Genomic DNA, 52,163 nt, shown 5'->3' with positions numbered 1-52,163 from the left:
AAGCCGCGAGATCAGCTACCCTCGCGGAAGCGGCATAACCCACCCGACACCGTGTCCACGATCAAGGGTCAAGGCCCATCGTGAGAGTGAGTCTCCCGGCGCGCGAGATTTCTGTTACCGCTGCGTTACTGCAACCCCTCCCCCGGACATGACGAAGGCCCCGCCTCCCCAGTGTTTTCTAGGGGAGTCGGGGCCTTCGTTCTGGCGGTGACGGTGGGATTTGAACCCACGGTGCGCTTGCACGCACACACGACTTCCAATCGTGCTCCTTAGGCCGCTCAGACACGTCACCAGAACAGCCTGTCCATCGTACCCGATGGCCCCCTGCCGCCCGAACCAGCGTCGGAACGCTCAGGCAGTGAGGGCGAGGCGGGAGCTGCCCGCGAGGCGGGGCGTCCGGGCGGGGTCGATCCACGCAGGCGGAACGAGCCAGACCCGCCCAGTCGGGCCGGTGCTCTCAATCTCGACATCCCATCCATCGTCGTGAACCCGATGGTGACACCCGGTGCACAGGAGCACGCCATTCTCGAGGTCGGTTGGACCGGTATCTCGTTCCCACCACTTCGCGTGATGAACAATGCACCACCCCGGCGGGGCGCCGCAGAAGATGCATCCGCCGTCTCTTCCTGCGAGCGCAAGCTTCTGGGCGGGAGTGAACAAACGCTTGAGCCTTCCCCAGTCGAGAATCTCGCTCTCGCCACCCAGCACACACGGGATAACTTGGGCGTCGGCCGCGAGCCGGCGGACGGCTCCTGCCGAAACCGGTTGATCGAGACCGTCGATCGTGGCAGCCCCGATTCCGCTCTGCAGTTCCTCAAGACTCATACGCACGACGACGGTGGTTGCAGGGCCCGTGGGGACACGGTCGCAGCTCAATCCGTGCCGACACAGGTCCGCCAACGCGTCTGCGGCAAGCTGCTTCACGGATCGCAGGTCGCGCTCGTCGGTGGATGCATGCTCGTTGCGGCGCAAGACCTGGGTCACCATCGCTTCAATCGCCGTCTTCACGGGCGCCGCGGTCTCGGCATCCAGTTTTGCCGTGAGCGTCACCATGCCGTCGCGCTCCTGGATAACGAGAGAGCGCTGCGCCCGGGCATCCTCGTGCTGCGGTTCGACACCATCGGGATCGAGGTGCGCCTCGACGCGCGCCAGCAGCTTCGAGAGTTCGTCGGGCCGCATTCCGGGCGCAAGTTCCACGAGCTGCCGTTCTGCTTCGTCGATGCGCGCAGGGTCTACACGAAGGGCCAGCCGGTCGAGGAGTGTCACGATCGCCGCCGCCGGCGTCACCCCGAGGTCCCCCCGGGCGACAGACGCCGCCACGTACTGCCGCTTCGCGGGCAACGGATCACCCGTGAGCGTCATGCGGGGCGCGGTGGCCTCGCCGACCTGGACGATGCGCAAAGCCTCACCGATGCCGGTGCCGCTCGTGGTCGAAATCAGCGCGGCAGGCGAGGCAAACCCTTGACGCTTGGCGAAAGACTGCTTGCCGAGCTCACGCCGCGACTGACGAGCGATCTCGGCGGCAACCGGCGCGAATGCTGCATCCACGCGCCGCCGCAGCGCACCGTAAGCCTTGTTCACGGCAACGAGCTCAGCTGCAGTCAGCGACTCCGGCGACCGTTCGGCGCCGGCAGCAGCGAGCGCTTCCAGCGCTTCCGCGATGCCCACGAGCGAGTTCGTCATGCCTCGACATTAGAACATACCTCCGACATTCATCCCGGCGGTCGCCCCCTCCGTCGAGACCTGACGTCAGTCCTTCGCCTCGCGCGGCGGGTTGTGCATGAACTCGATACGGATGCCGTTCTCATCCTCGAGAAAGGATGCGTAGTACCGGGGCGTGAAGCGCGGATACCGCTTGGGATCGCGGACCGCGCCCCAGCCGGAAGCCACCGCCACCGCGTGCAGTCGGTCCACCTCTGCGCGCGAGCCGACCGCGAACGCGAGGTGCTGCCAGCCGACCCTGCCATGCTCGTGCGGACCGCTCCCGGGGTCACGAGCGGGATAGAAGATGAGTTCCGTCTCGCCCGGTCTCGTCCAGAACACTGTGGACCCGGCATCCGTGCGAACGTAGCCGAGCTCGGTGAGCACCGGCTCGAATCGGTCAGCAGTCGCCGCGACGTCGGCGACCGAGATACCCAGATGATTGACGAGCGGCAACGTCACGCCTGCCGGAGGATCTTCGGCATCGCCTTGCCCTTGGCCAGTTCGTCGATCAGCTTGTCGAGGTATCGGATCTTCTGCATCAGCGGATCCTCGATCTCCTCCACACGAACGCCGCAGACAACCCCGGTGATCGCCGAGACGCGCGGGTTGAGGTCGGCACCCGCGAAGAACTCCTCGAACGTCGTGCTCTCGTCGAGGTGTCGCGCCAGAGCGTCGTCATCGAAGCCCGTGAGCCAGGCGATGATCTCGTCGACCTCGCCCTTCGTTCGCCCCTTGCGTTCGGCCTTCGCGATGTAGAGCGGGTAGACCGACGCGAAGCTCGTGGTGAAGATCCGGTGCGCCATGATCCGAGGGTACGCGCCGGGCCTATCGGCGTCCCGAGGCAAACACCACCGGAACACCGAGCCACTCTCCAAGGTCGCGAATCTCGGCATCCACCATCTCGCGCTCCTCGTCATCGAACGGGATCAGCTCGTGGACGGCCGAGACGACGAGGTTCTCTTTCTTCTTGTCGAGTTCGGCATCCAGCAGCGCCGAGAAACGGTCACCGATGAGGATCGGATGCACGAAGTAGCCGTACACGCGTTGGGCTTTGGGCTTGAACTGCTCGAGGATGAAGTCGAAATCGAACAGTTCGGCAAGGCGCGGGCGGTCGAAGAGCATCCGGTCGTACGGGTTGAGGATCGCGACGCGGCCCCCGGGGTCGTCGTCGAGGGCGGCGATCGCCTCGGGGTCAACGCGCCACTTCCACGCGCTCCCCTCGATCTCCGCCGGCTCCCCCGCCATGCCGACGTCGCTCCAGGGCGACTTCTGGCGCGCGATCCCGGCAGCTTGAAGGCGTCGCTGCTGCATCCGCTCTTCGGCTTCCTCGGGCGTTAAGGATCCGTCATCCGGACCGTACAACCGCTCTGCCAGGTCCCACACTCGCTGCCGGTTCTCGCGTCGGACCACTGCCACCTCGCCGATGACCGAGAGCAGCTCGAGCATCCGTGGCACCTGGTTCGATCCGTACCAGCCGCTCTCGTTGCTGCGCTGCACCACGCTGGTGTCAGGGATCTCGGATGCCAGCAGCGGCCCCTCGGCGCGTAGGCGGGCAAGCACATCCTTGCGAAAGGTGGCGTTTGCCTCGAGGTACTCGCGAGATGCGGCGCGCAGCTGCCGGGCACGCATCAGCGGCACCATGTAGGGCATCAGGCTGGAGGCGAAGAACCGCCCGTCGAATTCGAACAGCAGACGATCGTCTTCAACGGCCTTCTTCAGCTGACCTGGCTCATAGCCCCACCCGATTCGGCTCCAGAATGCGGTCTGTTCCGCGGGAGCAATGGTTGCGGTCGGGTCGATCTTGATGCTCCCGAGTTGCTCGGCGACCTCGACGACGTCGCCGGGACGATCGGCATCCAGCAACTGCGCACGCACGGCGATCCGGCGCGCTTCGTCCCGCGTGAGGCGATGCATTCCGCGAGCGTACCGCGCAGCCCCGACACGCGCCCGACGTGTCAGTGGGCTCCGAGAACCATGTACTTCTCGGGCGCGCGCACGCCTTCGAATCCGAACTGGGCGTACAGTCCGTGCGCGTCGGCGGTCGCCAGCATGACACGGCGGACGCCGAGCGGTTCGACGTCCGCGACGATCCCGGCCATGAGCGCCTTTCCGATGCCCCGGCCTCGGGCATCCGGAGAGACGAAGACATCGCACAGCCAGGCGAAAGTCGCGCCGTCCGTCACGATCCGTGCGTAGCCCAACTGCGCACCAGTCTCGGAGTCATAGATCCCGTAATTGCGGGAGTTCTCGATCGCGGCATCCTGCTGCTCGCGGCTGCGTCCTCGCGCCCAATACGACAGTTCACTCAGCCAGCGGTGAACCGTGACCCGATCGACACGGCGCGGGTCAGCCGAGAATTCGTATGCAGGCATGGGGATATTCTTCCCGAGAAGATCCGCCGGTCACGTCGCTGAGCGCGAGCTGGTCACCGCGACGGCTGCGTGATCGAGGCGAGCCGCCAGACCGCCCACATGGCGCCGGCGCCGGCAACGGCGAACACGCCGAAGCTCCACAGCGGCGCTCCGACTGCCTCGCCGAGCACGGTGATGCCGAGGATGACAGCAATGAAGGGGTCGACGATCGTGAGCCCCGCGACAACTGTCTGCGGGTTGCTCACGGTATGGGCTGTCTGCACGAAGTAGATCGACAGCGCGCCGGCAACCGCGATCCCGACAAGGCAGGCGATCGTCAGCAGGTTTGTGTCGTCGATGCTGAAGTCCTGAGAGGCCCAGGCGGTCTGGACGCGCAGGATGACGGTCTTGCCGAGGGTTGCGACGAATCCTGCGAACAGCCCGCCGAGCACGACGTAGGCAACGGGAGGGATGCCGCGCCGCCGCAGCCAAGCGAGTGCTGCGAAGGTCGCGGCAAGAACGACGAGCAGGATGATGAGGATCAGGATGAGCTCACGGTCGGTGATCGTCGTCTGCACGCTGACGGCGGCGGCCACTCCGACGAACGCGGCAAGGCTGGCGACAGCGACGAGGATCGCGACGATCTCGGCGCTGCTGGGCCTGCGCCGGGTGACGAGCGCGGTGAGCGCCGATGCGAAGACCAAAGCAATGACACCGACGGGCTGCACCACGATCAGGGGTGCGAACGCCAGAGCGGTGAGCTGTGCAAGGATCGCCAGCCCGAACAGCACGGAGCCGAGAAGCCAGACCGGAGTCCTCGCGAGAGCCCAGAACCCCGCGGCCCCGAGCCCCGACGTACTGGCTCCCTTCGCCCGCTCGACTCCGACTGATTGGAGGTGGTTTCCGACAGTGAGCAGCGCCGCTGACAACACGGCAAGCGCGATACCGATGATCGGAAACGAACTCAGCTCCATGTGGGTCCCCCGCTGTCTCGCCGTGTCACCTGGCGCTCAGGCTATCCGACAGCGCAGGATCTAGAGACGCCGATCAGCCGGATGCCGCGGGCTGCGCGAGAACGCCTCGTTCGGTGAGCACCCCATCGTGGATCTCCAAGACCCGGTCCGCGCGCGCCACGATCGACGGGTCATGTGTCGAAAGCAGCACCGCGACCCCGTCGTCGTGCGCGACCGAGGCGATGAGATCGATCATTGCATCGGCGGTGTGCGAGTCGAGCTGGCCGGTCGGTTCATCGGCCAGCAGCACCCGCGGCGACGCCGCCAGAGCCCGAGCGATCGCGACACGCTGACGCTGACCGCCAGACAGTTCCGACGGACGCTGCCCGGCGTGGCCAGCCAGGCCGACCCGCTCCAGGAGCGCCGCGACCTGCTCGTCGCGCGCGCCCGGTTCGGTCCGGGCGATCCGCAGTGGGATCTCGACATTCTCGGCGGCGGTGAGCGCGTCCAGAAGTCCGAACGACTGGAAGATGAAGGCGACGTCCTCACGCCTGACCCTGTCGAGGTCACGCTCCGAGGCATCCGTGATGACGACCTCTCCGACGCGGGCCGATCCGCTCGACGCCGTCTCGATACCGCCAAGGACGTGCAGGAGGGTCGTCTTTCCCGCCCCCGAGGGGCCGATGAGCACGACGAGTTCGCCCGGGTACAGCTCCAGCGAGGCCCCGACGAGGGCGTGCACCTCTCCGGCGGGCGTCACGTGGGTCACCGACAGGTCGGATGCCGTGACCACGGGCTCCACGGAACGCTCACTCATCCGTAGCCTCGTCTCGTGTCTCTCCGGCTCCGCCCCGGCTTGCAGAGCCCTCGTGACCGGGCCGCACCGCGACATGATCGGCCTGAAGCTGTAGTCGCACCCGATCACGCAGGCCCAGGCTCGTCAGGTAGTCCGCCGGCAGCTGCATCCGCCCGACTCGGTCGAGCACGACGAACTCCTCGGCCATGGCGTGCTCGCGTCCGTCGTCATCGGTGTGAGTCCAGCGCAACACTTCGGTTGCCGTACGACCGTCCCGGATCTGGACAGTCCGCTGGACGTGCTCAGAGACCGCCGGGTCGTGGGTGACGATCAGAGCGGTGGTTCCCAGCTCGGCGTTGACCTGCTCGAAGGTGCGAAGAACCTCCGCCGATGCTTCCTCGTCGAGGTCGCCGGTCGGCTCATCGGCCAGCAGCACCCGAGGCTCATTGACCAGTGCGACCGCGATCGCGACGCGCTGCTGCTGCCCGCCCGAGAGCTCTGCCGGGTGCCGGCCTGCCAGGTGGGCAGCCCCGACGAGATCCAGCATCCGCAGCGCACGCTCCTTCGCACGAGGCTTGCGCCCGATGGCTGCGGCCAGCTCGACGTTCTCGAGCGCGGAGAGGTAGGGCAGCAGGTTCCGCGCTGTCTGTTGCCAGACGAAGCCCACCACATCGCGCCGGTAGGCCACGCGATCGCGGTTGGTCAGCGACGGCAGGTCACGGCCAGCGACCACAGCCTTCCCCGCCGTGGGGGTATCCAATCCCGACAGAATCGCCAGCAGCGTCGATTTGCCTGAACCCGAGGCTCCGACGAGTGCGACAAGTTCCCCGCGACCGACGAACAGGTCAAGGCCCTGGAGGGCCTGCACCTCGATATCGGCGACGGTGAAGATCCGCACGAGTCCTTCGCAGTGGATGTCGGCTTCAGCCGAGGGTGCTGGTGTCATCTCAGTCCTCCCCCATTCGCAGCACTGTCGCCGTCGAGGTCGCGCGAGCACTCAGCACGCCGCCGATCACGGCGAGGGCGAGAGCTGCCAGCACGATCGCGACGAGCGTAGCGCTCAGGACGGGATCGATGAAGAGCGAGGGCTGGCCGCCCCCACCGGTGAACGGGCGCAGATCGATGGAGAACACGATCAGAAGGGGCAACAGGATGCCGAGAGCCCCGCCAGCCACCAAGGCGGTGACTCCGAGCGGAACGAACTCCCACGCCACGACGCCGCGTGTCTCGCGGCGCCCCATGCCCATCGTGCGCAGCAGCGCAATGACGCGGGAGCGCGCATCGCGGGTCACGCCGGCCACGACGAGGACGGCAACCGCCGACAGCGCGATCGCGATACCGACCGCGCTGAGCAAGGCGACCTGCAGGGCCGTGACCGCCGGAGAACTGCGGATCTCGTCGGTTGAGGCATCCAGCAGACTCACCGAGAACGTGCCGCCGATGATCTGACCGACCCGATCAATGACGGCAGCGGCGTCGTAGCCCGGTGCGAGCTCGATCAGCACCGTGCGCGGGAAAAAGCCCTTGCCGGTGAGTGCGGTGTAGTCATCGGCCCCCATCACGACGAACTCCGACGAAGCCGTGAGACCCAGAATCTGCTCGATCGGTTCGGCTGCCTCCGCAGGCGCCCCCGAAATGGCGTCGATCGCTCCACCGAGCTCGGCCGCGAGCGCCGTCGAGGGGACGACCTGCACGGGGATCTCCCCGTCGGCGAGTCCCCCGGGGAAGGCTCCCACCATTCCGTCCTGCACAGCCGCGAGCGCCGTCGGATCGGTGGCGATGACCTCGGCGGTTACGCGGCCCCCGGGGCCCGTGACCGGCAGATAGTCGCCGCGCAGCAGGCCCGCGACGGCCGCGACACCCTCGACCCCCCGGATCGTGTCGAGCTGATCGGCATCAACGTACGGGCCGGAGATCTGGATGTCTGCGCCGACCATGCGCTCAGCCGCGACGACGGCGCCACGGTCGACGGTGGCAAGCACAACCGAGGAAAACACCGCGATCGCGACGGCCACGAGCATCGCGAGCACTGCCGCCGTCCCGGCAACCGGTTCCCGGACGGCGCGCGCGGCGCCCACGAGGCCCGTCGCTCCCCAGCGACGCCGTTGCAGACGCAAGGCCAGAGCGAGGGGGATCGGATGCAGCCGCACGACGATCAGCGCGAGAGCTACTGTCAGCAGCAGCGGCGCGGCCACCGCGAGAGGATCGAGTGCTCCCGGGCCCGCCCCGCGGACCAGCAATACCGCCACGGCTACCGCGGCGAGCGCGACCACGAGAGCCTGCATCGCCAGCATCGGCAGCGTGCGCCGCCGGCGATCGAGGTCTTCCCGACCGACAGCCAGGAGATTCCGGGGCAGTGCGAGAGCGAGCGCCGCGGCCGGAACTGCACCCGCGAGGATAGCGAGTGCGACAGATACCCAGCCTGCGTCCGCGGGAACGAGAGCGACCCCCAGCGCGGCCGCAAGGACACTGACTGGCACGCCGAGGAGCGCGCCCTCGAGAGCGAGCAGGCGCCGCAGTTGCGCCGAGGCGGCGCCTCGGGCAGCCAGCAGCGCCAGCTGCAGCCGACGTCTACGCACCATGAGCGCCGCCGCGAGGACCTCGAGCGAGAAGGCCACGACGACAGGGCCTACCGCCGCCACCGCAAGGATCGCACGCGTCGCTTCGGTACGCCCGACGGCGGTGCCGAGCGCGGCGACCAGACCGGAATCGAGCGCCACGCGAACATCGCCACCCGGGCCCAGCGGCAGCGGTGACGTGACGATTGCGCGAATCGCGGGAAGCAGCTGCGCGACATCGACGTCGGCGGCACCGGCAGCATCGACCGGGTACCACACGACCACCGTCCCTGGCGGGTCGAGCACCTCCCAGGTCCCGGGATCAATCCAGGCAGCGGAGGTCGCCACCGGACGCCGGTTCCCGTCGTCGAAGACGGTTGCCGTAAGCGCTGTTGGCAGATGAAGCCAGCGCGGATCATCCGGATCTGCTGCTCGCACCGTCGCCGTCAATACCAGCTCGAGCGGTGCCGTCGCGGTGAGAATCGTGCGCCGCTCTCCGATCGGCCAGTCCATCGTGGCGGCCGCGTCCTCCGACAGGGTGATCTCGATCGGCCCGGAACCCGACCACGCACTCGGCCACGCCCCTTCGGCAATCTGCAGGTGCGCGAGGGCATCCGGCTCTGCCATGAGGTGAACGTCAGTAAAGGGCGAGGTCGGCCCCAGAGCCTCCGGCGATGCCCGTAGCGGATCGGTGTAGACCGCCACCTCGCCATCACCGACCAGGCTCTGAACGATCGACGGCCACTGATCGCGCGCGCTCGACAGTGACGATTCCAGGCCCGGGATGCCGCCATCGGGCACGACCGCCGATACCGTCCCGGTCAGGTCTCGTGTTGTCGGGGCGAGCTGCCCCACCTGGTGAGCTACCTCGTCCCGAGTGACCTGGACGAGCATGCGGGGCGCAACGGAGATGAGCAGAGCAGTCAGCGCAGCCAGAACGACGATGACCGTCGCGGCACCGCGCGGTATGCCGAAGCGACGCCGCAGCAGGCGGAGAACCGAGAGGCGATTCGGTGGCATCCGTTACTCGTCCTCTCGGATCAGCCGCGCGAGCGCTCGCGGAAGACGGACCCACCAGGCAATGGCGAGTCCACCGACCAGCAGCACCGCCAGCAGCACGAGCAAGGCGGGAACATCGACCTGGATGCCGACGGGGTAGGCAGCGGGAAGATCACCGGATGCCCACCGGACAGCCGGAGGCACCGTCGCCGCTGCCGTCACCGCTCCCCCGATGATTCCGGCCACGAAACCGACGACGAGCGCCGTCGTATTTTGCGTTGCCACCACCGTGGTCGCACCTCGCCTGCCGGCTCCCACAATGGACAGCAGCGCCGCGTCGCGGGCCTCGACTCCGCTGACTCTGCCGCGCAGGACCAGCAGAGTCAGGGCGATGAGGACGGACCCGATCGCCGACACCTGAAGGATTGATCCCTGGGCGACACGGTCTGCTGCAACAGCCGGATCGGGGGCGAGCACGACCACCTGCGGGTACTCCCGTTCGATCAGCGCGGCGGAGGCACCGGGGTCGTCGGCGGCGATCCAGAGCTGATTGGGCTCGACCCGCTCCCCCGACACGACGGCCAGGCGCGCGAGATCTACGAGAAAACCTCGCGAGCCGGGTGTCCCTGGGATAACGGGAACCACGCCGGCGACCACCAGGTCCGCAGTCAGTGAGGGCGAGGAGGCATCCAAGGCAAGGGAGTCACCCTCGATCAGCCCCAGATCGTCGGCGACGTCTTGCGACACGAGAGCGGGGATCTGGCCGGCACTCGAAAGTCGGCTCAAGCGCTCGGACCACTCGCCCGGGTCGACGACACCGGGGATCGCCGTCATCACCTCGCGGATCTTCTGTGATTCCAGCGCCAGGATCGGGACGCGGTCGCGCTCCGAGCGCGTCGAGGGCATGCTTGCAACCAGTTGACGGCCTTCCATTGCGGCGTCCGCCCCGGCTGCGGCGGAAATTGCCGAGGGTGTGACGTCCGCGGGGATGGTCACGACGCGAAGGTCTGCGCCCACCCGCAGCGCTTCCGGTCCTTCGCCGACACCGACAGCGCTGGAGGTGTACGAGGCTGCCACGACGCTTATTCCGACCGCAATGGCGACGGCGATCATCGATGAGGCGGAGCGCCCGGGCCTGCGAGAGAGCCGCCGCAGCGCCGTGACGAGGATGAGGCCCCGACTCCGGGACGCCGCGCTGCTGAGCATCCGGAGCCCGGCAAGGGCGAGAACGGTCGATGCAGTGGCAACCACGAGCAGGAGCAGCGCCGGGGCCAGGAACGAGATCGGATCCACACCGAAGGTCAGAAGGCGCCAGGTCGCCACCCCGGTGACGATGGCGACGACAATGATCGCAGCGACAGCGACCGCGACGCCCCGCGCCGGAGGGCTCTCGCGACCGGCGAGCAGCCCCGCGGCACCCGCAGTGCCGACGACGAACACCGCAACACCCGTAGCCGTCAGCACGACCTGCGCAGCGGCTGCCGTCAGCATCCACAAGAACACACCGGCTCCGAGAGCACCGGCGAGGCCCGCCACCGTTGCGATGAGGGCGGCCTCGAACACCGCCATCGTCACGAGCCGGCGCGGCCGCATGCCGCGGGCCAGAAGCAATCGCGTCTCGCCGGTGCGCGACCGAGCGACCTCCACTGCCGACAGCACCGCCGCCAGAGCGACCGGCACGGCGAGCATCCCGATCGCGACCGCGGCGACACCGGTTGACCCGGTGCTCGCCAGCCCGTCCGCTGCGACGCGCGCCACGCGAGTTTCGTCCACCGCGGTCGCTGCGCTGACCAGCGCGCCCGAGAGCCCCGCGAAGACTGCCAGGGCCACAAGTGACGCACGCGCGGCGCCAGCGCGGCGGAGGGCGAAACGGATGCCTCCGCTCACTCGCACCCGCTCCGCATCCTGGCACTCTAGCCGAGGGCCCTGCCCAGCGGATGGCCGCGGGGTTGAACGCGACAGGCGGCGCCGTCGTCTCCGACGAGAACGTGCAGCGCATCGCAGCGGGCTCGCTCGGCATCATTCTTCTCGACGGCGAGGGCGTGCTCGCAGCCGCGGGAATCCCCGAAGCCGATGTCCCGACGATTGTGGCTCGCGCCGCTCACGAGCCAACCGATATCGACGGTCGGTACCTCGCCGAAACGATCGACACGACGGGCTTCTCGCTGACGTTCAGCGACAACGAGAGCGAAGTCCCGGTGACCTCCGCCGTGCTCGTGGTGCGCACAACCGATCGCGAGGCCAATGGCGTTCTCCTGATCTCGGCGCTCTCGGTGACGGCGGTGGTGACGACCATCATCCTCATCATTGCGGCGGCGATCGTCGTCGGTCGTGGTCTTCGCCCACTCACGGCGATGGCTGAGCACGCCGAGCGGATCGCAGAGGGCGACCGCACCCTCCGTCTTCCGGTCGAGAGCAGCGGCGACCCGGCAATCGCTCGCATGGCGAGCACCGTGAACCTCGCCTTCGATGTGCAAGAGGATGCCGAAAACCGCATGCGCTCGTTCGTCGCAGATACCTCGCACGAGTTGCGTACGCCGCTGACCACAGCGAGCGGCTGGGTCGAGCTCTACCTGCGTGGTGGTCTGACCGACCCCGATGCCCTCGCAGAAGCGATGGCGCGCGTGGAGCGACAGCTGGGGCGAATGAGGCTGCTGACGGACGAGCTGTCCCTGCTCGCGCGGACCGACTCCGGCCGGCCCCTCGAGAACACGCCGGTCGATCTCGCCGCCGTCGCCGCAGAGGTGGTCTCGGACGCTCGCGTGCTGCATCCTGAACGCCGTCTCATCGTCGACACCGATGGTCCCGCGCGGGTCCTCGGCGACGAACCTCGGTTGACCCAGGTCGCGCGCAACCTCGTCGGTAATGCGTTGCAGCACACTCCGCCGGATGCCGACGTCACGGTCAGCACACGGATGAACGCCGACCGCGTCATCCTGCGCGTACACGACACCGGACCAGGCATCCCGGCCGAACAACTACCGCATGTGTTCGAGCGGTTCTGGCGGGGCGACACCTCCCGCCATTCTGCGGGCTCGGGCCTCGGACTCGCGATCGCTCATGCCCTGGTCAGCGCACACGGCGGCATCCTGCGCGTCACCAGCGCGCCGGGCCAGGGAACGACCTTCGAAGCGAATCTTCCCGCGCTGGACGGTCAGCCTGCCGAGCCGTCGCGGTGATCGCGCTTGCGCTTCTCGATCTCAGCCCGAAGTCGCCACTCCTCGATCTCGAGGTCCAGATCGGCTAGCTGCTGCTCGGTGCTGCGCGTGTCGCGGGGCCGCACGGGGGCGCTCGCCGGCGGAGCCCCTTTGTCGGTGTACTCGCGCCAGGGCGCCGGCGCACGCTGATAGTCCCGTCCCAGTGCGAACCAGAAGACACTGCCCAGCAGCGGCACGAGAACGATCAGAATCACCCACGCGACCTTGGGGAGGTAGCGCACGCGATTCTCGGAGATGACGATCGCGTCGATGAGCGCACCGATGCTCAGTGCGATGACGAGGACCGAGAACAGCACTGGCATGCCGACAGCCTAAGCACAGGCCGCGCAGCCGTGAAGGTCAGCCAGCCTGATCGGACTTGCGAGCACCTGCCTCGAGCACATCCCCGGTGGGAAGCTCGTGGTGGCCACCGAACTGCAGGCGCATCGCCGAGAGAAGCTGGTTGGCGTAGTGATCCTCATCACGGGATGCGAACCGCTCGAACAGCGCTGCAGAGAGCACGGGAGCGGGAACCCCCGTGTCGACGGCGGCCTTGACGGTCCAGCGGCCCTCGCCCGAGTCGGAGACCCGGCCGGCGAGTCCGTCGAGCGTGGGGTTCTCTTCGAGGGCAGCTGCGGTGAGGTCGAGCAGCCACGACGAGATGACCGATCCGCGACGCCACAGCTCCGCGACCTTGGGGGTGTCGATCGTGAACTGATAGAACTCAGGCTCTTCCAGCGGGGCGATCTCGGCCGAATGTTCGGCTTCGCGGACTCCCGCGTCGGCGTTCTTGAGGATGTTCATCCCCTCGGCGAGCGCGGCCATGATCCCGTACTCGATGCCGTTGTGGACCATCTTGACGAAGTGGCCGGCCCCCGACGGGCCGCAGTGCAGGTAGCCGAGCTCTTCGGGCGCGTAGTCGCCGGTACGCCCCGGCGTGCGCTCGATGTCGCCCTTGCCGGGCGCGATGGTCTTGAGGATCGGCTCGATCCGGTCGAATGCCTCGTTCGGACCGCCGACCATGAGGCAATAACCGCGCTCAAGGCCGAACACGCCGCCGCTGGTGCCGGCATCCACGTAATGGATGCCCTTGGGCTTGAGCTTCGCGGCCCGGCGCACATCGTCGCGGTAGTTGGAGTTGCCGCCGTCGATGATGATGTCCCCGGGCTCCAGCACCTCGGCCACCTGGTCGACGACATCGCCGGTGAGGCCCGCGGGGATCATGAGCCAGATCGCACGAGGTGCCTCGAGCTTGCTCGCCATGTCGGCGAACGACTCCGCACCCGTCGCGCCCTCGCCGGCGAGCGCGGTCACGGCATCCGCATTCACGTCGTAGACGACGCATTCGTGCCCGTCGTTCATGAGGCGGCGCACGATGTTCGCGCCCATTCGTCCGAGTCCGACCATTCCCAGTTGCATTCGTGATCCTCTGTTCCGCGGTATCGCTGACACGGCCAATCGATGCGGGCCTGCCTGCAGTCTAGAGAGCCATAGGATGACCGCGTGAGTGGAGATTCGCCAGCGACCCGTCCGCGCCGCGACTGGCTCGACATCATGGCGGTGTTCGTGTTGTCGATCACGGCAGTCCTCACGGCATGGTGTGGGTTCGAGGCCTCCAAGTGGGGCGGCGAGATGTCGATCGCGTTCAGCCAGGCATCCAGCGCACGAGTACAGGTTGAAGCCGGTCCCTTCGCGGTGCCCGAGTACATCCCTCCCGGCACCGTCGAGGCGCAGGAACTTAACGAACGCGCGGATGCGAAGTTCCAGGAGGCGCTCACCAACAATCAGCGCGGCGACAATTACTCGCTCCTCACCGTGCTCTTCGCACTGGTGCTCTTCCTCACCGCAATGTCCCAACGCGACCTCGCACCGTGGGCCCGCAAGTTCCTCCTGATCGGCGCCACAGCGCTGGGAGCGGTCGGAGTCGTCATCCTGGCGACGTTCCCGATCCGGATCTAGAAACGTCAGCGAATCGCGTATTCGGCTTCGGTCTGTACCCGCACTGTTACGCCCACGAACTCGGGCAGGCCATCGAGCGCTGCCGTGAGGTCATCGGTGTCCGGAATCTGGCCGTCGTCGGTCACGACGTCGATCGTGGCGTTCACGCCGACCCAGTGCACGTCAGAGATGGATGCCGTGGTATCGGCGCTGATCCATTCCTGGGAGGCGTTGCGGATCGTCAGACCCCACGATGTCAGCAGGAACGAGGCAACGGTGTTGAACGCGAGCGGGATGACGACGATGACCGCCGCGATCCCGACGATGATGTAGGCACGGCGGCGTCGCGCGGTCGGGAGCGAGCTTGGCTCGCGGGCGTACCCCGCGAGGGTGAAAACGATGCTGCCCGCGATGATGAGCGCCACGACGTTGGACAGGAACAGCCACAGCGCACCGGTAGCGGCATCCCATTCCCCCACCCCGGCGCACACGCCGACGACACCGAGCGGCGGGACGAGTGAGATCGCGATGGCGACCCCGGGCAGCACGGTGCTGAGATCGCGGCGAGACATCGCGAAAGCTCCGGCGGTTCCGGTCGCGAGCGCTGCCGCGAGGTCGAGGAGTCCCGGGGAGGTGCGTCCGGTGATCTGAGAGTTGCTCTGCAATTCCGACGGATCGGCGACGAACACCGCGAACATCGCACCGATCGCGATCACCAGCACCACCCCGAGCAGCACCCACAGCAGCGAACTGACGACGAGGCGCAATTGCCCCACGACGATCCCGAGTGCGATACCGAGGATCGGGGTGGCAAGCGGCGCAATGATCATGGCCCCGATGACCGTCGCCGTCGAATCGCCCAGGACGCCGGCCGCGGCGATGATCGCCGAGAGCACGAGCATGATGAGGAAGGCCGAACGCTTTCGACCGACCTCGCCGGCTCCGAGGTTCAGCGCATCGTGCAGCTCATCGGCCGACAGGCGCTGTGACGGCGGGATGAGCGCTTCGGTGACCCGGGACACGGAGCCTCAACGGAAGAAGCTGTTGGCGCGCGACGTGAACAGCAGCAGCAGACCGATCAGCGGCAGCACCGCCGAGCCCAGAGCTGACCAGAGCTGTGCCGGTTCGGTGATCATCAGATACACCGACCCTGCGATGTTCAGCACAAAGACGACAGCGGTGAGGATGCGGGCGCCGTTGCTGCCGCCGAACAGGCCCAAGCTCACCAGAATCGTGATGAATCCGATGAGCATCGCGACGATGCCCAGGATGATCTCCCCGCCGATCATCAGCAGCACTCCCGCGATGATCTGCAGCGCACCCGTGAGCCAGGCGATTATCGCCACCAGGGTGACTCCGAATGGTCGCCTACCCGCCATGTTCCCCTCCCAGCGGGGCGGCCGCTCGGCGCGGCATCCGTCCCGTGGGCATCACTGTAGCGGGAGCGGCGCTACGCGAGGAGGGTCTCTCCGATGAAGCCGCCCTCCGCGCACCCGGGCGGCACGGCGAACACCGCCGAGCCGATCGGGATCGTCCACTCGTTGAGCAAGTCCAGGTCGGAAAGGCGCTGCTGCATCGGCACGAACTGCGCGTCGATGTCGGCCTGGAACGCCGCGAAGATCAGCCCCGAGTCCGACAGCGCGCCACCGGTGGGCGCATCGTCGTAGTTGTACGGACGGCGCAGGATGCGTTCCCGGGGGTTCTCGCTGCGGGCCCGCCGCATGTGCGAGAACTCCGGGATCACCGGGAAGCCGAGAGCGTTGCGAGCCTCGAAGTCCGGCTCGTCCGTCTCGGCGGTCCCGGTCAGCGGCGCCCCGTTGTCGAGGGTACGGCCGACGGACTGCTCTCGGCCCGACCGATCGAGCTTGTCCCACGTGTCAAGCGTCATTCGGATGCGGCGCACAACCATCCCGGTGCCGCCGGCGAGCCATCCGTCCGAGTTCCAGACGACTTCGTCGAAGTCCGCCGTCCCCGCCACCGGGTTGACGGTGCCGTCGACCTGGCCGAAGAGGTTTCGCATGCTCCGCTCGGGGTAGGCGCCGGCCGAGCGGCGGAAACCCTGCTGCACCCACCGCACGGTGGTGAACGAACGCGAGTCCTTCAGCAGCATCCGGGTCGCGTGAGCGACGACCAGTGGGTCATCGGCCGCGATCTGGATGAGCAGGTCTCCGCCGGTGTAGGCCGGTTCGAGCCTGTCGATCGAGAACGCAGGGAGGGGCTTCAGCCAGACCGGCCCGGCCCCTCCTGCCCGCGCCACGAACTCGGGACCGAAACCGAACGTGACGGTCAGACGGGCCCTCGCCATCGCCAGCTCGGGCTCCGAGTCCGCCAGCGCCGGCTCGCCACGCGTCAGACGCGCCGCATCGTCGGTGAGGACCTTCATCATGCGCCGTTGCGCCTCACGCTGCACCTCGGGAAGCAGATCGAGTGCGACGAAGGTCCCGTAGGTCTGGGCCGCGGTGTCGATCCCTGCCTGGTGGGCGCCGTAGAAGGGAACGATCTCCGTTCCCTCCTGCGGAGTCGAACCGGATGCCGCGGGTGCTGGAGCATCCGGGGCGGAGGTCAGGGCGAGGTCGATGCCGATCGCCGCTGCAGCGCCGACGCCGGCGACAGCTCCCCCCACGAGGAACTGCCGCCGGGTCGACCCGGAGCGATCGGAGCTATTCCGATCAGCGGTCATTACTGGTCGTCACCGCCCATGTCCATGTCCGAGTGGCCCTCGTCCATGTCCATGCCGCCGCCGTTGTAGTTCTCGTCAGCACCGGTGAAGTCCTTCACCGGTGCTGTGAACTCCATCGTCGAGCCGTCCTCGAACGTGACGGTGAACGTCGCTTCGTCACCGGCGACCAGCGGAGCCGTGAGGCCCATCAGCATGAAGTGGTAGCCGCCCGGCTCGAGTGTGAGGCTGCCGCCTGCCGGCACGATGAAACCGCCGTCCTTCTCTTGCATGACCATGCTGCCGCTGCCGTCGTCGACCACCTCGTGCAGTTCCAACGTCGTGGACGCGTCGGAGGTGACCGAGACGATCGCAGCGTCGGTGTCGCCGGTGTTCTCGAGCTCACCGAAGGCTGCTGTCATGCCGCTGTCGGCAGCCTTGACCCAGGCATCCGTGATGGTGACGGAGTCGGCTTCGGTGGCAGTCGCTGTGCCGGTGTCCGTGGACGCGCAGCCGGCGAGACCGAGGGCCGCCGCGACCAGAAGGATGCCGAATCGGGTGGAAATACGGGTGTTCACAGGTTTCCCTTTCAGGGCTTCGGGGGTTCCTCGTCGGAACCCTGGCGGCCACGCCCGGCGCGGCCGCGAAGGAAGAAGAGAACCAGCCCGAACAGGGCGAGCGCAGATGCCGCCCCGATCGCGCCGATCAGAACGACACGCGGAATGCCGCCGTCCTCTGCCGCCGAGTCCAGCGGCGCGGTGGTCGCGTCATCGGAAGGACCACCGGTGGTCTGATCTGCTGTCGGCGTGGGTGAACTCACGGCCGTGGAGGTCGCCGTCGGCGTCGGGGATGCCGCTGCCGGATCATCCACCGTGAAGGGGATGAGGCCGGAGATCGGATGCCCGTCCGACGAGACGACCCGCCACCGCACTTCGTATGCGCCGTTCGGCATCCCCTCGTCGAGGGTCACCGTCAGGGTGTCGAAGTCGATCTGGATGTCGCCGGCGACCCAGTCGTTCTCCTGAGCATCCGCAACGATCACGGCTGCGCCCATCTGCATGATCTCGCCCGAGAAGATCAGCTCGACGGCGGTCGGGGCCACCGTGAGCTGCTCGTTCTGCTGCGGGGAGCTCGCGACGAGCTCGTCGTGCGCCCACGCGGGTGCGGCGACGAGAGACAGCGCGACGGTGGCCACCGCGACCGAAGCCGCGAAGGCTCCGGCACGGGCGCGAAGAGACAACGACATGAGGAACGCCTTTCGTGAGTGAACGTCGATACGCCTCCCCCGGCGCCGAGTCGGAAGCCGCGGGAGTCGAGACAGAGAGTCAGACCACGAAAGACAGAGGCGGACCGCGTCGCCGGACGAGCGAGACAACGGGGGCCGAACGCAGCGGCGCCGCCGGGGTAAACACGATCCCGGGTCGCTCAGCGACCGCAGGAAGCCTGACGACACCGGAGAGGATGCGCCGGCGCACCCATGCGAGCAGCTCGCGAGCCAGGACACCAAGCCGGATGACGAGTCGTTCACCCCGGTACAGCGCCGCGACCGTGAGCACGGCTGCCGCGAGGTGCGCGAACCACATCGACAGGTCAGCGGCGACTGGCGTTGCTCCCGTCGACAGATCGAGGACAGGGAGGCCATGGACGTGGCCGGTGGCGACTGTTCCTGCAGGGGCTCCGCTGTCAGCGCCGAGGACGAACAGCAGGTGGAACAGGAGCTGACTGAGGACCACTGCGACACCCAGTCGCGGCAGTGAGAGCGCGCGGCCGACGAGCACCGTACACACGGCGAGCGAAAGCACCCACGGCACGGCGATTCCCAGCCACGAGGGCATCGCTCCGCCCGCTGCGACGTGCGAGAACAGCGCGACGAAGGTCGCGATCGACGCGGCGACTGAGGCGCGGATGACGCGCGTCGCTCGCGATCGGGACATGCATCCATTGTGGCAAACATCGACCGGGCCCCCGCCCATGGGACCTTATTCCCGGTTGGGCGAGCCGATCGGCGACCCATAATCCTGCTATGACCCGCGTTACCTACAGTGCGATCTCGAGCTTCTCCCGCGTCCGCATCCTGTTCCTGCTGCAGGAGCGACCCGAGCGGACCGTCACCGAACTGTGCGAGGCGACGGGCCTGCACGCGAACACCGTGCGTGAACACCTGCAGCGGCTCGTCGACGGCGGCTACGTGGTGGCCGAGACCGAGCACCGCACCACACGCGGCCGCCCGCGAGTGCTCTATTCGGCAGCGACCGGGCAGGACAGAGACTCGACCAGCGCAGTCGCACGCCACAAGGCCCGGGCTGCTGCGCAGCGCGGTGACCTGATGCGTCGGGTCATGCCGTGGACGGATGTCGACGACCTGCCGACAGAGGCCGTCCATCAGCTCGATGCCCTGGTGGAGGATCTCGGGGACGCCGGGTTCGATCCCATCGTCGACGAGTCGACACTGACCGTCGACCTCTCCCCCTGCCCCCACGCCTCGGCCAGCGCGCGCGACCGGGAGACGCTGTGCGCTGTGCACCTGGGCCTCATGGACGGCGTGCTCTCCCAAGCCGGGGGGCCGCTCCGGGTCGACTGCATGACGGCGTCCCGGCATCCGGAGCGGTGCGTGGTCAAGCTTCTCGCCGGGCAGGCCTCGCGTACCGCGGAGCTCGTCGCAAGCTGACCGGTCGCGTCCACCTCGCCGCCATGGAGGTAGCGTGATGTGGTCAGACACCAGCAGGGACGCTTTATTCACGGCCCCAACTTTCACCCCGACTGATGGAGCGGGGAGTAGCGTGACCACCAGTACACAACCTCGATCTGGGGGGAAATGATCATGGATCTGCTCGATCCGCTGCTGCTAGCCCGATGGCAGTTCGGCCTCACGACGCTGTACCACTTCCTGTTCGTGCCGCTGACCCTCGGCATGTCGGTCACCGTCGCGATCTTCCAGACCGTCTGGTACCGCACCGGCGACGTCAAGTGGCTGCACCTGACGCGGTTCTTCGGGAAGATCTTCCTGATCAACTTCGCGATGGGAGTCGTGACCGGCATCGTGCAGGAGTTCCAGTTCGGCATGAACTGGTCGTCCTACTCGCGTTTCGTCGGTGATGTCTTCGGCGCCCCCCTCGCCTTCGAAGGGCTGATGGCGTTCTTCTTCGAAGCGACCTTCATCGGCCTGTGGATCTTCGGATGGGACAAACTCCCGAAGGGGCTGCACCTGGCATCCATCTGGATCGCCTCGATCGGCGCGCTGCTGTCGGCATACATCATCATCGCTGCGAACGCGTTCATGCAGAACCCGGTCGGCTACCAGATGGCCGAGGACGGCTCGCGCGCCGAAATGAACAACTTCCTCGAGGTCGTCTTCAACCCGATCGCCCTGGCGGCGTTCCCGCACACAATCTTCGCGGCGTTCATGTTCTCGTCGGGCGTGGTGATCGCCGCGGCGGCCTGGCACATGGCCCGCAAGCGAAACATCGAGATGATGCGCCCCGCCCTGAAGTTCGGGCTGTGGGGCATGATCGTCGCGTTCGCCGGTACGTTCCTCGCCGGTGACCAGCTGGGCCTGGTCATGGTCTCCACCCAGCCGATGAAGATGGCGGCGGCAGAGGCGCTGTTCAACACCGCCTGCGGTGCCGACGCATCCTTCTCGATCTTCTCGATCGGGACTCCCGACGGCACCGGCGAGATCTGGTCGATCCGTGTGCCGTACCTGCTCTCGCTCCTGTCCACGCACACGCTCGACGGATGCGTCGAAGGCATCAACGACCTGAACGCGCAGTACGCCGCGCAGTGGCCGGATCTTGCCGCGCAGGTCGATGGCGTCTTCAACCCGGTGCTGTGGATCACCTACTGGGCGTTCCGCTGGATGATGGGCCTCGGCTTCCTCGCGACCTTCATCGCGATCGTGGGCCTGTGGCTGACCCGCAAGAACGCAAAGCGCGAGGTTCCCCGCTGGGCCTGGAGCGTCGCGATCTGGAGCGCCCCGATCGCGCTGCTGGGGTCGCTCGTCGGCTGGGTCTTCACCGAGATGGGTCGCCAACCGTGGATCGTGTTCAGCCTCATGCTGACCGAGGACGGCGTGTCCCCCAGTGTTCCCGGCTGGTCGGTGCTGATCTCGCTCGTCGCTTTCACCGCGATCTACGCCTCGCTTGCGGTGGTCGAGTTCGGCCTCATCCTCAAGACGGTGCACAAGGGACCAGACCCGCTTCCTGAGCCCGGCAGCACGGACGCCGAACCGCCTGCCCTCGAAGACACCCCGACGACGGTCTACTAGGAGCTGATCATCATGGATCTTGCATACCTCTGGTTCTGGATCGTCGGAGTCCTGTTCGTCGGCTACTTCGTTCTCGACGGCTTCGACTTCGGCGTGGGCATGTCGCTCCCCTTCCTCGGTAAAGACGAGGTCGGCAAGCGTCAGATCATCAACACGATCGGTCCCGTCTGGGACTTCAACGAGACCTGGCTCATCGTCGCCGGCGCCTGCCTGTTCGCGGCCTACCCCGAGTGGTACGCCTCCCTGTTCAGTGGGTTCTACCTGGCGCTGCTGCTGATCCTGCTCGCCCTCATCCTGCGCGGTGTCTCGTTCGAATACCGGCACCAACGCGAGGGGCTGCGCTGGAAGAAGGGCTTCGACACGATGATCGTCATCGGGTCGGTGCTGCCCGCGCTGCTGTGGGGTGTCGCTGTCGCGAACCTCGTCCAGGGTGTGCCGCTGGATGAGAACCACGAGTACACCGGGTCGCTGCTGACGCTTCTCAACCCGTATGGACTGCTCGGCGGCATCACCCTCGTGCTGGTGCTGTTCCTGCACGGCCTGTACTTCATCGGCCTCAAGACCGACGGTCAGGTGCACGAGGATGCCAAGCGCCTCGCGACCCGGGTCGGTTTCATCACCGTCGTGGTGGCTGCAGCGTTCCTGATCTGGACGATCTTCATCGCCGCAGCCCACGAAGCGCCGCTGCTGCCGCTGGTGATCGCCGCTGCGGCTCTGGCAGCCGTCGCCCTGCTCCTGTCGATGTTCTTCCACACGAAGGAACGCGAGGGCTGGGCGTTCACCGCGGGGATCTTCACCGTCGCGTTCGCGGTACTCACGCTGTGGATGTCGATGTTCCCGAACGTGATGCGCTCGTCGACGGATGTCGCGTTCAGCCTCACGATCGAGAACGCCTCGAGCACCGATTACACCCTCACGATCATGTCGTGGGCGGCGCTCATCTTCCTTCCGCTGGTCCTCGCCTACCAGGGCTGGACCTACTGGGTGTTCCGCAAGCGCGTCACGCGGTCGCGGATCGAGAAGGCAGAGCTCGTCAGCCACTGAGCCCGCCGAACACCGAGCCGGTCAAACACTGAGCTTGTCGAGGACCGCCTGGCGCTACGCCAGGCGGTCCTCGCTTTCAGTCCTCGTCGCCGATACGCCCAGCGATGCGCACGTGGCGTGAGAGGGCCTGGGCAAACGGCGTCGCAGGATGCCGCAACACCTCCCGAACCGCCCCGTGCTGCGTCACCCTCCCCCGCTCGATCACGACGAGTCGATCGGCGATGGCCAGGGCATCGACCGGGTCATGGGTGATGACCACCGCCGTGCTGCGCAACTGGTCTGCCAGCAGCATCCGGATCTCTGACGCCGTTTGAATATCGAGCGAGGTGAGGGGCTCATCGAGCAGCACGAGCCGCGGTTCCACCGCAAGTGCGCGGGCCACAGCCACCCGCTGCTGCTGGCCGCCCGAGAGCTGGGCTGGCCTCCGGTCGCCGAGACCGGCAAGACCGACGCGGCCCAGCCACTCATCGGCGGCGCGCCCAGCCTCGACGCGTGAGTGACCCCGGGCGAGAGGTCCGAACGCGACGTTCTGACGGGCGCTGAGGTGCGGGAAGAGGCGGGCGTCTTGACCGAGGAGCACGACCCCGCGATCCATCGGAGCGACGTGGATGCCGCGGCGGGCCGTGCTGCCGCGCACGGATGCGTCGGCGATCACCTCCCCGTCGAGTTCGATGCGACCGGCATCCAGGCGGACGAAGCCGGCGAGCGCAGCCACCAACGTCGACTTGCCCGCGCCACTCGGGCCCATCACCGCAACCCGCTCGCCCGGTGCGAGCTCGAGTTCCAGGTCCAGCTCGAAGTTCGATGAACGGATGACCCGCATCCGCGCCGAAACCGGTGCCGTCATCCGGGAACTCCCCGTCTCGGCGTCTCGCCCCGCCACCCGCGGACGAGCAAGAGCACGGCCAGCGCCGCCACCAGCAGGAGCAGCGAGAGCGCCACGGCAGTTCCTTGCGTGACACCGGCCCCGTTGAAAGCCGTATAGATCGCCAGCGGCATCGTCTGAGTCACCCCGGGCGCATTACCGGCGAACAGCGCCGTCGCACCGAACTCACCGATAGCACGCGCGAAGCTCAGCACCACGCCGGCGATCAGCCCGGGTGCTGCAAGGGGAAGAGTCACGCGGCGCAGGATCATCCACCGCCGAGCGCCGAGCCCGGCCGCAACCTGTTCGAGATCCGTTCCCGTGGCGCGAAGCGACCCTTCCACCGCCAGGACCAGGAACGGGAGCGCCACGAAGGTCTGGGCCATGACGACGGCTGTCGTAGTGAAGGGCAGCGCGATGCCGGCCTCGGCGAGCAGACCTCCCACCCAGCCGCGCCTTCCGTACAGAAAGAGCAGTGCCACCCCCCCGACCATCGGCGGAAGCACCAGGGGCACCGTTACGAGCGCTCGAAGCACCGCGGCGATGCGCGGCGAGGACCGCGCGATCAGCAGGGCCAGGGGAACGCCCAGCAGCACACACAGCCCCGTTGCGGCAAGGCCGGTTCCGAGAGAGAGCCCGAGCGCCTGGGCGGCTTCGGGCGAGGTGATGTCACCCCAGAAGGTCTCCCACTGCACCCGGGCGATGAGGGCAATGAGCGGCACGACCAGGAACGCGAGCCCGAGTAGCGCCGGAACGATCAGCGAGCGCGGCAGAAGCGTTCCGGTGCCAGGCCTCACGGCGCGCCGAATCCGAACGAAGCAAGGACGCTCTGGCCGTCGGGACCGAGCACATACGCGATGAACGCTGCGGCGGCGTCGGGCGAGGCAGCGGAATCGAGCGGCACGATGGGATAGAGGTTGACCACGGCCTCGGCGCCGTCCGGAACGATCGACTCGACATCGGTGCGACCAGAGACATCCGTTCGGTACACGAGGCCCGCATCAGCCTCGCCGGCAGCGACTTTCGTGAGAACGGCAGTGACGTTCTGCTCAAGGCTTGCGGGCGCCACTGCCACGTCGGCACCAGCAAGGAGTTTCTGCGACGCAGACCCGCACGGCACTTCCGGGGCACACAGCACGACTGACAGGGCCGGATCGGCGAGGTCGGCGAGCTCCGAGACGTCGGCCGGGTTACCCGCCGGGACGACGATCACGAGAGTGTTCGAGGCGAACAGCTCCGGAGACTCGGCAAGCCCGGCATCGACGACCGTTGCCATGGTCGATTCGTTTGCGGCCGCGAAGACGTCAGCGGGGGCACCCTCGACGATCTGTGTGGCCAAGGTCGACGAGCCATCGTAGGTGATCGGGCGGACGTCCACGTCCGGATAGGCGGCTTCGAATCCCTCCGCAATCTCGTCGAAGGCCCCCTGGAGCGAAGCAGCGGCGAAGATCGTCACCTCGCCAGAAGCGCCGGGCGTCGAGGCCGTCGGTGACGGGTCGGGGGCTGCCGCCGAGCATCCGGCGAGGATGAGTACGGACGTGGCGACAAGGGCAGCACGGGGGATGACGCGGAAAGTCACTGATCAGTCCTTCGGGGTCTCGACGATGACGTTCGTCGCTTTCACGATCGCGGCGGCAAGGGATCCGACCTGCAGCTCGAGCTCACGGACGGCCTCTGCCGACATGAGAGAGACGACCCGGTGGGGGCCGGACTGGATGTCGACCTGCGCCATGACACCGTCGACCTGCACGCGCGTCACCAGACCCACGAACCGATTGCGTGCACTCGACAGCACGTCGGAACTGTCGGCTGCCTGCTGCGAACGCTCCATCGCACGCTGGGCGAGCGCATCACCGGGGATCTCTACCGGACTTGCTCCGGTCGTGGCGAGACTGCCTGCATCGATCCACCGCCGGACGGTGTCATCACTGACGCCCAGCAGCCGGGCAGCGTCGGCAATGCGATATGTGCGCATGGAGGCACCCTAGCATCCGCGCTTGCGGGAATTTGATCCCCTGTACTCCGATTCAGCGGATCATTCCATGGTTTCTTACCGCTGCTGCGCCAGTGCGCGACTCCCCCCGAAGCGGGACCTTTGGCACGGTCGACCTGGGCGCCGGCCCGAGGAAATGAGGCAGACTCGATTCATGCCCGCCGAGCAGGACCGACCCACGCGTCGGGGACCTGTCGACCCGCGGCTCCTGCGCTACGCGCGGAGCTCCCGCGGCTTCTTCGCCCTGATCGCGGCTATCGGCCTGGCCCAGACCCTGACGATCGTCGCCTTCGCCTGGTTCCTCACGACGGCGATTGTCGACGCGATCGGCGGGGTACCGCTGACCGAGCTCGCGCCGACGCTGACACTGCTCGGCGCGACAATCGCGGTGCGCGCAGTCTTGATCTGGGCACGTGAAGCCGCCTCATCGCGAGCCGCTGCTCGCGTGGAGAGCGAACTGCGAGAACATCTCGTCGGCGCCGTCAGCACGCTCGGCCCGGAGTGGCTCGCGAACCGGAACACCGCGCAGCTGGCAGTGACGGCGGGCCGGGGCCTCGAAGCGCTGGATGCCTACTTCGGCCGCTACCTGCCGCAACTGGTGCTCACCGCGATCGCCACCCCGATCCTCCTGGGGGTCATGTGGTGGCAGGACTGGCTGAGCGGACTGATCGTGCTGGTGACCCTCCCCCTCATTCCGATCTTCATGGTGCTGATCGGACTCGCCACCCGCGCCATTCAGCAGCGCCAATGGCGAACCCTCGGCCAACTCGCCGCGCGCTTCAGCGACACCGTGCAGGGGCTGTCGACCCTGAAGGTCTTCGGCCGTCAGCACCGGGCAGCCGACTCGATCGAGAGTGTCACAACGCGGTACCGGCGCGAGACGATGAAGGTTCTGCGGGTCTCGTTCCTGTCGGGCTTCATGCTCGAGTTCCTCGCCTCGATCGCCGTAGCGATCGTCGCCGTCACGATCGGCTTCCGCCTCCTCGACGGTTCGCTAGCTCTCACGGTCGGCCTGTTCGTGCTCCTGCTCGCACCCGAGGCCTATCTGCCCCTGCGCCAGGTCGGCGTTCAGTTCCATGCGGCAGCGGAGGGCGTCGCCGCAACCGACGACATCTTCGCGGTGCTGGATGCCGCGGCATCCACCCCCGCGAGAGCGCACCTGGCCCCGGCACCACCGGGCACCGCGTCAACAGGTTCCGTCGGCGTACTCACGGTGACGGAGCTACGCGTGCGCCGCGGCGACCGTGTCTTGCAGCCCGTGTCCGTGGATGTCGCGCCGGGGCGAGTCGTGCTCCTGGAAGGACCCAGCGGCGCGGGCAAGTCCAGCATCCTGGCGGCACTTCGCGGCGCCGCACTCTTCGACGGTTCGGCGACCATCGACGGCGCCGACGTGCGGGCTGTCGCATCGACCAGCTGGCTGGCGTGGGCGGGACAGAGCGCGGGCCTCATCTCGGGAACGGTTGCCGACAACGTCGCTCTGGGCGATGAGACCCCGGATGCGGCACTCATCGACACCTCCCTCCGCCTGGCGTGCGCCGACGAGATCTCTCCGAGCCGCGAGCTGGGAACGCAGGGAGCAGGACTCTCCGGCGGCCAGGCTCAGCGCGTCGCGGTAGCGCGGGCGTTCTATCGCCACCTTCGCGGAAAGGCAACGATCATCGCCCTCGACGAACCGAGCGCCGCGCTGGATGCCGAAACCGAAGCGCGGCTGTGGGCATCGGTGCGCCAGCTTGCCGACCGGGGCGCCGGCGTCATCCTGGTCTCCCATCGTGAGAGCGCCCGGCAGATCGCGGATGAGGTCATCGGTGTGCGAGCGAGCGAGGTGATGGCATGACCACGGCGCGTGACGTCCTGCGCGGCGCGATGCCACCCGTTCGCCGCTTCTGGCCGGGCGCGGCATCCGCGTTCATCTCCGAGGCATCAGCCGTCGGGCTGCTGGCGACAAGCGCCTGGCTGATCGTTCGCTCCAGCGAGATGGTGCCGGTGCTCTATATCTCCGTCGCGGTCGTCGGCGTGCGTTTCTTCGCGCTGACCCGGTCGGTCTTCCGGTATCTCGACCGGCTCGCCGGCCACGACGCTGCCCTGCGCCAACTCGCCGCGACCCGCACCGATATGGTGCGCCGGCTCATCCCCCTCGCCCCCGACGGACTCACCCGCACGAAGCGGGGATCCGTCCTCGGCGCACTGGTGGACGACGTCGACGATCTGCAGAACCTGCCTCTGCGGGTGGTTCAGCCCCTCCTCGCATCCGCGACGGTAGCACTGGCTGCCGTCGTGCTCGTGACGATCATCTCGTGGCCCGCAGGACTGACCCTCCTCGCCTGCCTCACGGTGGCCGGGCTCGTGGCAGTCGGTTGGGGGTGGGCGGCCGGCGCCCGGGCGGAACGGGCGATCGCGCCGCTGCGTTCCCGTCTCGCGGATGCCCTGCTCGACCACCTCGGCAGTCTCGAGGTGCTTCTCGCCTACGGTGCAGAGCAGGCCAGCCGCACCCGCATCCATGAGGCCGACCGCAAGCTTCGACGCGCCATCATTCGCCGCGCGGGGGCACAGGCGGGAGCCGCAGGGATCATCTCGCTGCTTGCCGGCGCAGCCTCGCTCGCCGCAATCCTGGTGACGATGCCCGCCGTTGCAGCCGGAACCCTCACCGGCCCGGATCTCGCGGTGGCCGTCCTCGTGCCGATGGCTGTCTTCGAAGTCTTCGCCGCGGTTCCGCTTGCCGCCGCAGCGTGGCGCCAGGTGTACGCGTCGGCCGAACGCATCGCTGCCGCGATTCCGGCTGAGCCGCCCGCGGGGATCGTTCGCGACGAACCCGTCGCGAACGGAGTCGCCCCCGCGCTCGGCGACGGTGTTGTTCTGCGCAACCTCTCGGCGACCTGGCCGCACGCCGACGCCACGGCCCTGCACGGCGTCGACCTCGAGATCCGCCCCGGTGAGAGGCTCTTGGTCGTCGGGTCCTCCGGTGCGGGCAAGTCGACCCTCGCGCACGTGCTCGTGCGCTTCCTCGACAGCACCGGCGAGTATCGCATCGGCGATACCGACGCGCACGCGATCGCCTCGGACGACCTGCGCAGGACCGTCGGGCTGTGCGAGCAAAATCCCATGCTGTTCGATGAAGACATCCGACAGAACCTGCTCTTTGCGCGCGAGAACGCGACGGATGCCGACCTCGAGGCGGTTCTCGAGCGCGTCGGGCTCGGACCGTGGCTGCGCGAGCGTGGTGGGCTCGATGCCCGGGTCGGCGAGCGGGGCCAGCTGGTTTCGGGGGGCCAGGCACAGCGGATCGCCCTAGCCCGCGCCCTCCTGCATGGATTCCCCGTCCTCGTTCTTGACGAGCCGACAGCGGGCGTCGATCCCGCGGCATCCGATGCCCTGCTCACCGACCTGCTTTCTGCCGTCGAGCCGCACCAGTGCGTCGTGCTGATCTCGCACGTCACCGTGCCGAAGGGTCTGGTCGATCGCGTGGTGCGCCTCGAGCGCGGCGCTCTGGTCTAGGCCTCGACAGCCTCCGGATCGCTCACGAACGTCTCGGCGGTCGCCGCGATCCGGTTGGCCATCCCGCTGAAGATGAACCCGTGGAAGGGCAGCACGGCGAACCAGTACAGACGCCCGGCGAGGCCATGTGGGAAGAACACGGCGCGCTGCTCATAGCGCGACCCGGTATCGGTTGGGACCGCCCGCAGCTCGAGCCACGCCAGACCCGGAACCTTCATCTCGGCACGAAGCCGCAAAAAACTCCCGTGCTCGATAGCTTCGACGCGCCAGAAGTCCAGGGCATCACCAGCCGAGAGCCGGCCCTTGCTCCGGCGCCCGCGCTGCAATCCCACGCCGCCGACGAGTCGGTCCATCCAGCCCCGAAGAGCCCACAGCAGGGGCGAGGAGTACCAGCCGTTCTGCCCGCCGATACCCTCGATGACCCGCCACAGCGCGGATGCCGGCGCGGGGGTCGTCGCAGAGCGCTCATCGACGAAGACGACCTGGCCCGCCCAGTCCGGGTCGCTCGGCAACGGGCTGGAGGGCACATCCAAGAGCTCCGCATCGGCCCAGCTCGTCTCGACGGTGTCCTCCTTCTCGCGGCTGAGGGCCAGAGCAACAGCATCCCGGTATCGCATGAGCCCGTCGGCTGGCCGAGGAATGAGATCGTCGACAGCCCAGGAGCGCACGACACAGTCAACCTGCAGCGACTCGACCAGCGGACGCGCGATCGCCGCCGGGATCGGCGTGACGAGGTTGACCCACAGCGATGCCAGACGTGGCGTGAGTACCGGCAACGCAGCGATGGCCCGCTGCGGGAGGCCCGCGACGACCGCGTACCCGTTCATCATCTGGCCGTACCGCAACACGTCAGGTCCACCGATGTCGACGGCCGTGTTGACCTCGGCCGGAACGCGCGCCGCGCCGAGCAGGTAGTGCAACACGTCGCGCACCGCGATCGGTTGGATGCGGTTTCGCACCCACTTGGGCGCGGGCATGTACGGCAGAACATCCGTCAGGTGCCGCACCATCTCGAACGACGCCGATCCCGACCCGATGACGACACCGGCCTGCAGCACCAGCGTCGGCACCCCCGAGGCCAGCAGGATCTGGCCGACCTCGACCCGACTTCGAAGGTGCGGCGAGAGCGGAGCATCGTCGGGATGAAGGCCGCCGAGGTACACGATGCGAGGCACGGAGGCCGCAGCTGCCGCATCCGCCACGGTGGTGGCGACATCGCGGTCGGTCTGCTCGAATGAGCGACCCGACATCATCGAATGGATGAGGTAGTAGAGCACGTCGACATCGCGCACGGCGTCGGCAACGGCATCCGGGTCCTTCGCGTCTCCGGCCACGACCTCGACGCGATCTCCCCACGAGAAGGCTGCGACGCGCTCCGGATGCCGGGCGAGCACCCTCACGCGATATCCGGCGTTCAGCAACCGCGGAACCAGTCGTCCGCCGAGATATCCGGTGGCACCGAGCACGAGCGCCCGCGGCGTCTCGCCGTCGGCGCGGGGTGGTGCGGTAACGGCCGGTTCGCGTCCCGTCGGGGCGGTGAGGTCTTCCACACCGGCAGGCTAACGCGGCCCTGACCCCTCCGGGCCGCCCAGCGACATTCCGAACGCTTGAACTCCCTCGTGTGAGGGAAGCCTCACGAACCCGAGGCGGTCGTAGAAGGCGAGAGCTGACGTGTTCGTGGCGTCGGCCACCAGGTGCACACCGGGCACAGCGCGCGCACGGAGTGTCTCTCTGAGCGCATCGATCAAGCGACGCCCCCATCCCTGTCCCTGCGCCTGCGGCAGCAGGTCGATGTGCAGGTGAGCGGGATAGGCGTCACCGTAGGGTTCAGCTCCCGCGCGTCTGGCTGCGGCGTAGCGAAGGATGCCGGCGGTGCGTTCCGCGCGCGGACCACCGGTCTCGGCAACCCGAGCCCACCGCGCCCCGCGCTCGGGCCACCACGACGTGCTGAACCAGTGCTCGAAAGACCTCGTATCGGGTGCGCAGACGAGATATCCGACTGCCTCGCCCTCATCGTCGACCACGAACGCGTCATCCGGATGCCGGGCAAGGTAGGGGCGGAGGAACACCTCGGGCCAGATCTCGTCGTCGGTCAGGATGCCTGTCGCATCGGCTCCGGCATCCGCCGTGCGGATGCACACCGACGACAGTGCCGCCTCATCCTCGGGGCGAAAGGGTCGAATGCTGGCCACGCCACGATGGTACGCGGGGGTGGTCCGCCTGCGACGAGGCTGCGAGGATAGCGAGGTGAGGACGAACGCGTGGGTGTGAGCACAGGTCAGGTGTCCGAGATCGCACAGCGGATCGCCAAGCCACTGCGCCGCCTGCTCCGCTTGCTCCTCGCGCCGCTCACCAGAACCCGCCTCTTCCGCGCCGCAGGTCCGCGCCTCCTCCCCCCGATCGAGCGAGTGTTCGCCGCCCTCAGCGGCGGTCGAGTGCAGCTCAGCGCCGTCCTGGTTCCCTCGCTCGTTCTCCACACGACCGGGGCCAAGAGTGGCCTCACCCGGGATGTTCCGCTCATGTACACACCCGACGGGCAGGGGCGAGCGATCGTCGCGGGGACCAACTTCGCCGGCGAACACCACCCCGCGTGGACGACGAATCTGCTGGCCCACCCGGATGCCGCCATCACCGTTCGCGGCAAGCGGATGCTCGTGAACGCCAGCCTCATCCCGGACCAGGAGCGAGACGCCGCGTGGGCGCGTATCGAGTCGCAGTGGCCCGGCTACCGCGCCTACGAACGGGAATCCCACCGCACCGTGCGACTGTTCCGGCTCCAGCCGGTACTCAGACACGCGAGCGCCGAGCGCGGCAAGGCAGCGCCTACGGAGTGAGGGCCTGCACCGTCCGGGGCCGCACGATCGCCCACAGTGCGATGACCGCGATCGCTCCGCACCCCACCATCACCGATGCCATCGTCGTGGCGGTGATGCCAGCGCTGGCGGAGAGCCAGCCGACGAGCGGCGAGATGGCGCCGGCGACGCCGAAGTTGACCGCCCCGAGGATGGATGCCGCGGTCCCCGCCGCCTTCCCGTGGCGGTCGAGGGCGAGCACCTGCACGCACGGGAAACCGAAGCCCACCGAGGTGATGAACAGGAACAGGGGGACCATTGTTCCCCAGAGCCCTAGTCCCAGACTGTCGGCGAGGATGATCGCCGCACCGAACACCACGGTGCCTGCCGTCGAGAAGGCCAGCACCCACTGGGGGCCGAAGCGTGCGGCCAGCCGCGAGGCCGTCTGCACACCGAAGACGATCCCGAGAGAGTTGACGGCGAACAGCAGACCGTAGGCCTGCGGATCGAATCCGTAGCCCTCCTGAAACAGGAACGGCGAGGCTGACAGGTACGAGAACAGACCGCTGAAGTTCATGCCGCCGATCACGAGCACGCCAAGGAACACGCGGTCGCTGAGCACCGACCGATAGCGCTGCCACGTCGTGGTGCTTCCCGTGTCGTGGCGGCGTGCGGGCGGCAACGTCTCGGGGATGAGGAAGACCGTACAAACGAGCATCACGATGCCGTACACGGCGAGGACGACGAAGATCCCCTGCCACGGCATGACGATCAGAAGCGCCGAACCGATAAGGGGCGCGATGACCGGGGCAACACCGCTCACGAGGGCGAGCCGACTCAGCATCACGACCAGGCGCTTGCCCCCGAACAGGTCGCGCACGATCGCCATCGCAACGACACCTCCCGCTGCAGCGCCGACTCCCATGAAGAACCGAGCGGCGCCGAGGGTGATGAGCGTCGGCGAGAGCGCTGCAGCCGCGCTGGCCAGCACATGCAGCACCGTCACAGCGATCAGCGGCATCCGTCGCCCGACCTTGTCACTGAGCGGGCCCACGACGAGCTGACCGACAGCGAATCCGATCATGGTGCCCGTGAGCGTCAGCTGAATCGCGGCTGACGTGGTCTGGAAATCGTCCTCCAGTACCGGAAAGGCCGGGAGGTACAGATCGATCGTGAAGGGGCCGAGCGCTGTCAACGCGCCGAGCAGGATGATGTAGAGCACCCGGCGGCGTGTGGGAATCGCATCGCCCGGGTGCAGCATGATCGGCGCCGTGGCGGGGTTCGCTCCGAGGGTGCGGATCGCACCGGTGGCAGAGCGGAGCCGCACCGATCCCGTCGGGGTCAGGTCCGACCGGTCAGCGGGAGGTTCGGCCGCGGGTGTCACGGGCGTGGAGGCAGTGTCGAGCACGGTTTCCGTTCAGGGGGCGTCACGCGACTCTCGGGGATCGTCGCCCCCGATCGGCGTCGAATCGATTCGACTCCATGATAACGGATGCTCACCCCAGCCGGCATCCGCACACGAAGGGGCGTCCCTTCCGGGACGCCCCTTCGCCGTGGTTCTCTTGCGATCAGCCCTTCGTCGAGCCCGCGAGCAGGCCCCGCACGAAGTAGCGCTGCAGCGAGAAGAACACGATGAGCGGAACGATGATGGCCACGAAGGCACCGGCAGTCAGCAGCTGCCACTCGTTTCCACGCGTTCCCGTGATCTCTGCGAGCAGCTTCGTGATCGGCGCGACCGGACCGTCGGCGAAGATCAACGCCACGAGCAGGTCGTTCCAGACCCAGAGGAACTGGAAGATCGCAAACGACGCGAGCGCCGGCATCGTCAGGGGCAGCACGATGCGGAAGAAGATCTGCCCGCGCGATGCCCCGTCTACTCGTGCCGCCTCGATGATGTCGGCCGGGATCTGCGACATGAAGTTGTGCAGCAGGTAGATCGCCAGCGGCAACGCGAACATCGAGTGCGCGATCCAGACCTGTGCGTATCCGCCGGAGACCCCGAGCGGACCTGTGATCTGCAGTCCGAAGATGTTCAGGCCCCGAGAGAACGAGCTCAGCAGCGGAATCAACGCCATCTGAATCGGCACGATCTGCAGCGCGAACACGAAGATGAACAGCCAGTCGCGACCCTTGAAGTCGATCCACGAGAACGCGTACGCCGCGAACGCCGCGATCGTCAGTGGCACGATGGTCGCCGGAATCGTGATGGCGATCGAGTTGATGAACGCCTCGGCCATCGTGAGCTGCGTATTCCCGGCCTGCAGCACCTGGATGTAGTTCTCCAGTGTCACCTGCGGATCGGCGAAGAAGGTCCACCATCCGGTCGTCTTGATCTGCTGCTCAGGCCGGAACGATGAGATGAACAGACCGAAGGTCGGGATCGTCCACGCCACCGCGATGATGATCGAGGCAACGGTCGCCCACGGCTTCGAGAGAACCTTGCGCGCACGTCGCGCGGGGCCCTCGGACCTCGCCATGCCGCGGGTGAGCTCCTTCTCGGTCTCCTTGTCGATCGGGAGATCGATCGGCATAACCTCACTCATTGGATCGCCCCCTTCGGGCGATCAGCGCGCGAGGGCGCGCTGGATGCGTACCGCATGCTCATCGGATCTCCTTCTGCTTGCGGATCTGCCGCGCGTTGTAGATCACGATCGGCAGCACCAGGAGGAACAGGACGACGGCGAACGCGGCGCTCCGGCCCGCCTCGAACTTCGTGAACTGGGTGTACATCTCGTTCGCGATCACCGAGGTGCCGAAGTTTCCGCCTGTCATCGTGCGAACGATGTCGAAGACCTTCAGCGAAGCGATCGAGATCGTCGTGAGGACCACGATGATCGCGGGGCTGATGGCGGGAACCGTGACGTTGATGAAGCGCTGCCAGGCGTTGGTCCCATCCAACTGCGCCGCCTCGAGTTGTTCGGTCGGAACGCCCTTGATCGCCGCAGAGAGGATGACCATCGCGAAACCGGTCTGCACCCAGATCAGCACGACGATCAGGAACAGCGTGTTCCACGGCTCGTTCAGCAGCCACTGCACGGGGTCTCCGCCGAACCAGACCACGATCTGGTTGAGAAGACCGATCTGGGTGAACTCCGGGCCGCGGTAGGCGTACACGAAGTTCCAGATGATGCTCGCACCGACGAACGAGATGGCCATCGGCATGAACACCAGAACCTTGTAGACCTTCTCACCACGGGTCTTGTCGATGAACACCGCGTAGGCGAGTCCCACGATCGTAGACACGGTCGGTGCGATCAGCACCCAGACGATCGTGTTGACGACGGTCCTGATGCCCTCGGGCTGCGTGAAGATCCAGACGAAGTTGTCGATCCCGACGAACTTGTTGCCCGCCGCGTTCATGAACGACGCGACGAAGGTCTGGATCGACGGCAGGATCAGACCGATCAGCAGCAAGAGCGCCGCCGGGGTCATGAAGGCGATGAGCTGGATGAAATAGCCCTTGCCGTTTCGTGATCGGTAGTCGATCACGAAGAACAGCCCACCGATGAGAGCGGCGACGATCGCCGCCCACCAGAGGGAGTTGAACAGCAGAACCGTGGCGACCGGGATGAGCACGCACATCGCGAGCCGGATCCAGGTGTACACAGGTCCCGAGCGGGGAGCAATGTCGATGAGGAAGAGGATCAGGCCGATCACCACGAGGAATGCAACGACCACGACGATCGCTTGCAGAATCGGGTGCAGCATGCCGACCCAGTTGAAGAAGGCGGTCACGTCGCTCCTTTCGAGAACGTCAGCGGACTCGCTCGAATCCTAGCCAGGAAGACGGCGAAGGGGCCGCCCCGCCTGAGCGAGGCGGCCCCTCTGCCTGTCGTACTAGCTGGCGGGCCAGCCGGCTTCGATCTGTGCGGTGACCTCGTCAACCGGGGTTCCGCTGATCCACGAGACCATGCCCTTCCAGAACGTCCCGGCGCCGACGGCACTGGGCATCAGGTCGGATGCATCGAACCGGAACGTGGTGTTCGGGTCCTGCAGGATCTCGATCGCCTGGGTCAGGATGCCCGACGATGCGTTGGCCGGGTCGAGGCCCGTGTTGGCCGAGATGACGCCACCGAGCGAGACGCGGTTGTTCGCCCACTCCGGGCTCGAGAGGTACTCGAGCACAGCCTGCGTGTCGGACTCGTCGTTGAACGCGCCGACGATCTCGCCGCCACCGGTGACCGCCGGAGCGCCTGCTTCCTGACCGGGCATGATGAATGCCCAGACGTCGCCGTCCTCGGCGACAACGCCGCCGGCATCCTCGATGAATCCGGTGAAGAACGACGCCTGGTGGTGCAGTGCGCACTCACCCGAGACAAGAGCGGCAGCGGGGTCGCCGAACTCGGTCGAGTTGATGGACTGCACGTCACCGAAGCCGGCGTTGACGTAGGCGGGGTTCAGCAGGTACTCACCGGTCGCGTCGAACGCGTCGATGATCGGCTGGTCGGTGAACTTCACCTCGTTGGCGACCCACTGGTCGTAGACCTCGGGACCCGAGTCGCGAAGCACCATGTCCTCGATCCAGTCGGTTCCCGGCCATCCGGTCGCATCGCCCGAGCCGAAGCCGGCGCACCACGGAGCCTTGCCCGTGGTCGACTGGATGGTCTGAGTGACCTCCATGAGCTCGTCGAGAGTGGTCGGCACCTCGAGACCCCACTCGGCGAACTTTGCGGGCTGGTACCAGATGAAGCCCTTGACGGATGCCATCAGCGGCGCGCCGTACAGCGTGCCATCGACGGTGCCATAAGCAGCCCAGTCCTCCGACCAGTAGTCCGCGACGTTCTGCTGCACGGCCTCGGGGGCCGCAACCAGGTAGCCGCGCGACGCGAGGTCGGCGAGCAGGCCGGGCTGCGGGAAGATCGCGATGTCGGGCGGGTTGCCACCCTGTGCGCGGATACCGATCTGGGACTCGAACTCCTTGGAGGCCTCGTACTTGATGTCGATTCCCGACTCCTCCTCGAAGTCGGCCCACGACTGGTCGAGCAGTTCCGCCTCGGTGTCCGAGATCGTGCCGTAGATCGTCACGACGTTATCGACGTCGCCGCCACCGCCGTTACCGCCGTCGCTCGCGCAGCCGGCCAGTGCGATCCCGGCGACGCCGGCGATAGCCACGGCGCCGAGCACCTTGTGACGCTGTGTCATACCCATATGAATGACTCCTCCTCGTTGAGCGCAAACATGGTTCCTTCGTAAGAGCCTCTCCGGAACCGCTTCCATGACACCGTATCGCCCTCTTCTGCTGCGCACAACAGATGAACCATTACGAGCCGATAACTGCGGCTGGGAGCGCTCCTTTCGCTATCGAGATAGTGATTGACGACACGACATTCCTCTGGAACCGGTTCCCCTTTTTGCCCTTCGTCGTTTAGCCTGTCCCTACAAGGGATCGACGATCGATCGCAGGTGCGGTGTCGGGAACCGCAGAGAACCGCCGGAAGGTACAACGACGTGAGCGGCATCGAGGACGTGGCCCGCGCTGCGGGAGTCTCGAAGGCAACGGCAAGTCGCGCTCTCACCGGACACGGATACGTCGCTGCAGCCACGCGGGAGCGGGTGGCCCGGGTCGCTCACGAGATGGGATACGTGCCCTCCTCGAGCGCCGCAAGCCTCGCCACCGGACGCACCCGCAACGTCGGCGTTGTCATGCCCTACCTCAACAGGTGGTTCTTCGCCGAGGTACTCGAAGGCATCCAGGAGGTGCTTCTCGAATCCGGCTACGACCTGACTCTTTACGATGCCAAGCCGGGGACGGAGGGTCGTCGACGCGTCTTTGACGACTTCCTTGCCAGAAAGCGATTCGACGGGTTGATAGCGGTCGGCCTCGAACCGGACGACCACGAGCTCGAAAGACTTGTCGCGATCGGCCGTCCCGTCGTCAGCGTGGTGGCAATCGGCGACAACGCAGGCGTCGTGCGACTGGATGACGAGTATGCGGCACGGCGCGCAACGACGCACCTCATCGAACTCGGACACACGAAGATCACGTTCCTCGGGGGCGTCTCCGTCACAAGCGGTCCGCACGTCGATCGCGCGCGCCTCTCCGGGTACCAGCGGACGATGACGGAGGCGGGTCTGACCGTGACACACGTCCGGTCAGAGGTGAGCCTGCCCGGCGGGTATGCGGCTGCCGTCGACCTGCTCGGAGACCCCGAACGACGTCCCACGGCGCTACTGGCGACCTGCGACGAGGTCGCGATCGGTGCAATCATCGCCGCCCGGCGGCTCGGCATCCCCGTTCCCTCAGCGCTGAGCGTCGTCGGTATCGACAATCACGAGTTCGCCGAGATGTTCTCTCTCACGACGCTCGAGCAGTCGCCACGCAGTCAGGGCATGCAGGCGACGCGGATGCTGCTCGGACAGCTCGAGGACCCTGCGCGGGTTGCGCAGGATGTCAGCATCCAGGCCCGCCTGATCGTGCGCAACTCGACGGCCCCTCCCCCGGGCACCCCCTCGGTGACCGTCGGCGTCGGCGTCACGTCCTGACACCGGATTTCCGTGAGGCACCCCATCGCCCGTGAGACACGGCGTAGCGCGCGGTGGCTCACCAGAGTTGCGGGGTCTCGTGCGGCAGACACCTCCCGCTACAGTGGTGCCGTGAACGACACGACGGCCGACGGCGGCGCAGGAACGGCGACTCCGGATGCCGCGCGTCGCCCGGTGATCGTGTCGGTGGCAGTCGCTTTCGTCTACCTCACGGGGCTGCTGAGCATCCTTCTCGGCATCCTGGTGCTGCTCAGCCGCTACACCCAGTCCAGCTCTGGAGATGTGCTCGTCGTGTCACTCATCGGGGCCGCCATCATCCTCGTGGGGCTGCTGATCATCGGGATCGCGTCAGGCGTCGCGCGCGGGAGCCGACTGTCGAGGATCGCCCTGACGGTGTACCTGGCAATCCAGGTACCGCTGCATGCCCTCGCCATCGCCACCGCTGATTTCGACTGGATCGCCGCGATTCAGCTTTCGCTGGAGATCTTCACTCTCGCGGTGTTGTGGCTTCCGCCGACGAACCGCTTCTTCCGCGCCGCCGCTGACGCCCGGCCCTGACAGTCTTCGCGCCCGCCATCCGTGCAGCAGTATCCCGCGCCACGAATCGGCGGTGAATGAACCGCACGATCTCGATCCCACCGATTGTCGCAACGATCACCGCGGTGAGCAGGTACGCGGCATCCTCGCCCGGGTCCGTGAGCTGGAAGAACTCCGTCGCCAGGGGCACCGAGAAGATCAGCACCAGTCCGATGAACATCGCGCCGATCACAAGGCCCTTGTAGCGGTTGATCGGCCGGGACAGCACGGTGAGAATCCAGATCCCGACGATGGCGAGCAGGATCGTCGCGCCAGTTCGCATCTGCTGCTCATCGACGCCGAGAGACTGCGCGCCGAGCGTGTACAGGGTGAGCCCCGCCCCGACGACCACGCCGGCGGGGATGGCGAAACTCAGCGACCGCCGCAGGAACCCCGGAATGTAGCGCTGCCGGTTGGGCATGAGCGCCAAGAAGAACGCCGGGATGCCGATGGTGAGCCCGTCGGTGATCGAGAGCTGCCTGGGCAGGAACGGGAACTGCAGCACCAGGATGCCGAACACGATCGACAGCACGAAGATGTAGGCGGTCTTGGTGAGGAAGAGCATCGAGACGCGCTCAATGTTGGCGATCACCTGGCGCCCCTCCGCAACGACATCGGGAAGGTGCGAGAACTGGCCATCCAGCAGCACGAGGCGCGCGACAGCCTTCGTGGCCGCGGCGCCGGAGTTCATTGCGATGCCGATATCGGCGGTCTTGATCGCGAGCGCGTCGTTGACGCCGTCTCCGGTCATCGCCACGGTGTGTCCACGCGATTGCAGGGCAGTGACCATGCGCTTCTTCTGCTCGGGGGTGACACGGCCGAACACGTGGTAGGTCTCGAGCACGTCAGCGAGCGCCTCGTCGTCGTCGGGCAGCTGCCGGGCATCGAACCCCTCAGGTGCGTCCACTCCGACCTCACGCGCGATGGCAGCGACAGTGCGGGGGTTATCGCCCGAGATGACACGGATGCCGACCCCCTGCTCCCGGAAGTACGACAGCGTCTGCGCGGCATCCGGCCTCACCTGCTCACGGAACGTGAGCACGACGATCGGGACGAGATCATCGGGGATGCTCTCCGCCTCGGCCTGTTCATCGGAGATCGGATGCGGCGAGTGCCCGAGCACGAGGGTGCGCCGTCCCGTCGCGGCAAGCTCGGCGACCAGGGACCCGAGCTCGGTGCCGGCCCCGGTTTCCTCCGGAAAGACCATCTCGGGTGCACCGAGAACCCAGGCTCCCGACGGACCGCTGCTGAACGACGCGGCGCTCCACTTGCGTGCGGACGAGAACGGGATGACAGCCGCCGAGACCACAGGGGCCTCGAGCGGGTAGGGGTCGCGCAGGCACCGCGCTGTGGCGTTGGCCGCCGGATCGGCGCCGTACCACCCGAGCGCCTCATCCCATCCGGGCGCCGCAGCACCGCCGACGGGATGAACGGCATCGAACTCGATCTCGCCCGCAGTGAGCGTGCCGGTCTTGTCGAGACACACGACGTCCACGCGCGCTAGCCCCTCGACGGCGGGAAGTTCGTTGACGAGCACCTGGCGCCCCGCGAGCTTTGCCGCGCCCACAGCGAAGGCGATGCTGGTCATGAGCACGAGCCCGAGCGGAATCATCGCGGTGACCGCGGCGATGGTGTTCACAGCCGCCTGAACCCAGTCGCCACTCTCCCACGCGGCGACCCATCCGCCGAAGACCATCATCTGGGCGTTCAGGACCAGAAGCGCCATGGGCCCGATCGCCCAGCCCACGACCCGCAGCACGAGGTTGATCGAGGAACGCAGCTCGCTCGAGACGAGCGAGAATCGCTTGGCCTCGGCCGCGAACCGGTTGGCATAGGAATCGGCACCGACACGGATGACGCGCGCCATCCCCTCTCCCGCGACGACGATCGAGCCAGAGAGCGCCTCGTCGCCAGGACGCTTGTCGACGGCATCCGACTCGCCCGTGAGCATCGACTCGTCGACCTGCAGCCCGCGGGCGTGAATGACCTCGGCGTCGGCCGCGATCTGGTCGCCGGCGCGGAGCACGAGGATGTCGTCGATCACGACTGCGGTCGGGTGGATCTCGTCCTCGATACCATCACGCAGCACGCGGGCGGTGGGCGCATTGAGCAGGGCAAGCCGGTCGAGCGCCGCCTTCGCACGGAACTCCTGCCACACACCGATGATCGTGTTTGCCAGGGCGCTGAGGCCGAAGATCGCGTCTTGCCACCGCCCGAGGAGCAGGAGCACGGCGAAGCACGACCCGACGATGGCGTTGAAGATCGTGAAGACGTTGGCGCGGATGATGCTGCCGATGCTCCGGCTCGAATCGGCCTGATAGGCGTTGGTTCGGCCGTCGGCCACACGCTCGGCCACCTCGGCAGCCGTGAGTCCGGTGATCTCGTCATCCCCGGTCGGCTCGGGCCCTGGCTGCGTTGCCACATCGGTACCGCTGGTCATGCGTTCACCCTAGCGGGCACGCCCGGCGCGGGAGGGTGCAGGTTCGGATGCCGGGAATGCACGAAGGCCCCGGATGCCGAAGCATCCGAGGCCTTCGTGAGAAGTCGCGGGGACTTACTTGAGGGTGACCGTGGCGCCTGCCTCTTCGAGAGCAGCCTTCGCCTTGTCTGCGGTCTCCTTGTTGGCGCCCTCGAGGACAGCCTTGGGAGCACCGTCGACGACGGCCTTGGCCTCGCCGAGGCCGAGCGAGGTGAGCTCGCGGACGACCTTGATGACCTGGATCTTCTTGTCGCCAGCGGCCTCGAGGATGACGTCGAAGGAGTCCTTCTCTTCAACCTCTTCGGCGGGGGCACCACCGGCGGGGGCGCCGGCAGCGGCAACCGCGACGGGCGCGGCGGCGGTGACGTCGAAGGTCTCCTCGAACGCCTTGACGAACTCGGAGAGCTCGATGAGGGTGAGCTCCTTGAACGCGTCGAGCAGCTCTTCAGTGCTGAGCTTTGCCATGATGATTCTCCTTGATGGGTGTGGTTATCGCCGGGGCCGACTCAGGCCGCGGACTCCTGCTTCTCACGCAGTGCGTCGACCGTGCGAACGGCCTTGGACGGCAGTGCGTTGAAGACGAATGCTGCCTTGGTCATCGAGGCCTTCATCGCGCCGGCGAGCTTCGCCAGCAGGACTTCACGGCTCTCGAGGTCGGCGAGCTTGCCTACCTCTTCCGCGCTCAGGGGGGAACCGTCGAAGTATCCGCCCTTGATCACGAGAAGAGGGTGTGCCTTGGCGAAGGCGCGCAGTCCCTTCGCGACGGTGACCGGGTCACCGTGCACGAACGCGATGGCCGAGGGACCCACGAGGTCCTCGTCCAGCGCCGTGATCCCCGCGTTGTTCGCGGCGATCTTGGACAGCGTGTTCTTCACCACGGCGTACTCGGCGTCCTGACGAATCGCGCTGCGGAGCTCCTTGAGCTCGGCAACCGTCAGACCGCGGTACTCGGTGAGCAGAACGGCGGTCGAGTCCTCGAAATGCTTCGTGAGCTCGGCAACCGTCGCTTCCTTCTGCGCCATGGCCACTCCTTGTGTCTTGTCCCCGTCTCGCGGTGGCGGGACGGGAGCCTCTGACCCCCGGAAAATGAGAAAAGCTCCGGCGCAAGCGCACGGAGCTTCGGCCCGGATGGGCGTTGTTCGTGACACCTGCGCAGGCCCCTGGGCGTTGATCCTGACGGACAATTTCCAGTGCTTCGATCGACGTTCGCTTGCGCGCACGCCGATGACCGGCGGTCTTCGGCTCCGACAAGTGTACGCGGCACCCGGGCGCCCCGACAAATCGGTGTCGAGGCTCTTGTGCTTCCTCGCGTGTACGGGCCGCCGAGGTCGCCACCCGCACGTAGGGTCGAGGGGTGACTCCCGAACTCCAAGCGCGCATCGTCGCCGATTCGCGCGATCGGGTCGCGTGGGTGCGGGCACGCTCGCGCGGGATCACAGCGACGGATGTCGCGACGCTCACCTCGGAGCGGGCCATCGCCCGCGCAGCGGACGCCAAGCTCATGGGCTCCGGCTTTTCCGGCAACGCCTATACGAACCACGGGCGGCTGCGCGAACCCGAGATCGCTCGCTGGGTAGCTGCAACGCACGGCATCCAGCCCTCGTCGGCACTCTTTCACGCCGAGGTCGAAAAGCGCCACCTCGCCACCCCCGACGGCGTGGTGGTCGACGCGCAGGGGCGCGTCATCCTCGCCGAGATCAAGACGACGAACAAGGAGTGGCGCAGCATCCCCCGCTCCTACCTCCGCCAGGTCTGGTGGCAGCAGCATGTCCTCGGCGCCGAGCGCACGCTCGTCGCCTGGGAACAGCATGACGGTTTCGTCCCCGTCGGCGACGAGCCACGGTGTGCGTGGGTTGACCGCGATGAGACGGAGATCGCGCGGCTGGTCGGCCTGGCGACGGCTCTCATTGATGAGCTCTACGTACGCACACAGCGCACCCGAACGCTGACTGTCGCCCCGGTCACGACGCGCGAGCCATATCGCGCCCTCGCACTATCCGACTGATCAGCCACGCCCTGCCGCTCGCCTCGCCTCATCCGGCACCGTCGGGCTCCGCTATGACGCACGTCGACCAACTAATTGACTCCTGTCAACCAAATAGCGTATAGTTGACATTTGTCAATGACTGCGCGATGACGAGCGCAGCCACATCCTCGTCGTCCAGAAGGCAACCCATGGCATCCGCTTCTTCTCCAGCTCCCGCCCTCACCGACTCCGGGATGACTCGCCGCCAGGTCCTGGAGGCCCTCTCGGGCCTGCTCCTGGGCATGTTCGTCTCGATGCTCGCCTCGACGGTCGTCTCCACCTCGCTGCCGGTGATCATCCACGATCTCGGCGGCGATCAGGCCGCGTTCACGTGGGTCGTGACAGCGACACTCCTGACGACGGCGATCTCGACGCCCGTGTGGGGCAAGCTCGCCGATCTGATAAATCGCAAGCTCCTCTTCCAGCTCGCGATCGGCATCTTCGTCGTCGCCACCGCCGCGGCAGGCTTCGCCCCGAATACCGAGTGGCTCATCGCCATGCGTGCCGTGCAGGGCGTCGGCGCCGGAGGCCTTGCGGCGCTCAGCCAGGTGATCATGGCTGACATCATCAGCCCGCGCGAGCGCGGTCGCTACATGGGTCTGTTCGGGGCCGTCATGGCGCTTGCGACCATCGGCGGTCCCCTCGTCGGCGGCGTCATCACCGACGGGATCGGCTGGCGCTGGAACTTCTACGTCGCCCTCCCGTTTGCCGTTGCAGCGCTGATCATCGTGCAGCGGACCCTCCACCTGAAGCCTCTGACCGCACGCAAGGTCTCGATCGACTACCTCGGCATCGTCCTGCTCTCGGCTGCCGTCTCGCTGCTTCTGATCTGGGTGACCCTCGCCGGGGACTCCTTTGACTGGTGGTGCCTGACGACCCTGCTGATGGTGGGCGGCGCGATCCTCGCAGCCATTGCGTTCATCGTGGTCGAGCTGCGCTCACGCGAACCCCTCGTCCCGCTCTCGATGTTCCGGAGCCGCACGTTCACGCTCGCCGTGCTCGCCTCGATCGCCACCGGCATCGCCATGTTCGGGGCCTCGGTGTTCCTGAGCCAGTACATGCAGCTGGCCCGGGGCGCCACACCGACCGAGGCCGGGCTGATGACGATCCCGATGATCGCCGGCCTTCTGGTGGCATCCGTCGGCGTCGGCCAGCTGATCACCCGCTTCGGGCACTGGAAGCCCTACCTCATCGCCGGCAGCATCTCGCTGATCGCCGGCTCCGCCCTGCTGACGACGATCCACTACGACACGAACTTCGCTCTCGTGTCGCTGTACATGTTCCTCCTCGGCGCCGGCATCGGGATGACGATGCAGAACCTCGTGCTCGTCGTCCAGAACACGACCGAGCCCACGAAGATCGGCGTTGCAAGCTCCGGCATCACCTTCTTCCGAAGCCTCGGTGGCAGCGTCGGCGTTGCCGTCATGGGCGCAGCCCTTGCCAGCAGCGTCACCGACCTGCTGGGGGGACGAAAGGATGACATCACCGCCGCGCTCGGGGCCCTCGGCGACCAGGCCTCGAGCTGGGCCTCGCAGCTGCAGTCGGGATCCCTCCCGCAGGTCTCTGCGATGCCCGAAGGTCTGCGGGTCATCTTCGAAGACGTCTATGCTCAAGGCATCTCACAGTCCTTCTTCATCCTCGTTCCGTTCGCGATCGTGAGCCTCATCGCCATCGCGTTCCTACCGAACGTCCCCTTGACTCGGATGACGAACCGCGAGCGGCTGGAAGCGAGCGAAGCCGACCTCGCCACCGTGTCAGTCGCCGAGGGCATGGACACTCTCACCGCCACTGCCGACTTCTCGACGGATGCCGACGGTTCCCGCCGCGGCGAGACTGCTCGCGCGGCATCCAGCCCGGGGTCGCCACGATGAGCGAACCCGCAGCTCCCGAGGACCTCGACCCCGCAGCCCGCGAGCATCGCGCGGCAGTCGACCGGCTTGAGGGGGCGATCTCCGAGCTCATCTCGCGCATCCGAAAGTTCTATGCGCAGATCGCCGATGAGGTGAGCCCGGGAATGCTCCCCGGGACATTCAAACTCCTGGCCACGATCGGCCGCATCGGACCCACGACATCGTCGACTCTCGCCCACCGCCTGACGGCCGACAAGGGAATGATCAGCCGGCAGATCAGCGAGCTCGAGAGCCTCGGGTTCATCGAGCGGACCGCTGATCCCGACGACCGCCGTTCGCGGCTGATCTCCCTCACCGCGGAGGGACGGAAGCGACTGGATGCCGCACGAGCACCGTACGAGCGGATGCTCTCTCATACTCTCGCGGAGTGGCCCACCGAGTCGATCGATGATCTCACTGATCTGCTCACCGCTTTCGCCTCCGGCGACATCCCGAAGCGCTGACTGGCGCGTCTTATCGGCGCGGTGACACCGACGTAACACGAGCGAGACAATCGCGCGGTTGACTGAGATCACCTCGCGGAGGGCGGGGTTCCACTGGTCGTCCAGTGTCACGTCGACGCCGATGTGCACGACCCTGAGACGACGTGTTCGCGGAAGGAGCGACCGATGCGATTCCGGCCGCTACGCCAATCCCACGAAGCTCAGGCATTCTCGACCGAACCCGCGGAGGTCCCGGAGGTGATGCGGGCGGTCACCGTCGCCCAGTGGGGCGCTCCCCGCGTCCTGACCGAGGCTACCGTCCCCGTACCACGCCCGGTGCTCAGCGAGGTGCTCGTACGCGTTGTCGCTGCAGGTGTGAACCCGATCGATGCCAAGACCCGCGCCGGTAAAGGGCTCGCTCCTGCCGTCTCAGACCTCCCCGGGATCCTCGGGTTCGATTTCAGCGGCGTCGTCGTCGAGTCCCCGTTCGAGACGCATCCGTTCCCTGTCGGTACCGAGGTCTTCGGCATGGCAGGGTTTCCCCGCACGCCCGGAAGCTACGCGGAGTATGTCGTCGCGCCCACGCTGTCGATCGCGCGGAAGCCTGCTTCCCTCTCTCACGTCGAGGCAGCAGGAGTTCCGGTGGCGGCCCTCACAGCGTGGGGCCTGGTGGTCGAGACCGCTCACGCTCACGAGGGTCAGCGCATCCTCATCCACGCGGGAAGCGGGGGCGTGGGGCATTTCGCCGTGCAGTTCGCTGCCTACTTCGGCGCTCATGTGACAGCCACGGCATCCGGCGCCAACGCCCCCTGGCTCCGCGACCTCGGCGCCTCCGTCGTCATCGATCACACCTCGACGCGCTTCGAAGAGGTCGTCCACGATATGGATGTCGTCATCGACCTCGTCGGCAACGTGACCGACTCGATCGGCACACGTTCCCTCTCGGTCCTGCGTCCCGGTGGGATCTACATTCTCGTGCCCACCGGATCATGGCCGGAGTATCGCGAAGCGGCGGCAGCTGTTGGCGTCCGCGCGACCAGCTACAAAGTGATTCCGGAAGGGGCAACACTCGCCACCATCGCTCGCTTGCTGGATTCGCGCTCGGTGCAGGTGTACATCGATCACGTCCTCGACCTCGCCGACGCGGCGAAGGCACACGCCGACATCGAGGGCGGACATACTCGCGGCAAGATCGTGCTGCGCGTCAGCGACGATTGAGGCTGGGCGCAGGCCGAAGCACCCGTCGCCCCTCTTCGACGATCTCGGCGGCCACGGCATCCAGGAGTGGCGAACGCAGATTCCACTGCTGCCAGTACAGGGGAACGTCAATCGGCGGACCCCCCAACCGCACGAGCGCGCGGCTCTCGAGCCCAGCATCGGACTGAAAGCCCGGGAGCAGCCCCCACCCGAATCCGAGCCCGACTGCCTGGGCAAAGTCATGGGATGCCGGGACGTAGTGCCTCGGGGCCTCCGAACCCGATATCCCCTGCTCCCGCAACCACCTGTCTTGCAGGTCGTCGCGACGATCGAAGAGGACGAGCGGAGCTGCGGCCAGCGCACGGGTGTCGTCCCGTGAGGTGCTGAGGTAGCGGGCCACGAAATCGGGGGTAGCAACGGCCTCGTAGCGCATGACCCCCAGCGCGGTCACGCGGCATCCTGCTACCGGCTCTGCACGGGACGTCACGGCGCCCATCACGGTGCCGCCCTCCAGGAGTGCGGCGGTGAAGTCCTGATCGTCGCGGTGAAGATCGAACACGATCGGATGCCGCGCGCTCAGGCGTGCCAGCGGCGTGAGGAACCAAGTGGCGAGCGAGTCAGCATTGACCGCCAGCGGCACCGACACAGGCCCCTCCTCGGCCCCATCATCAGCGCGGAGCCCACCCATGCCGGCGAGAGCATCGTGTTCGAGCACGCGCGCCTGACGAGCGAGCCGGATGACAGCATCTCCGGCATCCGTCGGGCGAACGGGCTTCGAGCGCACGAGCAGCACTCGCCCGAGCTGATCTTCTATCGCCCGCAGACGCTGGCTGACCGCGCTCGGCGTCATCCGCATCCGTCGCGCCGCAGCCTCGAGCGTTCCCTCCTCGGCGATGATCGCCACCGTCTCGGCCAGGTCGAAGTCGATCTTCATATGAAGTGATGCTAATGCTTCGTGAGAATCTTTAGCTGGAGCTGATTCGGCATCACCGTTAGCGTCGAGGGGTGCTGACTCCCCTCCTCGCCGGTCTCGGGCTCGGCCTGTCGCTGATCGTCGCGATCGGCGCGCAGAACCTGTTCGTGCTACGTCAAGGCATTCGGCGCGAGCACGTCCTCGCTGTCGTGGTCGTCTGCGCCGCATCCGACGCTGCCCTCATCGTGCTGGGTGTCTCGGGGGTCGGGCTCGCACTGGCGGCCCTGCCGTGGTTGGTCACAGCCGTCCGATGGGCAGGCGCCGCGTTCCTCGTCGGGTATGGTCTGCTCGCCGCCAAACGGGCCTGGCGCCCCTCGACCGAAACCCTCGTCGTCGTGGACCCGGTCGGCACCGCCTCACCCGTCGCCCCCGGCGACCGACGTGCTCTCGTCATGACCGCGAGAACGCGCTTATCGACGACCGTGCTCACGGTCCTCGCGCTCACCTGGCTGAACCCGCACGTCTATCTCGACACGGTGTTTCTGCTCGGCAGCGTCGCCACCACCCACGGGGATGATCGCTGGGTCTTCGCGCTCGGTGCCGTGGCCGCGAGTGTCCTCTGGTTCAGCGCACTCGGGTTCGGAGCCCGGTATCTCGGGCGGTGGCTCGCGACGCCGCGAGCCTGGCGCATCCTCGATGCGATCATCGCCGTCGTCATGATCGCCCTCGGCGTCAGTCTCGTCCTGGGTGGATGAATGACAACGGCCCCCGCCGCAGCGGAGGCCGTTGTCGTATCAGAGCGTTGCTCAGGCGATGCTGTTGACATCCAGCGGGATGCCGGGGCCGAACGTGGTCGACACCGCACCCTTCTGGATGTAGCGGCCCTTCGAGCTCGAGGGCTTGAGGCGAACGATCTCGTCGAGCGCAGCCTTCAGGTTCTCGTCGAGCTGCTCGGCCGAGAACGACGCCTTGCCGACAACGAAGTGCACGTTGGCGTGCTTGTCGACACGGAACTCGATCTTTCCGCCCTTGATCTCCTCGACCGCCTTGGCGGGGTTGGGGGTCACGGTGCCGGTCTTGGGGTTGGGCATGAGGCCTCGGGGACCGAGGACCTTACCCAGACGCCCGACCTGGCCCATCAGCTCCGGGGTCGACACTGCAGCGTCGAACGCGGTGTAGCCGCCGGCGACCTTCTCGATGAGCTCGGCGCCGCCGACCTCATCAGCGCCTGCAGCGATCGCCGCTTCGGCGGCAGGACCGGTTGCGAACACGATGACGCGCGCGGTCTTGCCGGTGCCGTGGGGCAGGATGACGGTGCCGCGCACCATCTGGTCTGCCTTACGCGGGTCGACCGAGAGCTTGAGGGCGACCTCGACGGTGGAGTCGAACTTCTTCGATCCCGTCTCCTTCGCCAGGTTCACTGCCTCGCTCGGCGAGTAGAACTTGCCGGCCTCGATCTTCGAAGCTGCTTCGTTGTAAGCCTTGGACTTGGTAGCCATTGTCGTTATCCCCCTCAGTCCTCGACCGTGATGCCCATGGAACGGGCGGTGCCGGCGATGATCAACGAGGCTGCCTCGATGTCGTTCGCGTTCAGGTCGGGCATCTTGGTCTCGGCGATCTGACGGACCTGCTCCTTGGTGAGCTTCGCGACCTTGACGGTGTGCGGGGTCTTGGAACCCTTCTGCACGCCCGCGGCCTTCTTGATCAGCTCGGCTGCCGGCGGGGTCTTGAGGATGAACGTGAAGCTGCGGTCCTCGTAGACGGTGATCTCGACGGGGATGACGTTGCCGCGCTGCGACTCGGTCGCGGCGTTGTACGCCTTGCAGAACTCCATGATGTTGACGCCATGCTGACCGAGCGCGGGCCCGATCGGCGGCGCCGGGTTGGCTGCACCGGCGTTGATCTGAAGCTTGATCAGGCCGGTCACCTTCTTCTTCGGTGCCATTCTTCTTTCCTTTCATCGAGCGGATGCCGGCGGCATCCTCTCTCCCGCAGCCCGGCGGTTCCGGGAGCGGTGGTCTGTGTGGTGACTCCGGCTAGAGCTTGGTCACTCTATAGTTTGGTCACCTGGTCGAACGACAGCTCGACCGGAGTCTCGCGTTCGAACAGCGAAACGAGCACCGTGAGCTTGCCGCTCTCGGGCTTGATCTCGCTGATCGTGCCGGGAAGACCCGCGAACGAGCCTTCCTTGATCGTGATGGTCTCGCCGACCTCGAAGTCGACTTCCGCCGGAATCGCGCGAGCGACCGGCTGACCCTTCTTGGCGGCGCCACCCTTGGCAGGAGCGGTCTCCTTGACCTCGACAAGAGACTTCAGCATCGTGAAGGCCTCTTCGAAACGCAGCGGCGTCGGGTTGTGCGCGTTGCCGACGAATCCGGTGACACCGGGAGTGTGGCGAACGACCGACCAGGTGTCTTCGTTGAGCTCCATGCGCACCAGCACGTAGCCGGGGATGCGCACGCGGGTGACCATCTTGCGCTGGCCGTTCTTGATCTCGACGACATCTTCCATCGGAACTTCGATCTGGTAGATGTCTTCTTCGACCTCGAGCGTCGACTTACGCTGCTCGATGTTGGCCTTCACCTTGCGCTCGAAGCCGGCGTAGGAGTGGATGACGTACCACTTGCCCGGCAGCGACCGCAGTTCGGCACGGAACGCCTCGTACGGGTCTTCCTCGGTCTCGTCCTCGTCGGCGTCGTCGTCACCGAGCTCGGGGCCGTCGTACGGTGTGACCTCTTCGGCAGCGTGCGCCGCGCGCTCGGCTTCTTCCTCGGCGAGGTCGTCGGCCAGGACCTCGGCAGCGGCTTCCACCTCCGCCGCCTCGTCGATCTCGAGTGCATCGTTCACGATCGCATCAGCCTCCGGGTCGCTCACCTCGACGTCGTCGTCCGAGTAGTCCACGTCGTCGTCCTCATCCTCGATGTGGATGGCGACATGCTCGGCCGCATCGCTCTGGTGCTCTTCGCGCGCGAGCTCGTTGCCCTCCTGGGCCTCGTCCTCCTCAGAGGACTGCTCGGCCGAGGGCGCCCAGTCGGCGTCGTCGAGAAATCGTTCAGACACGTGTTTCGTTCACTTCCGTTTGATCGGGCGCGACGCAGCATCCTGCCCGCACCGTGAGGACGAGCAGATCAGGCGGGAACGCCGAAGACCTGTGTCGTCACCCAGAGGAACACGAAGTCCATTCCGTACACGAGCGCCATCATGATGACGACGAACCCGAGCACGACTGCCGTGTACTTCAGGAGCTCCTGGCGCGTCGGGGTGACGACCTTACGAAGCTCCGCAAAGACCTGACGGATGAACAGGGCGATCCGCGCGAAGACATTCAGCTTCTTCTCGCGAGGAGCGCTGCCGCTGGCAACGATCTCGCCCTTGGCGTCATCCTGGACCATGTATCCCACCTGGTTGCTTCTGTTGTGCCAGCTTGCGCTGACGCGCAGGGCGGACAGGAATCGAACCTGCAACCTGCGGTTTTGGAGACCGCTGCTCTGCCAATTGAGCTACCGCCCTAAAGACCCGAAGGCCTTAGGTACCTGCAGTCTTCTGCCGCGACGTGAAAGAAGGGGGTCGCCCGATCGCGGGCACGGCGAAAGAATGCAGATTTCTACTGCAGGTCCAGTGTACGGCATGCCCTCCCGACGGGCGAACTGCCCCCGAGTCTTACGGGGCGCCCAGGCACGGCGTGAAGACGGCGATCACCAGAATCGGTGAGTCGTAGCTGACGGTTGCGACGATGCCGCTCTCGTCGACCCACGCGCCATCCTTTCCCGCGACCCCGTCGGCGTCGATCGGCGTCCACTCCTCGGGATCGATCTCCTCCGTGACGGCATCGACGAGCGCATCCTCGGCCGCATAATCCGCCCCCACCGAAACGGAGCCGACCGCGGTGAAAACCCTTTGCACGCCGCGATCGTGCTCGCCGCAGGGTTGTTCCTCGGGGCTCGCGACCTCGAGGGTTCGAAGGATTCCCTCTTCGGTCGCCCCCGCCACACCCACCAGGGCGTCGAAGGCGGATTCGGCATCCGACTCGAGCTCAGCGATATCCGGCCCAGCGCACGCCGCGAGCAGCACGGATGCCGACAGCAGACCGACCGCGAACATCGCTGCTCGCCGTGCCCGCTGACCCCCCGTCATGGGCGAACCACCGCGCTGACTTCAAACTCCTCGGGCGTCGGAGCGCTCGTGCGCACCCCGAGCCCGACGAGCTGATCGACGAACCAGCCGTCGTGCCAGTCGCCGATATCGCACGGCGACGATGAACCCTCGAAGGCGGATCGGTCGACGCCGTGCTCATACACCGCGCGGCAGCTCGCATCGGTCTCGAGCGCCCACTCATAGTCGTCGTGAGTGATTCCGGCACGCTCGGCCGCCAGCAGGTACGGAAAGTAGTTCTGGTACTGGTACCAGTGCATAGCCTCGTGCACGAAGATCGGCCAGGCCAGGTGCTCGACTCCCGGCTCCCACGCGACGAAGAGCCAGTCGGGGTAGCCGGTTTGATAGCAGCCGCCGACAACAAGCACTCCCGGGCCGTCCTCCTGCCCGGCGTAACCGCAAT

General features: G+C 66.9%; 53 protein-coding genes and 2 tRNA genes (1 of these 55 only partly in view). 15 read left to right on the top strand and 40 right to left on the bottom strand.

Features of this window, described 5'->3' with window-relative positions; all coding sequences use genetic code 11:
- Positions 1-202: 202 nt before the first annotated feature.
- The 11 genes from ACQVDU_RS11280 to ACQVDU_RS11230 form a co-directional block, all read right to left on the bottom strand.
- Positions 203-292: transfer RNA gene (locus ACQVDU_RS11280), tRNA-Ser, on the bottom strand.
- A 59-nt stretch (positions 293-351) separates the two neighbouring features.
- Entirely contained in the window at positions 352-1,683 is a 1,332-nt protein-coding gene (locus tag ACQVDU_RS11275; protein WP_443477156.1) for a DUF222 domain-containing protein, read from the bottom strand.
- A gap of 66 nt (positions 1,684-1,749) precedes the next feature.
- Positions 1,750-2,163: a VOC family protein gene (locus ACQVDU_RS11270; protein ID WP_300591000.1), complete on the bottom strand. Its 414-nt coding sequence runs from the start codon at positions 2,161-2,163 to the stop codon at positions 1,750-1,752.
- Complete coding sequence (locus tag ACQVDU_RS11265; RefSeq protein WP_300590999.1) at positions 2,160-2,507, bottom strand: DUF2200 domain-containing protein; 348 nt, start codon at positions 2,505-2,507, stop codon at positions 2,160-2,162. The genes ACQVDU_RS11270 and ACQVDU_RS11265 overlap by 4 nt, the downstream gene beginning before the upstream one ends.
- A gap of 22 nt (positions 2,508-2,529) precedes the next feature.
- Positions 2,530-3,618: a DNA glycosylase AlkZ-like family protein gene (locus ACQVDU_RS11260; protein ID WP_300590998.1), complete on the bottom strand. Its 1,089-nt coding sequence runs from the start codon at positions 3,616-3,618 to the stop codon at positions 2,530-2,532.
- Positions 3,619-3,659: 41 nt separating this feature from the next.
- Positions 3,660-4,076, bottom strand: coding sequence for a GNAT family N-acetyltransferase (locus ACQVDU_RS11255; RefSeq protein WP_300590997.1), 417 nt, complete (start codon positions 4,074-4,076; stop codon positions 3,660-3,662).
- Positions 4,077-4,129: 53 nt separating this feature from the next.
- Entirely contained in the window at positions 4,130-5,029 is a 900-nt protein-coding gene (locus tag ACQVDU_RS11250) for a multidrug DMT transporter permease (RefSeq protein ID WP_443477155.1), read from the bottom strand.
- A 73-nt stretch (positions 5,030-5,102) separates the two neighbouring features.
- Complete coding sequence (locus ACQVDU_RS11245) at positions 5,103-5,825, bottom strand: ABC transporter ATP-binding protein (protein ID WP_292728012.1); 723 nt, start codon at positions 5,823-5,825, stop codon at positions 5,103-5,105.
- Positions 5,818-6,750 (bottom strand): ABC transporter ATP-binding protein, encoded by a 933-nt coding sequence (locus ACQVDU_RS11240; protein ID WP_443477154.1) that lies wholly within the window; start codon positions 6,748-6,750, stop codon positions 5,818-5,820. The genes ACQVDU_RS11245 and ACQVDU_RS11240 overlap by 8 nt, the downstream gene beginning before the upstream one ends.
- Before the next feature lies 1 nt (position 6,751).
- Positions 6,752-9,382, bottom strand: coding sequence for an FtsX-like permease family protein (locus ACQVDU_RS11235; RefSeq protein ID WP_443477153.1), 2,631 nt, complete (start codon positions 9,380-9,382; stop codon positions 6,752-6,754).
- A 3-nt stretch (positions 9,383-9,385) separates the two neighbouring features.
- Positions 9,386-11,248: a hypothetical protein gene (locus tag ACQVDU_RS11230; RefSeq protein WP_443477152.1), complete on the bottom strand. Its 1,863-nt coding sequence runs from the start codon at positions 11,246-11,248 to the stop codon at positions 9,386-9,388.
- A gap of 50 nt (positions 11,249-11,298) precedes the next feature.
- Here ACQVDU_RS11230 and ACQVDU_RS11225 point away from each other — a divergent pair, with 50 nt between their 5' ends.
- Positions 11,299-12,540, top strand: a complete 1,242-nt coding sequence (locus tag ACQVDU_RS11225) for a sensor histidine kinase (protein WP_292728019.1) — start codon at positions 11,299-11,301, stop codon at positions 12,538-12,540.
- Here ACQVDU_RS11225 and ACQVDU_RS11220 read toward each other — a convergent pair.
- Both ACQVDU_RS11220 and gnd read right to left on the bottom strand, forming a co-directional pair.
- Positions 12,516-12,881 carry a PLD nuclease N-terminal domain-containing protein gene (locus ACQVDU_RS11220; protein WP_228177972.1) on the bottom strand — a complete coding sequence of 122 codons (366 nt, stop codon included), beginning with the start codon at positions 12,879-12,881 and terminating at the stop codon, positions 12,516-12,518. The genes ACQVDU_RS11225 and ACQVDU_RS11220 overlap by 25 nt on opposite strands.
- A gap of 37 nt (positions 12,882-12,918) precedes the next feature.
- Positions 12,919-13,977, bottom strand: coding sequence for a phosphogluconate dehydrogenase (NAD(+)-dependent, decarboxylating) (gene gnd / locus ACQVDU_RS11215; protein ID WP_228177971.1), 1,059 nt, complete (start codon positions 13,975-13,977; stop codon positions 12,919-12,921).
- 84 nt (positions 13,978-14,061) lie between these two features.
- Between gnd and ACQVDU_RS11210 the strand changes: the two genes are divergently transcribed.
- On the top strand, positions 14,062-14,517 hold the full coding sequence (locus ACQVDU_RS11210; RefSeq protein WP_443477151.1) for a hypothetical protein: 456 nt from the start codon (positions 14,062-14,064) through the stop codon (positions 14,515-14,517).
- A gap of 5 nt (positions 14,518-14,522) precedes the next feature.
- Here ACQVDU_RS11210 and ACQVDU_RS11205 read toward each other — a convergent pair whose 3' ends face one another.
- The 6 genes from ACQVDU_RS11205 to ACQVDU_RS11180 form a co-directional block, all read right to left on the bottom strand.
- Positions 14,523-15,518, bottom strand: a complete 996-nt coding sequence (locus tag ACQVDU_RS11205) for a TIGR00341 family protein (protein WP_443477150.1) — start codon at positions 15,516-15,518, stop codon at positions 14,523-14,525.
- A 6-nt stretch (positions 15,519-15,524) separates the two neighbouring features.
- Positions 15,525-15,842 (bottom strand): hypothetical protein, encoded by a 318-nt coding sequence (locus tag ACQVDU_RS11200; protein WP_443477149.1) that lies wholly within the window; start codon positions 15,840-15,842, stop codon positions 15,525-15,527.
- 104 nt (positions 15,843-15,946) lie between these two features.
- Complete coding sequence (locus ACQVDU_RS11195; protein WP_443477148.1) at positions 15,947-17,176, bottom strand: Dyp-type peroxidase; 1,230 nt, start codon at positions 17,174-17,176, stop codon at positions 15,947-15,949.
- Positions 17,176-17,730, bottom strand: coding sequence for a copper chaperone PCu(A)C (locus tag ACQVDU_RS11190; RefSeq protein WP_443477147.1), 555 nt, complete (start codon positions 17,728-17,730; stop codon positions 17,176-17,178). Before ACQVDU_RS11190 ends, ACQVDU_RS11195 begins: the two co-directional genes overlap by 1 nt.
- A gap of 11 nt (positions 17,731-17,741) precedes the next feature.
- Positions 17,742-18,398: a copper resistance CopC family protein gene (locus ACQVDU_RS11185; RefSeq protein ID WP_443477146.1), complete on the bottom strand. Its 657-nt coding sequence runs from the start codon at positions 18,396-18,398 to the stop codon at positions 17,742-17,744.
- Positions 18,399-18,477: 79 nt separating this feature from the next.
- Positions 18,478-19,086, bottom strand: coding sequence for a hypothetical protein (locus tag ACQVDU_RS11180; protein WP_443477145.1), 609 nt, complete (start codon positions 19,084-19,086; stop codon positions 18,478-18,480).
- Positions 19,087-19,175: 89 nt separating this feature from the next.
- Here ACQVDU_RS11180 and ACQVDU_RS11175 point away from each other — a divergent pair, with 89 nt between their 5' ends.
- The 3 genes from ACQVDU_RS11175 to cydB all read left to right on the top strand — a co-directional run bounded on the left by ACQVDU_RS11175 (position 19,176) and on the right by cydB (position 22,460).
- Positions 19,176-19,820 carry a helix-turn-helix transcriptional regulator gene (locus ACQVDU_RS11175; protein WP_347424999.1) on the top strand — a complete coding sequence of 215 codons (645 nt, stop codon included), beginning with the start codon at positions 19,176-19,178 and terminating at the stop codon, positions 19,818-19,820.
- A gap of 153 nt (positions 19,821-19,973) precedes the next feature.
- Positions 19,974-21,416 carry a cytochrome ubiquinol oxidase subunit I gene (locus ACQVDU_RS11170; protein ID WP_443477144.1) on the top strand — a complete coding sequence of 481 codons (1,443 nt, stop codon included), beginning with the start codon at positions 19,974-19,976 and terminating at the stop codon, positions 21,414-21,416.
- A gap of 12 nt (positions 21,417-21,428) precedes the next feature.
- Entirely contained in the window at positions 21,429-22,460 is a 1,032-nt protein-coding gene (gene cydB, locus ACQVDU_RS11165; RefSeq protein WP_443477143.1) for a cytochrome d ubiquinol oxidase subunit II, read from the top strand.
- Between the two features lie 76 nt (positions 22,461-22,536).
- Here the strand turns inward: cydB and ACQVDU_RS11160 are convergent, their stop codons facing one another.
- The 4 genes from ACQVDU_RS11160 to ACQVDU_RS11145 are packed head-to-tail and all read right to left on the bottom strand — an operon-like array spanning position 22,537 to position 25,300.
- Positions 22,537-23,307, bottom strand: a complete 771-nt coding sequence (locus ACQVDU_RS11160; protein ID WP_443477142.1) for an ABC transporter ATP-binding protein — start codon at positions 23,305-23,307, stop codon at positions 22,537-22,539.
- Entirely contained in the window at positions 23,304-24,122 is an 819-nt protein-coding gene (locus tag ACQVDU_RS11155; RefSeq protein WP_443477141.1) for an ABC transporter permease, read from the bottom strand. Before ACQVDU_RS11155 ends, ACQVDU_RS11160 begins: the two co-directional genes overlap by 4 nt.
- Positions 24,119-24,904, bottom strand: coding sequence for a molybdate ABC transporter substrate-binding protein (gene modA, locus ACQVDU_RS11150; protein WP_300591561.1), 786 nt, complete (start codon positions 24,902-24,904; stop codon positions 24,119-24,121). The genes ACQVDU_RS11155 and modA overlap by 4 nt, the downstream gene beginning before the upstream one ends.
- 3 nt (positions 24,905-24,907) lie before the next feature.
- Entirely contained in the window at positions 24,908-25,300 is a 393-nt protein-coding gene (locus ACQVDU_RS11145) for a TOBE domain-containing protein (RefSeq protein ID WP_300591562.1), read from the bottom strand.
- Positions 25,301-25,472: 172 nt separating this feature from the next.
- Between ACQVDU_RS11145 and cydD the strand changes: the two genes are divergently transcribed.
- Positions 25,473-27,152, top strand: a complete 1,680-nt coding sequence (gene cydD / locus ACQVDU_RS11140) for a thiol reductant ABC exporter subunit CydD (protein ID WP_300591563.1) — start codon at positions 25,473-25,475, stop codon at positions 27,150-27,152.
- Positions 27,149-28,810 (top strand): thiol reductant ABC exporter subunit CydC, encoded by a 1,662-nt coding sequence (cydC, locus tag ACQVDU_RS11135; protein ID WP_300591565.1) that lies wholly within the window; start codon positions 27,149-27,151, stop codon positions 28,808-28,810. The genes cydD and cydC overlap by 4 nt, the downstream gene beginning before the upstream one ends.
- On the opposite strand, the gene ACQVDU_RS11130 is transcribed toward cydC, so the two are convergent.
- Together ACQVDU_RS11130 and ACQVDU_RS11125 are read right to left on the bottom strand one after the other, a co-directional pair.
- Positions 28,807-30,360, bottom strand: coding sequence for an SDR family oxidoreductase (locus tag ACQVDU_RS11130; protein WP_300591567.1), 1,554 nt, complete (start codon positions 30,358-30,360; stop codon positions 28,807-28,809). The genes cydC and ACQVDU_RS11130 overlap by 4 nt on opposite strands.
- A 9-nt stretch (positions 30,361-30,369) precedes the next feature.
- Positions 30,370-31,002 (bottom strand): GNAT family N-acetyltransferase, encoded by a 633-nt coding sequence (locus tag ACQVDU_RS11125; RefSeq protein ID WP_300591568.1) that lies wholly within the window; start codon positions 31,000-31,002, stop codon positions 30,370-30,372.
- 69 nt (positions 31,003-31,071) lie between these two features.
- On the opposite strand from ACQVDU_RS11125, the gene ACQVDU_RS11120 reads away from it, so the two are divergent.
- Complete coding sequence (locus tag ACQVDU_RS11120; RefSeq protein ID WP_443477140.1) at positions 31,072-31,644, top strand: nitroreductase family deazaflavin-dependent oxidoreductase; 573 nt, start codon at positions 31,072-31,074, stop codon at positions 31,642-31,644.
- Here ACQVDU_RS11120 and ACQVDU_RS11115 read toward each other — a convergent pair.
- The 4 genes from ACQVDU_RS11115 to ACQVDU_RS11100 form a co-directional block, all read right to left on the bottom strand.
- Positions 31,634-33,010 carry a multidrug effflux MFS transporter gene (locus ACQVDU_RS11115; protein ID WP_408631717.1) on the bottom strand — a complete coding sequence of 459 codons (1,377 nt, stop codon included), beginning with the start codon at positions 33,008-33,010 and terminating at the stop codon, positions 31,634-31,636. The genes ACQVDU_RS11120 and ACQVDU_RS11115 overlap by 11 nt on opposite strands.
- A 160-nt stretch (positions 33,011-33,170) precedes the next feature.
- Complete coding sequence (locus ACQVDU_RS11110) at positions 33,171-34,145, bottom strand: carbohydrate ABC transporter permease (RefSeq protein WP_331791783.1); 975 nt, start codon at positions 34,143-34,145, stop codon at positions 33,171-33,173.
- Between the two features lie 58 nt (positions 34,146-34,203).
- Positions 34,204-35,337, bottom strand: a complete 1,134-nt coding sequence (locus ACQVDU_RS11105; RefSeq protein ID WP_331791784.1) for a carbohydrate ABC transporter permease — start codon at positions 35,335-35,337, stop codon at positions 34,204-34,206.
- A gap of 102 nt (positions 35,338-35,439) precedes the next feature.
- Positions 35,440-36,750, bottom strand: coding sequence for an ABC transporter substrate-binding protein (locus tag ACQVDU_RS11100; protein WP_331791785.1), 1,311 nt, complete (start codon positions 36,748-36,750; stop codon positions 35,440-35,442).
- A 300-nt stretch (positions 36,751-37,050) separates the two neighbouring features.
- On the opposite strand from ACQVDU_RS11100, the gene ACQVDU_RS11095 reads away from it, so the two are divergent.
- A complete protein-coding gene (locus ACQVDU_RS11095) occupies positions 37,051-38,085 on the top strand; it encodes a LacI family DNA-binding transcriptional regulator (RefSeq protein WP_331791786.1) in 1,035 nt (344 codons plus the stop codon).
- A gap of 111 nt (positions 38,086-38,196) precedes the next feature.
- A complete protein-coding gene (locus tag ACQVDU_RS11090) occupies positions 38,197-38,643 on the top strand; it encodes a hypothetical protein (protein ID WP_443477139.1) in 447 nt (148 codons plus the stop codon).
- On the opposite strand, the gene ACQVDU_RS11085 is transcribed toward ACQVDU_RS11090, so the two are convergent.
- From ACQVDU_RS11085 to rplJ, 3 genes are all read right to left on the bottom strand, one after another.
- Positions 38,573-41,101, bottom strand: coding sequence for an HAD-IC family P-type ATPase (locus tag ACQVDU_RS11085; RefSeq protein ID WP_443477138.1), 2,529 nt, complete (start codon positions 41,099-41,101; stop codon positions 38,573-38,575). The two genes, ACQVDU_RS11090 and ACQVDU_RS11085, sit on opposite strands and share 71 nt — an antisense overlap.
- A 114-nt stretch (positions 41,102-41,215) precedes the next feature.
- Positions 41,216-41,605, bottom strand: a complete 390-nt coding sequence (gene rplL, locus ACQVDU_RS11080; RefSeq protein WP_292710082.1) for a 50S ribosomal protein L7/L12 — start codon at positions 41,603-41,605, stop codon at positions 41,216-41,218.
- Between the two features lie 41 nt (positions 41,606-41,646).
- Entirely contained in the window at positions 41,647-42,162 is a 516-nt protein-coding gene (gene rplJ, locus ACQVDU_RS11075) for a 50S ribosomal protein L10 (protein WP_292710080.1), read from the bottom strand.
- 332 nt (positions 42,163-42,494) lie between these two features.
- Here rplJ and ACQVDU_RS11070 point away from each other — a divergent pair, with 332 nt between their 5' ends.
- From ACQVDU_RS11070 to ACQVDU_RS11055, 4 genes are all read left to right on the top strand, one after another.
- Positions 42,495-43,145 carry a YqaJ viral recombinase family protein gene (locus tag ACQVDU_RS11070; protein ID WP_300593385.1) on the top strand — a complete coding sequence of 217 codons (651 nt, stop codon included), beginning with the start codon at positions 42,495-42,497 and terminating at the stop codon, positions 43,143-43,145.
- 170 nt (positions 43,146-43,315) lie between these two features.
- The gene (locus tag ACQVDU_RS11065) at positions 43,316-45,037 is read left to right on the top strand and encodes an MDR family MFS transporter (protein ID WP_300593382.1); all 1,722 of its coding nucleotides are present in this window, start codon (positions 43,316-43,318) and stop codon (positions 45,035-45,037) included.
- A complete protein-coding gene (locus tag ACQVDU_RS11060; protein ID WP_292710075.1) occupies positions 45,034-45,519 on the top strand; it encodes a MarR family winged helix-turn-helix transcriptional regulator in 486 nt (161 codons plus the stop codon). The genes ACQVDU_RS11065 and ACQVDU_RS11060 overlap by 4 nt, the downstream gene beginning before the upstream one ends.
- Positions 45,520-45,684: 165 nt before the next feature.
- Positions 45,685-46,716, top strand: coding sequence for an NADP-dependent oxidoreductase (locus ACQVDU_RS11055; protein WP_443477137.1), 1,032 nt, complete (start codon positions 45,685-45,687; stop codon positions 46,714-46,716).
- Here ACQVDU_RS11055 and ACQVDU_RS11050 read toward each other — a convergent pair.
- Positions 46,703-47,629, bottom strand: coding sequence for a LysR family transcriptional regulator ArgP (locus tag ACQVDU_RS11050; RefSeq protein ID WP_300593379.1), 927 nt, complete (start codon positions 47,627-47,629; stop codon positions 46,703-46,705). The two genes, ACQVDU_RS11055 and ACQVDU_RS11050, sit on opposite strands and share 14 nt — an antisense overlap.
- A 71-nt stretch (positions 47,630-47,700) precedes the next feature.
- Between ACQVDU_RS11050 and ACQVDU_RS11045 the strand changes: the two genes are divergently transcribed.
- Positions 47,701-48,363, top strand: a complete 663-nt coding sequence (locus ACQVDU_RS11045; RefSeq protein WP_443477136.1) for a LysE/ArgO family amino acid transporter — start codon at positions 47,701-47,703, stop codon at positions 48,361-48,363.
- 51 nt (positions 48,364-48,414) lie between these two features.
- On the opposite strand, the gene rplA is transcribed toward ACQVDU_RS11045, so the two are convergent.
- The 7 genes from rplA to ACQVDU_RS11010 form a co-directional block, all read right to left on the bottom strand.
- Complete coding sequence (rplA, locus tag ACQVDU_RS11040) at positions 48,415-49,107, bottom strand: 50S ribosomal protein L1 (protein ID WP_292710068.1); 693 nt, start codon at positions 49,105-49,107, stop codon at positions 48,415-48,417.
- A 14-nt stretch (positions 49,108-49,121) separates the two neighbouring features.
- Positions 49,122-49,553 carry a 50S ribosomal protein L11 gene (rplK, locus tag ACQVDU_RS11035; RefSeq protein WP_018172800.1) on the bottom strand — a complete coding sequence of 144 codons (432 nt, stop codon included), beginning with the start codon at positions 49,551-49,553 and terminating at the stop codon, positions 49,122-49,124.
- A 107-nt stretch (positions 49,554-49,660) separates the two neighbouring features.
- A complete protein-coding gene (gene nusG / locus ACQVDU_RS11030) occupies positions 49,661-50,668 on the bottom strand; it encodes a transcription termination/antitermination protein NusG (protein WP_443477135.1) in 1,008 nt (335 codons plus the stop codon).
- Positions 50,669-50,736: 68 nt separating this feature from the next.
- Positions 50,737-51,000: a preprotein translocase subunit SecE gene (gene secE / locus ACQVDU_RS11025; RefSeq protein WP_341579906.1), complete on the bottom strand. Its 264-nt coding sequence runs from the start codon at positions 50,998-51,000 to the stop codon at positions 50,737-50,739.
- Between the two features lie 45 nt (positions 51,001-51,045).
- Positions 51,046-51,118: transfer RNA gene (locus ACQVDU_RS11020), tRNA-Trp, on the bottom strand.
- Positions 51,119-51,268: 150 nt separating this feature from the next.
- Positions 51,269-51,742: a hypothetical protein gene (locus tag ACQVDU_RS11015; RefSeq protein WP_443477134.1), complete on the bottom strand. Its 474-nt coding sequence runs from the start codon at positions 51,740-51,742 to the stop codon at positions 51,269-51,271.
- Positions 51,739-52,163, bottom strand: the 3' portion of a protein-coding gene (locus ACQVDU_RS11010; RefSeq protein ID WP_443477133.1) for a hypothetical protein. The gene runs 415 nt beyond the window's last position; 425 of the gene's 840 nt are visible here — the last part of the coding sequence; its start codon lies off the right edge, out of view; its stop codon occupies positions 51,739-51,741. The genes ACQVDU_RS11015 and ACQVDU_RS11010 overlap by 4 nt, the downstream gene beginning before the upstream one ends.

The organism is Microbacterium sp. F2, from assembly GCF_052274505.1.
In the GTDB taxonomy this organism is placed as follows: Bacteria; Actinomycetota; Actinomycetes; order Actinomycetales; family Microbacteriaceae; genus Microbacterium.
Note: the sequence above shows the minus strand (reverse complement) of the source record. Positions and strands in the feature narration are given on the sequence as shown.

Bases quoted from the DNA above. Each gene is read 5' to 3' on its own strand.
- ACQVDU_RS11275 (WP_443477156.1), bottom strand. From the start codon at position 1,683: ATGACGAACTCGCTCGTGGGCATCGCGGAAGCGCTGGAAGCGCTCGCT.
- ACQVDU_RS11265 (WP_300590999.1), bottom strand. From the start codon at position 2,507: ATGGCGCACCGGATCTTCACCACGAGCTTCGCGTCGGTCTACCCGCTC.
- ACQVDU_RS11260 (WP_300590998.1), bottom strand. From the start codon at position 3,618: ATGCATCGCCTCACGCGGGACGAAGCGCGCCGGATCGCCGTGCGTGCG.
- ACQVDU_RS11255 (WP_300590997.1), bottom strand. From the start codon at position 4,076: ATGCCTGCATACGAATTCTCGGCTGACCCGCGCCGTGTCGATCGGGTC.
- ACQVDU_RS11250 (WP_443477155.1), bottom strand. From the start codon at position 5,029: ATGGAGCTGAGTTCGTTTCCGATCATCGGTATCGCGCTTGCCGTGTTG.
- ACQVDU_RS11245 (WP_292728012.1), bottom strand. From the start codon at position 5,825: ATGAGTGAGCGTTCCGTGGAGCCCGTGGTCACGGCATCCGACCTGTCG.
- ACQVDU_RS11240 (WP_443477154.1), bottom strand. From the start codon at position 6,750: ATGACACCAGCACCCTCGGCTGAAGCCGACATCCACTGCGAAGGACTC.
- ACQVDU_RS11235 (WP_443477153.1), bottom strand. From the start codon at position 9,382: ATGCCACCGAATCGCCTCTCGGTTCTCCGCCTGCTGCGGCGTCGCTTC.
- ACQVDU_RS11225 (WP_292728019.1), top strand. From the start codon at position 11,299: ATGGCCGCGGGGTTGAACGCGACAGGCGGCGCCGTCGTCTCCGACGAG.
- ACQVDU_RS11220 (WP_228177972.1), bottom strand. From the start codon at position 12,881: ATGCCAGTGCTGTTCTCGGTCCTCGTCATCGCACTGAGCATCGGTGCG.
- gnd (WP_228177971.1), bottom strand. From the start codon at position 13,977: ATGCAACTGGGAATGGTCGGACTCGGACGAATGGGCGCGAACATCGTG.
- ACQVDU_RS11195 (WP_443477148.1), bottom strand. From the start codon at position 17,176: ATGACCGCTGATCGGAATAGCTCCGATCGCTCCGGGTCGACCCGGCGG.
- ACQVDU_RS11185 (WP_443477146.1), bottom strand. From the start codon at position 18,398: ATGTCGTTGTCTCTTCGCGCCCGTGCCGGAGCCTTCGCGGCTTCGGTC.
- ACQVDU_RS11180 (WP_443477145.1), bottom strand. From the start codon at position 19,086: ATGTCCCGATCGCGAGCGACGCGCGTCATCCGCGCCTCAGTCGCCGCG.
- ACQVDU_RS11175 (WP_347424999.1), top strand. From the start codon at position 19,176: ATGACCCGCGTTACCTACAGTGCGATCTCGAGCTTCTCCCGCGTCCGC.
- ACQVDU_RS11170 (WP_443477144.1), top strand. From the start codon at position 19,974: ATGGATCTGCTCGATCCGCTGCTGCTAGCCCGATGGCAGTTCGGCCTC.
- cydB (WP_443477143.1), top strand. From the start codon at position 21,429: ATGGATCTTGCATACCTCTGGTTCTGGATCGTCGGAGTCCTGTTCGTC.
- ACQVDU_RS11160 (WP_443477142.1), bottom strand. From the start codon at position 23,307: ATGACGGCACCGGTTTCGGCGCGGATGCGGGTCATCCGTTCATCGAAC.
- ACQVDU_RS11145 (WP_300591562.1), bottom strand. From the start codon at position 25,300: ATGCGCACATATCGCATTGCCGACGCTGCCCGGCTGCTGGGCGTCAGT.
- cydD (WP_300591563.1), top strand. From the start codon at position 25,473: ATGCCCGCCGAGCAGGACCGACCCACGCGTCGGGGACCTGTCGACCCG.
- cydC (WP_300591565.1), top strand. From the start codon at position 27,149: ATGACCACGGCGCGTGACGTCCTGCGCGGCGCGATGCCACCCGTTCGC.
- ACQVDU_RS11110 (WP_331791783.1), bottom strand. From the start codon at position 34,145: ATGAGTGAGGTTATGCCGATCGATCTCCCGATCGACAAGGAGACCGAG.
- ACQVDU_RS11100 (WP_331791785.1), bottom strand. From the start codon at position 36,750: ATGGGTATGACACAGCGTCACAAGGTGCTCGGCGCCGTGGCTATCGCC.
- ACQVDU_RS11085 (WP_443477138.1), bottom strand. From the start codon at position 41,101: ATGACCAGCGGTACCGATGTGGCAACGCAGCCAGGGCCCGAGCCGACC.
- rplL (WP_292710082.1), bottom strand. From the start codon at position 41,605: ATGGCAAAGCTCAGCACTGAAGAGCTGCTCGACGCGTTCAAGGAGCTC.
- rplJ (WP_292710080.1), bottom strand. From the start codon at position 42,162: ATGGCGCAGAAGGAAGCGACGGTTGCCGAGCTCACGAAGCATTTCGAG.
- ACQVDU_RS11065 (WP_300593382.1), top strand. From the start codon at position 43,316: ATGGCATCCGCTTCTTCTCCAGCTCCCGCCCTCACCGACTCCGGGATG.
- ACQVDU_RS11060 (WP_292710075.1), top strand. From the start codon at position 45,034: ATGAGCGAACCCGCAGCTCCCGAGGACCTCGACCCCGCAGCCCGCGAG.
- ACQVDU_RS11055 (WP_443477137.1), top strand. From the start codon at position 45,685: ATGCGATTCCGGCCGCTACGCCAATCCCACGAAGCTCAGGCATTCTCG.
- ACQVDU_RS11050 (WP_300593379.1), bottom strand. From the start codon at position 47,629: ATGAAGATCGACTTCGACCTGGCCGAGACGGTGGCGATCATCGCCGAG.
- rplA (WP_292710068.1), bottom strand. From the start codon at position 49,107: ATGGCTACCAAGTCCAAGGCTTACAACGAAGCAGCTTCGAAGATCGAG.
- rplK (WP_018172800.1), bottom strand. From the start codon at position 49,553: ATGGCACCGAAGAAGAAGGTGACCGGCCTGATCAAGCTTCAGATCAAC.
- secE (WP_341579906.1), bottom strand. From the start codon at position 51,000: ATGGTCCAGGATGACGCCAAGGGCGAGATCGTTGCCAGCGGCAGCGCT.
- ACQVDU_RS11015 (WP_443477134.1), bottom strand. From the start codon at position 51,742: ATGACGGGGGGTCAGCGGGCACGGCGAGCAGCGATGTTCGCGGTCGGT.